This window comes from Bacteroides intestinalis, from assembly GCF_003464595.1.
Lineage (GTDB): Bacteria > Bacteroidota > Bacteroidia > Bacteroidales > Bacteroidaceae > Bacteroides > Bacteroides intestinalis_A.
The window spans coordinates 1-57,671 of the sequence record NZ_QRZF01000015.1; the positions used below are offsets into that span (position 1 = coordinate 1).

Below are 57,671 nucleotides of genomic sequence, written 5' to 3' on the forward strand. Positions count from 1 at the left end.
TTTAGGAAATTTGTTTCTTACTTTGCAGGCTGAAAAGGCGGTTTGCTCGTCTTTTTTATAGAAAGATTTGCAAGGCTATTACTAAGGATAACCTGATTCTTTTGATAGTCAGAGATGCATATTACCAGTTAATAATGAAGAGATTTTTAATATTACTAACAATTTAAATTTTATGATTATGAAAGTAGAAAAGGAAATGAAGTATGAAGCTCCAGAAGTGGAGGTTTTAGAGGTAGAAGTAGAATTGGGATTTGCAGCATCGCCTGAAAAGCCTGAAATACCTGAATGGTAACTAGAACTAATAACTAAATGTTTTATTAATCAAATAATTAAGATGAAAACAAGGTATATCTTAGCTTCTTTAAGTTTAGTGGGTTTGTTTGCTTCTTGCCAGAATGAGGAATTCGTGGCTGAACAAACAAGCAATGTGTTAAAAGGGCGCCCTACAGTGAATTTGACTTTAGAGAAAGGCGTAAATACCCGTTTGGTTGTAGGTGATAATGATGCTGTTGGATACAATAGTACTGATGAATTAGGTGCTGTCATTGTAGATGGGCAGACTCTATGGTCAATAAATGCTGGTCATGTTGGGAATAATAAATTCTATTATGACGAAACATCAGGTAAGTTTGTAACTAAGGGAACGACTGCTATTGGTTCTTGGGTGTTCTATACACAATATAGTAGTGATATGACAACTCAAAGAGATGCTATCACCTATTCATTTAAGCAAATTCAGGAAGGCGATGCAACTTCAACAGCTTCTACGGCAACAGGCGTGGATTTCTTTGTATCACCGATAGTTCAGTTGGATGGATATGAAGGAGAGGATTTAGCTTTTTCTGTTCAAACACCATCTATCAATACTCGTGCTGTAATTGATTTGGCTTTTGATGCAAGTTTGGATGTTACAGAAGTGCAAAAGATTGTTGTGGCAGCAAAGACTACTGGAGATAGTCCAACTCAATTTATCCTCAAGGGAAAGATTGATAATACGAAATTGGAGGTAGCTGATGTAAGGAGCGCAACTTTAGTAGGTGCCGATAAAACTGCTAATGAGGTAATTTTAGAAGCAGCTCAGGAAATGTCTAATGTAGGTGAGTATAATGCAGCAACTCTTGAGAGTGATTTTTCTTCAATTGTAGAAGCTCAAGGCGTAGCAAATGACCAAGCAACATTCTTAGCTCTAGATTGTATTAGTCATGACGAAAATGCGACAGCAATGCCTGTAATCAATAATGAATTTAAGAGCATTATGCTGTTACCTGCAGATAGATATAAGAGCTTGACACTGTATGTGTATACAAACAAGGGAATCTATAAAAAAGAAATTAAGAATCCTACACCTGAAAACGACCAGGCAGTAGATGCTGATTTTTGGTTGAGACGCGGTCATCGTGTAAACTTGGCTAATATTACAAAATCAGCTAGTGCTGTTACAGAGAAGTTGTCTATAAAAGAAGCTAATCTCATTGAAAACTCGGTAGCTGCTACTGAAACAGATGGTACTGTTGTTTTGAAAACTGCTGACCTGATTGCTGCGATCAATGCTATTCAAACAGATGGTAATGTAGAAATTAATGTTATTGGCGATGCTAATCATCAGACGATTATCAATAAAGCTGTGATGGATGCATTAACTGAGGTGAAAAAAGCAAAGCCGAATGTTCAATTAATATTTAGTACACCAATGAATATTGAGGGTACTAGTGATGCAGCTGCTCCGCTTGATTTGCATGACATTACTTTTGAAGAAGGGGCTACTTTAACGGCGGGCTATGCTGTGGTCAATTCAGATATAAATATTCCTGCAACAAAGAATATAACAGTCACTGCAAATACTACATTGATATTTGCAGAAGCAGCTAATGAAGATCTTTCTTATGTTTATACTGGCCTTGTAAATAAGGGTACTGTTAATGTAGGAGCCAGCATCTCTATTGGTACTATTACTAATTTTGGAGTTATTTCTATTGATGAAGAAAAAGCGTTGACAACAACGGCAGATGTAATCAATAATGGTATTGTTACAAATAATGGTACTTGGAACATTAAGGGTAATACAGAAAATACAGTTATGGATGCATCCGCTGCAACGATCAATAACTTTGGTATCATTAATATAAAAGGAGCCACTGCTAATAGCAATATTATTAATAATGGTAAGCAAACAACATCAGGCGCTACTATTACTGCTGAAGGAAAAGGCATAATCAATGTAATGGAAACGTTTGCTAATAAGGGAATAATTAACAATTATAAGTCTTCAGTTATTTTAGTTAAGACTGGTGATGCCGTTTCTTCTGCACTGAACAATGAAAGTACGGCAACTATCAACAACTATGGTGATTTGTATTGTAATGAAGGTAACAATACTATTAATAATGTCGGTAGCATATATGCAGAGTCCAATTCTACTACTTATATTACTACCAATACGAATGATGTTAGTTCTGAGTATACTACAACTAATACGGCCAATATGGGAGAAATTTTCTTGAATGCACGTAATAGTGACGTAAGTGTAACTACAGTTGCTAAGAAGGGATATATTTCATTCGCTGTTCCATCTTCTGTGAGTAAAATAGACGCGCAATCTGGTGATAAATTCAACAAAGTTTATCTGAAAGGTAAATGTGAAGTAGCAAGTCCTGCTGTTAAATATGTTGTAGCAGATGCTGGAACAGATGAAGTTATTTTGACGAATAACCAATATGCAGAACTGACATTTAATACAGATGCTACTATTTATGCTGATCCTGTAACGAAGGTGAAAGTTGGTAAACTATCTGTTGCAAAAGATGTGAGAGTAAAACTTCCGACAGAGAATGCTATGGGAGTATATGATGTTGATTTTACTACTACTACTCTTACAGATAAATGCAAGACAAGTGCAGAAATCGAGAATAAGGGTACTATTTTAGTTGGTGGTAATTTCTGGAGCTCATTGTCGCTACCTAGTTCTGGTACATTTGCTTCCGGTGATGGTAATACCAGTGCATTCCACTGGGGTGAAGCAGATTGGAATTAAATTGAAACTCTTTCGATATATTATCGAATAATCAATAAGTTACCCGTCATTGACTAAATGTATCAATGACGGGTTTCTTAATTTGTATGGTAAAAGATAATATCCTCGGATATTTATGTCTGGAAAACTCTATAGACTATTGACAATATTTTTTATATACATGATTCTATAATGAATAGTAGTACTATAAATACGGAAAATGTGGAACTGTTCTCTCAAGGGCAGGAGGTAGATCTACTGGGAATAATCAAGAAAATTTACAACTTCCGAAAATTATTACTTAAGGCCTGCTGTATCGGAGCTATTCTGGGAATAATTATGGCTTTCAGCATTCCTAAGGAATATACGGCAAATACACTTATTGCCCCGGAAGGTTATCGCAGAAGCTCCTCTTCGGGTATAAGTGCATTAGCTGATATGGCAGATATAGATATAAGTTCTTCTTCTGCTACCGAACGGGATGCTATTTATCCATCCTTATATCCTTCTATTGTCAGTTCAACACCGTTTCTTATTCAGCTTTTTGATATTAAAGTACATGAGCAGAAAGACAGCACTATAATGCCTCTTTCCCGATACCTGAAAGAACGTCAGAAGAGACCGTGGTGGAGTGTCATTACATCGGTACCAGCTAAGCTGATTGACCGGACTATTTCTCTATTCAAGGATATATCGGACGAAAACAGAGAAAGAACAAAGACTAAAATAGACCCTTTTTGGCTAACCCGTGAGGAGGCAGGTATGGCTGGGGCCATTTCTTCCAGAATTAATATTGAGGTGGACAAAAAGAAAAAGACCATAAAAATATTTGTTACCATGCAGGATCCACAGGTTGCTGCTACAGTGGCTGATACCGTACAGGCACGACTGAAGAAATACATAACAGAATATAGGACAAGTAAGGCACGCCGATTGTTGGAATATGCGGAAAAGCTTCGTAAAGAAGCACGGGCAGAATATTATGAAGCTCAGAAAAGATATACCCGATATGCAGATGGCAATCAGGGACTGGTGAAACTGACTTCGCGTGCCGAGCAGGCAAGATTACGGAATGAAATGGATCTGGCTCAGGCTATCTACAATCAGACGGAACAACAAGTACAAATCGCTAAAGCAAAGGTAGAGAAAGAGACTCCCGTCTATGCAGTAATCCAGCCGGTACAGATTCCACTTAGTCCCTCGAAGCCTCGAAAAATGGTAATCCTTGCGGGATGTATCTTTTTGGCAGGCGCAGGAAGCATTAGCTGGATTTTGTTTGCGAAAGACTTTGTGGAAGGCTTTTTAAGAAACATAAGGAGAAAAAGAAAGACATCGGAAGACGAATATAATCAAATGGTAGCTGATGATTAAAGAAATAATTCAGTTGCTACCTGAAAAGCAACGCAAGCGGGGTGTATGGGTGGCTTTTTCGGTATTATTGCGTGCTATCCTTGATTTTGCAGGAGTGGCGGCACTGATACCTATATTGCTGGCAGTGGTAAAACAAGACGGCGGACGGGGCATGATGCTGGTATTGTGTGGTGCCGTGTTGCTGTTTGTATTGCTGAAGAATGCCTTGGTGGTATTCCTGGCACGTGTACAAAGTCGTTACCAGTTAAAGATATATCGGGAATTCAGCAGACGGATGTTTGCCAATTATTACCATCGCGGATTGCTTTTCCTGAAAGGGAAGAGCAGTGTACAACTGGGGCATGAGGTAAACTATGTTTGCTATATGTTCAGTTCATGTGTATTGGCTCCGGTCTTTCGCATGGCGGGAGAGGCAGTACTGGTGCTGCTGATGGTGACGGCGCTTGTCGTCTGGGAGCCGCTTGCCGGTTTTTTGCTTTGTGCGTCTTTTCTGCCTCTGGCCGGTCTGTATGTGGGTTTGGTACGGAGACGCCTGCGCCGTTATGGCATGGAAGAATTGGAAGCACGTCGCAAACAGAGCCGCACGGTAGTGGAAGCTTACCGTGGATATGCAGAACTGGAGATAGCCCGGGCTTTCCATACCTCGCTTGCTTCTTTCGACCAGGGAATGGAGGTTATCGTTCATAATCGTCTGCGAATGGAAGTGTACCAACTTTTTCCGTCTTTCCTCTCGGAAGTAGCTGTAGTGGCCGGATTGGCATTACTGATTGGTACCGGAAGTGGTGACTTGGGATTGGTAAGTGGCGTGTTTGCGGTAGCAGCTTTCAGGCTGATTCCTGCCGTGAGAGCTGTATTGAACAGTTGGGTGACACTTCAAAATGCTTCGCATACTATAACGGTGGTGAAAGAGGGCATACGCGAAGAATCGCAGCAAGGGATGCAAAACGAAACACCTTTTACACTTAAACAGAATATTGAATTGCGAAAACTCAGTTTTGCCTTTCCTGACGGGCATACACTTTTCAGTAACCTGACTCTAAGTATCAGTTGTGGTGAACGTATCGGTATACGCGGAGCAAGCGGTTCGGGAAAATCGACTCTTTTTAACCTGATGCTTGGCTTCTTCCCACCTACATCCGGCGAGATACTTATAGATGGCAGGAAGCTGACCTCTACCAACCGAAGTGAGTGGCATAAACTGGTGGGATATGTACCGCAGGAGATATTTATTATAGAAGGTACACTCGCTGATAATATAGCACTGGGGCAACCGCAGGTTGACCGAACAAAAGTAATGCAGGTTTTGGAACAAGTGCAACTGAAGGAATGGCTAGATGAATTATCACAAGGATTAGATACACCATTGGGTGAATATGGCAGCCGATTGTCTGGTGGCCAGAAACAGCGGATTGGCATTGCAAGGGCACTTTACAAAGAAGCTGAAGTCTTGTTCTTTGATGAAGCCACTTCCGCTCTGGATAACAAGACGGAACAGGAAATCAATCATGCATTGGAAATGCTTTCACTACAGCATCGTGAACTGACATTGATTGTCATAGCCCACCGTGAAAGCTCGTTGTCCTTTTGTGACCGAATATTCGATCTGGACACATGTGATATAGTATATAACAATAAGGAATAAAAGAAATGGAACAGGATTATTTAATAGCCGGACATCGTATCCGGGTGAAAGGTGAGAGGCTGGTACAGGCGATAGATGCATTAACAGGCTTTACCCCCTTTAAAATAATGGCAGATGGAGAGCCTCTTTGTCACTTTGTAGAGTCTACCACAGAAGCACCTTTATTTGAAACGGTGTTATATACGAATGAGATAGATGGTATTGTCAGTCATTTCGGCCGGTATAACAATGGCTTTCTCTTCGTAATGCTGCCTCCTGAAGGTGAAGCACTTGAGCTTTGGTTGGACGAAAACAAACAAGTGGCCAGTTTCAAGGGGAATTATAATCTCCGCCTGCTTCGGTTTGCATGCTGGATTGCCTATGGAGTGGCAACAATACCTTTCCAAACAGTGGCTATTCATACCAGTACTATTGTATGCCGGAATAAAGCGATTCTCTTTTTGGGAGAAAGTGGTACAGGTAAGAGTACCCACACCCGTTTGTGGCGCGAAAATATACAAGGTGCTGTTCTGTTGAATGATGACAGTCCTATTCTTCGCATCATAAACGGAGAGCCATGGATATATGGCAGTCCATGGAGCGGAAAAACACCTTGTTACAAAAATGAAAGTTATCCGTTGGCGGCTTGCATACGCTTATCCCAGGCTCCATTTAACCAGATTAAGAAACTCAGTGTGGTTCAAGGGTACGGTGCGTTGCACCCTTCGTGCCCGCCTGATTTTGCTTACAGCGATGAATTGTATGATTATATCAGTAGTGCTTTGAGTTCATTACTTTCTGCTGTACCGGTTTATCATCTGGCTTGTCTGCCCGATGCTGATGCAGCGTATCTTTCTCATGATACGATCTTTGGCACCATGTGAAAGTAGTTTTCACCTCCGGAAAGGTAAAAATAAGCAGTGTACAGCATAAAAAATGAACAAGTTCATTTTTTATGCCCTTGGTTTGCATTATCTTTGCCCCGGAAAAGAAAACAGTGAATTCAGCAGAAGAATATGACTCCGATACAAAAACAGTTTTTTGCACTGGTGCAATCAGGTCTATGGGGCACACCTGTAGACGCCACTCTATTTAATGTACAGACAGATTGGCCGCAACTGTACCAATCAGCCAAAGTGCAAGCCCTACTAGGCATCACATTCGATGGTATGCAAACTCTGCCGCAAGAACTGCGTCCGAAGCGTGAACTTTATTTAAAGTGGTGCAATGCATTACTGCAAATAGAAGAGAACAATCGCATTCTGAATCAAGAGATCGCTAAGGTATACACGCTCTATCGTGCTAATCAGATAGAACCGGTTCTGCTGAAAGGACAAGGAGTGGCACAAAATTACCTGAATCCATTGCACAGACAATGCGGAGACATTGATTTATATATAGGTCCCAAGAATTATGAAAAGGCCAACAAGCTGTTAAGGACAGAATCTACCGGAGAACACGAAGAGAATCATAAACATACATGTATACACTGGCATGGTGTAGACATAGAAAACCACCGAGTACTCTCCCGGCTCAGTTCTCCTTCCTCCGACAAGAGTTTCCAACTGGAAATAGCCCGGTGGCATGGTACAACTGCTTGCCGGAATCTAGAAATAGAAGGTTACCAGGTAACTCTCCCTCCCCTATCTTTCGATGTAGCCTACGTGCTGACACACTCTGCATTACATTTCCTCAATGAGGGAATCGGACTCCGCCAGGTATGCGATTGGGCCAACATACTCCATACACAAAAAGACAATATCGATCTTAAAGAAATTGCTGATTTACTGCAAAAATGGGGATTAAGCAAAGCTGCCAAAATATTCGGGGTTGTAGCCGTAAACTATCTGGGACTCCCCATGGAAGAGTTGCCTATCCCCTATACTCAAAAAGATTTGGAAACCGGTGAATGGTTACTCAATGATATATGGCAAGGAGGCAATTTTGGGCAACATAACCAAAATCGCAAGCAACGCCCTAAAGGGTACTGGAGTGGAAAATGGTACACTTTCACCCGCGCCACTCAACGATGCCGTGAATTCGGAGCCTTGGCACCGGCCGAAGCACGTTGGTATCCTCTTATGCTTGCCGTTCATTCTGCTCAGATACAATGGAATAAAATGTGGAACAGAAATTAATTAGAAAATAGAATGAAAAATAAGTATTTAATCGCCATAGGAACTCTGTTAGTATTATTATTAGTAGGAGTTACCGTGTTATTACTCTCTGAGAAGCAAACCAACAAAGAACTGGTACAGGAATTCCAACTGGAGAAGGAAGACCTGGAAAACGAATATACGCGCTTTGCACAACAGTACGATGAATTGAAACTGACAGTTTCCAATGACTCCCTGTCTGTATTGTTGGAACAGGAACAATTAAAAACCCAACGTTTACTGGAAGAATTGCGTACCGTAAAAAGTAGTAATGCCGCAGAAATACGCCGCTTGAAAAATGAGCTTGCTACTCTGCGTAAGGTTATGATAGGATATATCAACCAGATAGATTCACTGAACCGCCTCACTGCTCATCAGAAAGAGGTAATTGCACAAGTGACGCAGAAGTATAACGATGCTTCCCGTCAAATCAGCAATCTGTCGGAAGAGAAAAAGAATCTGAATAAGAAAGTCACCCTTGCCGCCCAGTTAGACGCTACCAATATCAACATACAAGCTGTCAACAAACGGGACAAAACAGCCAAGAAGGTGAAAGATGTAGTAAAATTCAAAATAGGATTCACAATCGTCAAGAATATAACTGCCGAGACAGGAGAACGTACTATCTACGTACGTATCACCAAACCGGACAATGATGTATTGACCAAAAATCCCGCGAATACCTTCCCATACGAGAACCGCGAACTGGGTTATTCCATCAAGAAGTACATTGAATACAACGGTGAAGAACAAAATATAACCGTATATTGGAACGTGGAAGAATACTTATATGCAGGTACTTACCGTGTAGATCTCTTCGCTGACGGAACACTTATCGGCTCGCAATCCTTTACATTGGACTAAAAAAGTTTAAATTATTTTGAGGTCTCACTGAAAGCCTATACATTTGCATCGTTGTTTATGCAATTATTGTTGCGTCACAAAACAACGTTTTAATCACCTTAATAATGTATAGACACGATGAGAAAGTTCTTCTGTTTCACTTGGTTGGTATGTCTGACCTTCTCAGTCTGCGCACAAGAGGTTTTAAGCCTCGATAGTTGCCGTTCATTGGCAATTGCCAATAACAAAGAACTACTGATAAGCCAGGAGAAAATAAACTCTGCGCATTATCAGCGAAAGGCAGCATTTACCAATTACCTTCCCGACATTTCCGCCACCGGTGGATATATGCGCACCCAAAAAGAAATTTCACTATTGAGCGATGCCCAGAAAGGTGCATTAGGTTCAATGGGAACTCAGGTAAGCGGTGCTATGCAAAATGGTATACAAGGTATACTGACGCAGCATCCTGAGTTAACACAGAATCCACAGTTCATGGCGCTGATCCAGGCATTGGGCAACGCAGACATTGCTTCTCCTCTCAATGGTCTCGGAAACTCCCTCGTTGATGCATTCCGTACAGATACCCGTAACATGTACGCCGGTGCTCTGACGTTGACACAGCCCCTGTACATGGGTGGGAAAATTCGTGCTTACAATAAGATTACCAAATACGCCGAAGAACTGGCACGCCAACAACATGATAGTGGTCTGCAAGATGTAATCCTCAGTACCGACCAGGCTTATTGGCAAGTCGTATCGCTTGCCAGCAAAAAGAAATTGGCAGAAGGTTACCTCAAATTATTGCAGAAACTGGAAAGCGATGTGGATAAGATGATTGCCGAAGGTGTCGCTACCAAAGCAGATGGTCTGTCGGTAAAAGTAAAAGTAAACGAAGCGGAAATGACACTCACCAAAGTAGAAGATGGACTGAGCCTTTCCAGAATGTTACTATGTCAACTATGTGGTCTGGACCTCTCCTCTCCCATCCTCCTGAAAGATGAAAAGGAAGATGACCTCAAGCCCGATCCGGTAGCTGCCAATGGCATTGATCTCAATACGGTTTATGCTACACGACCGGAAGTACGCAGCCTGGAACTTGCCACAGAAATCTACAAACAGAAAGTAAATGTCACCCGTTCTGAATACTTGCCATCATTGGCTTTGATGGGTAGCTACATGATGACCAATCCTTCTGTTTTCAACGGATTTGAAAAGAAATTCAAAGGCATGTGGAATGTCGGCGTAGTATTACAAGTGCCCATCTGGCATTGGGGAGAAGGTATGTATAAGGTTAAAGCAGCCAAAGCAGAGGCCCGCATCGCCCAGTATCAGTTGGATGACGCCAAAGAAAAGATTGAGCTTCAAGTCAACCAGTCGGTTTTCAAAGTGAATGAAGCTGCAAAGAAGCTGATTATGGCAGAAAAGAATCTGGAAAAAGCAGATGAAAACCTCCGTTATGCTACACTCGGATTTGAAGAAGGCGTGATTGCTGCCAGCAACGTACTCGAAGCACACACAGCCTGGCTTTCTGCCCAGTCCGAAAAGATAGATGCACAGATTGACGTAAAACTGACTGACATCTATCTGAAGAAGGCGTTGGGAGAATTAAAAATTAATAATTAAAAATTAAAAGGGTGAGAGCTCATAAATCATAATTCATAATTACTTAAATGGATACCAAATCACAAAACAGTAACATGCTACTAGCGTTCTTAACGCTGACAGGCGTCATTGCCATTGTAGCCGTAGTGGGTTTCTTCATGTTGCGCAAAGGACCGGAAATCGTACAAGGCCAAGCTGAAGTCACGGAGTATCGGGTATCGAGCAAAGTGCCGGGACGAATTCTGGAATTCCGCGTAAAGGAAGGACAAAGTGTACAAGCCGGAGATACCCTCGCCATACTGGAAGCTCCGGATGTGTTAGCTAAGCTGGAACAGGCTCGGGCCGCAGAAGCCGCTGCTCAGGCACAGAATGAGAAAGCACTGAAAGGCGCCCGCCACGAACAGGTACAGGCTGCCTTTGAGATGTGGCAAAAAGCCAAAGCAGGACTTGAAATAGCCGAGAAATCTTACAAACGTGTGAAGAACCTTGCTGATCAGGGCGTGATGTCAGCCCAAAAGCTGGATGAGGTGACTGCACAACGCGATGCTGCCGTTGCAACAGAGAAAGCTGCCAAAGCTCAATACGACATGGCAAAGAACGGCGCGGAACGGGAAGATAAAGCAGCAGCTTCCGCTCTGGTAGATCGTGCCAAAGGAGCCGTTGCAGAAGTAGAATCTTATATCAAAGAAACTTATCTTATAGCCCAGACTGCCGGAGAAGTTTCGGAAATCTTCCCCAAAGTGGGTGAATTGGTAGGAACCGGTGCACCGATCATGAACATAGCCATACTGGATGATATGTGGGTAACATTCAATGTTCGGGAAGATTTGCTGCAAGGTCTGACAATGGGGACTGAATTCGAAGCTTTCGTTCCGGCATTGGATAAAAATATCCGCCTGAAAGTGAACTATATGAAGGATCTTGGTACTTATGCAGCCTGGAAAGCTACGAAAACAACCGGGCAATTTGACCTGAAGACTTTTGAGGTAAAAGCTTTACCACAGGAGAAAGTGGAAGGCTTGCGTCCCGGAATGTCGGTGATACTGAAGAAGTGATTAACGGTTAGTGATTAGTGATAAGTAAAGGGATGGCACGAGATAAGAAATATATAGCTTTGTGGAACGTCATGAAACGGGAAGGCCGACGGCTCGTTTCCCGTCCGCTGTACCTGTTCTGCATGGTGATAGCGCCGTTGTTCTGCTACGTGTTCTTCACGACGCTGATGGATTCGGGGTTACCGGTCAATATGCCTGTAGGGGTGGTGGATCAGGATATGACATCCACTTCGCGCCAATTGATGCGAAACCTGGATGCATTTGAGCAGACCGCCATCGTAGCCCATTATCCTACTATCAACGAAGCACGTGCCGCCATGCAGAAAGGAGAAATCTACGGATTCTACTACATTCCGAAAGGTACCACTGCCAAGGCGCAATCTCAACGGCAGCCTACCGTATCGTTCTATACCAACAATACGCTGCTTATCGCCGGTTCTCTGCTTTACAAAGATATGAAGATGATGAGCGAGTTGGCATCGGGAGCCGCCGCACGCACCAGTTTGTATGCTAAAGGTGCTACGGAAGACCAGGCTATGGCATTCCTGCAACCCATCGTCATCGATACACATCCGCTGAACAATCCGTGGCTGAATTACTCCGTGTACTTGTGTAACACATTTGCACCGGGTGTACTGATGCTGCTTATATTTATGATAACGGTTTACTCCATCGGTGTGGAAATAAAAGACCGTACCGCACGCGAATGGCTGCGCATGGGAAATAATTCCATCTATATCTCCCTTGCAGGAAAGCTGTTGCCTCATACGGCTATTTTCTTCCTGATGGGAATATTATATAATGTATATTTATATGGCTTCCTGCACTTCCCCTGCAACAGTGGCATCATGCCGATGCTTCTTGCCACTCTCTGCCTTGTACTGGCTTCGCAAGGGATGGGTGTACTGATGATAGGTACATTGCCTACCCTGCGTCTGGGACTGAGTTTTGCATCCTTATGGGGAGTGCTTTCATTCTCTATGTGCGGACTATCATTCCCTGCCATGGCAATGCATCCGGTTCTGCAAGGATTAGCCAATCTGTTCCCGCTGCGTCACTATTTCCTGATCTATGTAGACCAGGCCCTGAACGGTTATCCGATGATTTATTCATGGATAAACTATGTGGCGTTACTTATTTTTATGATGCTTCCTTTCTTTGTCGTACACCGACTCAAAGAAGCGTTGATTTATTATAAATACGTGCCATAATGAAACATCTGACGTTCAAACAGAAAGTAGTACAAGGTATCCACGACCTATTCTATATCTGGATACGGGAATTCCGCACGACCTTTCGCGATCAGGGCGTGCTCATCTTCTTTGTGCTTGTCCCGTTGGTGTATCCATTGATTTACGCTTTCATTTATACCAACGAAACCATACGGGAAGTGCCTGCTGTGGTAGTGGATAACTCACGCAGTTCGTTAAGCCGCGAATACCTGCGCAAAGTGGACTCCAGTCCGGAAGTGAAGATCGTATCTTATTGCGCCGACATGGAAGAAGCCAAACTGATGCTGAAAGATCGTCTGGCTTATGGCATCATCTATATACCTGCTGAATTCAGTGAAGATATTGCACGGGGAAAGCAAACACAGGTCAGTCTGTATTGCGATATGAGCGGATTGCTTTATTACAAATCTCTGCTGAACACCAATACCAGCGTGTCACTGGATATGAATGCAGATATCAAAATGCAACGTGCCGGCAATACCACCAACCGCCAGGATGAGATTACCGCCTATCCGATAAAATATGAAGATGTTACCTTATTCAACCCCGCAAACGGTTTTGCGGCTTTCCTGATACCTGCGGTATTGATACTGATTATTCAGCAAACCTTGCTGCTGGGTATCGGACTTTCTGCCGGAACAGCCCGCGAACAGAATCGTTTCAAAGATTTGGTTCCTATCAACCGCCACTACAACGGCACATTACGTATCGTGCTGGGTAAAGGTTTAAGTTACTTCATGGTGTATGCACTTGTATCCGTATATGTGCTCTGTGTAGTGCCACGTCTGTTCAGTCTCATCCAGATAGCTCAACCGGGTGTACTGACCCTCTTTATGTTGCCTTATCTGGCAGCATGTATTTTCTTTGCCATGACAGCTTCTATTGCCATACGCAACCGTGAAACCTGCATGTTAATATTCGTCTTCACATCCGTACCTTTATTGTTCCTTTCGGGTGTTTCCTGGCCGGGAGCCGCCATGCCAGATTTCTGGAGATACTTCTCTTATATCTTCCCGTCCACTTTCGGCATCAATGGCTATGTACGCATCAATAGTATGGGAGCTACACTGGGCGAAGTATCCTTTGAATACCGTGCATTATGGATACAGGCAGGCATCTACTTCCTGACTACTTGCTGGGTATATCGCTGGCAAATTATCCAGAGCAGGAAGCATGTAATTGAGAAATATAAGGAATACAAAAAACAAGTCGTTTCCTAAGTGAATGCTATAAACCGGTTCCGTATGGCTTTTGCTCGTCTGCACTTTCTCGTCGGCGGCATAGCGAAGCAATTGCCGGACCGCAAGTTCCGCTAATATCGATTATACCCCCTTTCTTATGGAGATTTTCATTAAACTACTCCACCCGTTACCATTTTTTGCCTAAATTTGCACTGCCTCTACCTAACAATAAAATAAGAGACCAAACCGATAAATATGGCAAACGAATTTGACTACCAATCCGTACCTTACGGATTTGCACATTGCTTCAACCAACAATGTACAAAATGTGATAAATGCCTGCACCACCTCGTTGCAGAGAATTGCACTTCGCAATATCCCACCCTACTTACTATAAATCCCAATTGCATTCCTGCGGACACAGCTACATGCCCCTATTTCAAAAGCAACCAGAAAATTCATGTGGCATGGGGAATCAAACATCTTCTGGATAATGTGCCGCATAAATATGCGAATCCTATAAGAATCCAATTGATGAGTCACTTCGGAAAGACGATGTATTACCGCATCTACCGACAGGAGCAGGCATTGCTCCCCGAAGGACAAGCATACATCCGCCAGGTATTCAAGCAGAATGGCATTACCGAAACACCTCAGTTCGAAAGATTCAGTGATGAATACAATTATAATGATTAATTAAAAACATCTGTCATGCTATCACGCAAAAGAGTTCATCAATTTGATTACTAATACATTAAAGCGTGATAGATAGGCGTGATAGATCATTTTCCCTCTCAATCATCTATCACGAATTTCTCCCATAAGAAGAAGCACATTGCTTTATACCCCACTTATCACATAAAGTATTATTCCGTTAGTTCTCAGCATGAAACTTTTAGTTTCATACAATGAAACCTTTTGTTCCAACGGTCCAAACAGACAGTTTCAACGGTTGGAACCTTTTGTTTCAACTATTGAAACCATTTGTTTCAACAAGCGAAACTTTTAGTTCCAATAAGTGAAACTCAACACAAGAACCTGCACGAATCATTCGGAATACGAGTCTGTTTGAAAAAAGTCACATAACTACCCACAAATAAACATGAGATTAGTTGCAATGGGAGCATAAATGCCGTATCTTAGTAGTCCGGCTACAAGCCGTTTTTTTATATCTATTTTTAAAGAAAAACGAACGTGAAAATTACCCAACTAAGAGAAAAAGACGGGAACATGACACTAAGCACGATGGACTTAGATACATTCCTACAGAAGATTAAGACAGAGACGAAGACAAAACCCATCTCCACCTACCGCGAACAGTTGCGATACACCCTACCCGACAAACGCTGTGGCGAAGCAAACCGGCTTCCACAAGTGATACCCGCCGCCGAATTCCGCAAAACAGACGGTGTCCGGCAAATGAAAGCATACAACGGTATCGTAGAACTAACCGTAGGTCCGCTGTCCGGAAAAGCGGAAGTGGCACTTGTAAAGCGTCGGGCGTGGGAGCAACCGCAAACCCGTCTGGTCTTCACCGGATCGAGCGGACGAACCGTAAAGATATGGACCACCTTCACCCGGCCGGACAACTCACTGCCCCGCAAACAAGAAGAGGCAGAAACATTTCACGCCCATGCCTACCGCCTGGCTGTGAAATGCTATCAGCCCCAACTCCCCTTCGATATTCTGCTGAAAGAGCCGAAACTGGAACAATATTCCCGGCTCTCCTTCGACCCCGAAGCCCTATATCGCCCGGACTCCGCGCAGTTCTACCTCGTACAACCCGCTTCCATGCCCGACGAACCTACCTATCGGGAAACCGTACAAGGCGAAAAATCTCCCTTGACACGTGCCCTGCCGGGATATGAAGCGGAAGAAGCCGTAATCATGCTTTTTGAAGCCGCCGTGCAAAAGACATTCACCGAACTGGCAGAAGCAGAGAGCAAGAGCGAAACCCCGATCGGTGAAGACCTGCAACCCATAGTTACACGCCTGGCGGAGAACTGTTTCCGCTCAGGTATCCCCGAAGAAGAAACCGTGAAACGTACCTCCTTCCATTACTACTTTCGCCAGAAAGAAGCCCTCATCCGGCAAACCGTACGAAGTGTGTATCAGGAATGTAAGGGTTTCAACACCCAATGCAGCCTCAGCAAAGAACAACGGCTTGCCATACAAACGGACGAATTTATGAAACGCCGCTATGACTTCCGCTACAATACGCAAGTGGGCGAAGTGGAATTTCGCGAACGTCATTCGTTCCGTTTCCGCTTCTCACCCATCGACAAGCGAGCCCTAAACAGCATTGCCCTCGATGCCCAGAGCGAAGGTATTCCGCTATGGGACAGAGACATCAGTCGCTACATTTATTCCAATCGTGTGCCCGTATTCAATCCATTGGAAGATTATCTGTACAACCTTCCACGCTGGGATGGGCAAGACCGAATCCGCGCACTGGCGCAAACTGTGCCCTGCCGCAATCCGCACTGGGCGGAACTGTTCCACCGTTGGTTCCTCAATATGGTGGCTCATTGGCGTGGCAGCGTGGACAAGAAATACGCCAACAGCGTTTCACCCCTGCTGGTCGGTGCGCAAGGTACCCGGAAAAGTACCTTCTGCCGAATCATTGTCCCACTTGAGATACGTGCCTACTACACGGACAGCATTGATTTCTCGCGCAAACGTGATGCAGAGCTTTCTCTGAATCGCTTTGCACTGATCAATATCGACGAATTCGACCAGATAAGCATGACGCAACAGGGATTTTTGAAACACATCCTCCAGAAACCTGTGGTAAACGTTCGCAAACCGTATGGCAATGCCGTACTCGAAATGCGCCGTTATGCCTCATTCATTGCCACCAGCAATCAGAAGGATTTACTCACCGACCCTTCGGGCAGCCGCCGTTTCATCTGCATCGAAGTGACGGGCGTCATCGACACCACCCGCCCGATAGACTACAGTCAGCTTTATGCCCAAGCCATGTACGAACTGGATCATGGCGAACGGTATTGGTTTGACCAGTCGGATGAGCGTATTATGACCGAGAACAATCATGATTTTGAGCAAATTCCGCCGGAAGAACAGCTTTTCTATCGTTATTTCCGCATTGCCAAAAACGATGAAGAAGGAGAATGGCTGTCATCTGCCGAAATATTGAACCGTATCAGGAGATACAGTGCTATTCCGTTGTCAACCAAGAAGGTAAATGTATTCGGAAGGATATTGCAGAAACACGAAATACCGTCTAAGCGTACCCGGTTCGGCACACTTTATCATGTGGTGGAATGTGATAGATACCCGTGACAGATATATTCTAATAATTATCCATTTTGTAACACATCTTCTTTCTCTGGTGCAGTAGGTTCCGGTCGTCTTTCAGGGGCAAACGGATCGAAATAATAAATATTTTTGGTATCCAGCCAATGCAGGAAAAAGGGCAAGCGCCGCATAAAACGACTATAATCTTTCCGTCCGGCAGGTGTCCAGGCTGCCTCGGCAAGTGCAATAAGACGTGGAAAGACCATAAAATCCAATCGTTTAACATCAGCGACGCGTTCTGTCCAAAGTGAGTACTGCATACCCATAATCTGACTTTCATACCCCTTAAACAGATGTTCTATCGAAATAGGGAATGAGAAAACATCCTCTATCGGATTATATCCATCCCAGTAACGCCCAACATTGTGTGTGGAATACTGCACAAAGTCGCCATACATCGGACGACGCGGAGTCATAATAACACGATATCCACTTTCGAGAGCTTTCAACAACTGATACCTACGATCATGACGCCACCACATCACTACTGCTTTATCCGGCGATACACCGGCATCCACAATCTCATCCCAACCGATCATTGTTTTACCTTTGGCAGCAATAATATCTGCCACACGGCGCACAAAGTATTGCTCCAATCCGGTTTCATTCATTAATTGTTTATCTTTAATAAACTGCTGTATCTGTGAATCTGTAAACCATTCCTGATTACCGAAATGCACTTCATCACCTCCAATATGAATATAAGGAGAGGGGAACAGAGTAATCAGTTCATCCAGCACATCACTTATGAAACGGAAAGTTTCTTCTTTGCAAGGGTGAAAAGTAAAATCTTTCCATCGCCCCTCACCACCACCGGACAATTCCGGATAGGCACGGCAAGCAGCAGTGGCATGTCCGGGCATATCGAATTCCGGCACAATCATAATGTGCCGTGCAGCTGCATAGGCAACAATATCTTTAATATCCTCCTGCGTATAGAAAGCAGCAGGTGCCGACGGATCATGATAATTCCCTTTGGATCCAACCTTTGTCAACAAAGGATATTTCTTTATTTCAATACGCCATCCCGGTTCATCCGTCAGATGCCAATGAAAAACATTCAGGCGAAGAGAAGCCATTATATCAAGTAACTGCTTGACTTTCTCCTTGCCAAAGAAATGGCGGCTCTCGTCGAGCATAAAACCCCGCCACGAATAACGGGGAGCATCATTGATTACACAAGCGCTTGTAGTACCTTTCCCGGAACGCAAGAGTTGCTTCAAAGTTTCTTCTCCCCGGAATGCTCCGGTTACGGTAGCCGATTGAATAAAAACTGAATCGGGAGTTATCTCCAAACGATAAGCCTCATCAGCCCCCGTAGTGCAATCCGGTGTAATGCGTTGTATGACTCGTGACGGAAGTACATTATTTGTCTCAAGTACCTTGTTTTCGGCAATAGACAGTACGAACTCTCCTTTTGCCGGGCGATATTGTGCCGGTTCAGGAATCACATTTTGTGCAGAGATAAAGACTGGCAGAAAAAGACTTACTGCCAACAGGTTAATTTTAGTTGTCATCATTGATATATCTTAAAACAATTTCCCATTTCAAGTTCCAGTACCCCACCCTTCACGATCTCATTATGCGTTATCCACAAACGGTTCAATTTCTTACCGTTCAATGATACCGACTGAATATAGATATTCTGAGGCGAGTTATTATGCGCTATGATTTTGAAATTCTTACCGGAATAGAAATGCGTATCCAGGTTTATCACTACGCTTTCGAAGACAGGACTGGTAATCTCATAACGGGGATTTCCCGGACAAACCGGATGAATACCCATAGCCGCCAGTACATACCATGCCGACATCTGCCCTACATCTTCGTTTCCACACAATCCCAGAACATCATCACCATAAGCTTTATCACAAATCTTTCTCGTCCACTTCTGTGTCAGCCACGGGCAAGAAGAGTAATTGAAAAGGAATGGTACATGATGGTTCGGTTCATTAGGATGATTATAATAATCGTTCCATAAAAAATCTTCCGGAACATTGGCAAAGAACTCTTCCAGTTCCGCATCAAACTTCTTTTGTCCTCCCATCAGAGCTTTCATTCCGTCAATGTCATGAGGGACAAACCAACCTTGCTGGAAAGGATTGCTTTCCGTGGTACCCTGATCCTGTGCCGTACGACCTCGCCAAGGCAACCAGCCTCCACCCTTCACGCGGGCACAAAACCACTGCACGCTATCGCACCACACATTCCGGTAAGCTTTGGCACGCTTTTCATATTCAGCTGCTTCTTTCTTTTTGCCCAAGGAACTCATGAGTTGTCCTAAGCACCAATCCGTATAAGCATACTCCAAAGTATGGGAAAGACTGCCGGGAGTATATCCCAGATCTCCATTACCAAACTGCTTCTGTGTATTCGCAGCATACTCAACGGCTTTCTGTACATCGTACTCCCGGATCCCCTTTTCATAGGCATCCGCCAGTACTGAGATAGCGGGATTTCCCAACATACAGCCAGAATATGCATTCACTACTTCCCAACGTGGGAAATACTCCTTCCCACTTAATTGGGCAATCTGGATCAAAGAGTTTATCTCATCATTCACCAATCGGGGATTAATCAATGTTTGCAATGGGAACTGACTACGGAATACATCCCAACCGCTAAATACAGTACGATAGGTAAAATTCTCCGTTTGGTGAATCTTCTTATCCGCACCTATATACCGGCCGTCGCAATCGGAGAAGCAACGTGGATCGATCATTGTATGATACAAAGAGGTATAAAAGATAGTCTTATCCCTTTCGCTTCCCTCAACCTTCACCGAAGAGAGTGCCTGATTCCACAGATTACGTGTATTTTCTTTTACCCGCTCAAAATTCCAGTCCGGAATATCCTGTTCCAGATTGCGCTGGGCACCTTCCATGCTGACAAATGATATACCGCACTTCAGTTGCACCTGTTCGTCTTTCCGGGTAGGAAACTCTGTATAAAAGCCCAAATGCTTTCCCTGTGCCTTCCCGGGAGCAGGTATGAGCCGGGCATCCTTAATATAGTTGAAATAGGCCGGATTGTCATTGGCATCATTCTTTCTGCTAACACCCTCAGGAATAGAAGCACTCCAAACGCCGTATTCCGTCAATGGGCGATCGAAACAGCAATAGAAGTAAACGGTATAATCAGATTTCCCCGAACCGTTTCCCCAACCTCCACAAGCGGGCGTGCATTTCATCCATCCCCGAATCGTATATTCGTCCACTTTTTCCACATACTGTTCATCGGATGTGCCACCAATTCTACGGGCCAGATCGATCTGGATACGTGACTTCTCCGACTCCGGATATGTGAAACGCAGAATCCCCGAACGAGGTGCGGATGTCAGTTCCACCTTCACCTGATAATCTTGCAAGTATACCGAATAGTATCCGGCCTGTGTAATCTCCGTATCATGGGAATAGCTGGAACAGTAACCTTCTTCCGGTTTATTTTCGGTACCCTTGAATGTTCGTAATGGTCCGGTGGTAGGCATTACCAGAAAGTTTCCGAAATCGCCATACCAGCCAATGCCGCTTAAATGCGTAAAGCTGAAGCCTTCGATAGTAGAATGATGCCACGAATATCCGGGACCGTTATCACCACCGGTTTTAGTATCCGGACTCAACTGTACAAGTCCGAAAGGAGTACAACTTCCCGGAAAGGTTTTCCCCAATCCATGCCCCGACTTTCCGGCCTCTGCCGACGTTGAAGCACCAATAATCGTATTGACATAATCCACCGGCTCTTTTTGAGCAAATGACAGAGTAGAAAAAGAAATCAATAAAGCGGATAGCCAAAGTCTGCCATATTCCATAGAATAATAAATTAGAATGAGTTACCGGATATGTTTTTTGATTAACGGATATAATACTTCCGCATAGCGCATAAAGCCCAGATCTGTAAAATGAATACCATCAACAGTAGCCTCACCATCGTGCCCGATGATATCCTTTGAAGAAAGAAGATAGATATTCTTCTCACCCTTTTTCTTCATTGACTGGAAAATAGCCGCAATCGTTTCATTTTTAGCTTTCACTTCCCTTGCAATCTTTTTATCGAAACGGGAATGAGTGAAAATAGGATCTTCTACAAAAAGTATGGGAGTATCGGGATGTTTGCTGCGAACGATCGAGTAGAATTTCTCCGCCCGTTCCTTCATCTGTTCCACTGTGGCATTAGGAAGGAAATCAAGCACAAACATGGAAGCATCGACCGTAGCTATAAGTTCCGCAATCTCCAGATCGAGCAAAGCATTACCACTAAATCCTAAATTGATACATTCACGATTGAGCCAACGTTCCAGAATATTGGTATGGGCCATTCCGGGACGGGAAGCACAACCACCCTGTAAAATACTGGTTCCATAAAAAACAACGGGCTTCTCACGTACCGGCAAACTGACTTCAGGTTGGTCAAGCGTCGAAAGGCTATCCACACCAATGGCTAATGAGGTGACTCCGTCATACAAAGAAAGATATAAAAGATATTCCCGTTCTTCAGGATCCATATTCTTCACGATAGTAGCCTCATTTACCTTTCCCTGAGGCCGCCCGCTACCGGCAAAGACCCACTTACCATCTTGCAGGCAATACAGATCCAACCCTTTGATTCCGGTAGGAGTCATATGATTCATACTTCTGTTATCCCTCACTTCCCACTTTGCCCCAATGCATGTAGAGTTGGAACGGAAGCGCAAAGCAAGCCCGGCACTATTGCGTCCCAATTCCCAAAGCGGTTTGCGGGAAACAGATTCCAAAGAAGCCGGAAGGCGTTCGTAACGGGTAAGAGTAGCATCCGTAGCTTTGCCTAACAGGGGAAAAGCGGAAGCATCGTGATAAAGAAGCTGGGCATGAGTAGAGGCTGCCAGCAGCAATCCGAAAATTAAAGCTTTGGTTCTCATGATTTAATAGATATTAAGATGACCCAAAGTTACACTGAAAAACTACATTTTTCATTCGTTTTACATCAATTAACAAGCAAGATGTTCTACAAATACGAAAGATTCGTAACTTTGGTAAAAACTATATAGTATGAAAAAACTCAATTTTCTCCTTAGCAGTCTGCTACTATGCATATGCTGCACCATTCAAGCTAAAAACAAAGTGATTGAACAACCTCCGTTCGTCGTAAGTAGCACCACCTCTATTGAAGTCAGCCAGGTCGAAATCAGTGACACGGCTACAGTCCTGCACATTTTTGCCAAATACCGGCCTAAAAACTGGATAAAGATTGCTTCGGGAAGTTACTTGCAAGATAATAACGGAAAGACTTACCAACTACGTTCGGGCATAGGCATCACGCCGGATGCAGAGTTCTGGATGCCGGAATCCGGTGAAGCTGAGTTTCAGCTGGTATTTCCTCCTCTTCCCGCATCCGTTACATCCATCGACTTCACAGAAGGTGCCGACGTTGAAAATGGATTCAGTATTTGGGGAATCCAGTTGAAAGGCAATAATCTGCCGAAGTTAGTACTACCGAAAGAGGCTGTTATCCATAAAGCAGACAAAGAAACTGCCCTGCCGAACCCTGTCATCGAATATGGTAAAGCTACCTTGAAAGGTAAGTTATTGGATTTCCGTCCCGGCATGTCCAAGACCATGACTCTGGTATCATGGGAAAGTGCCAAAGGCGATATATCGGAAGTGCTGGTAGATATCCAACCGGATGGTAGTTTCAGCAAAGAAATATCCTTGGCAGGTACTACACCCGTTTCTATATATATGTCCGGCAGCTCACCCCTCCAACTATTTATGGAACCGGGAAAAACGACTGAAGCATATATCAATTTGCGTGAGATCTCCCGCCGCCGGTCTAAATTCCATAGCGAGGAGAAGCCTTATGGAGAGATTATATACATTAACGGCCCCTTAGCAACTGTTGCACAAGAATTGAATCAGGATATGCCCGACACCAATGTACAAGATAAGGTATATAAGGACATGAAAGCATTTGCCGGTATGGATATAGACACTTACAAATCAAAAGTACTGGAGTTGTCTGCTGAAGTGCAAACGGAAATAGATAAACTCCCATGCAGTCTGGCAACACGTCAAGTACTCACCATCAACAATAAGCTGTCCACAATTGGGTTATTGCGTTTAGTTGCAAATACACTGACATCAGCTGCCATACAGACCAATCAGATAACACGCGAAGAAGCTCAAAAATACTTTATGGAACGGGCACAGAAAATACCGGCTGACTATATTCCAAATGCTAACTTTGCAATACTGAACGATCTGCAAGCCACCCTGTCCAGCAATTACTCAAACATCGTAATCGGTTATTATCAGAAAAGTGATGACCTTGCCAAAACTTGGGGAACAGACAACGGTATCTTCTTTGACATCGTCCGGGTTATTCCCCTTTATCAAAGCATCAAGAATTTCACTCCGCTGACTGAAGAGCAAATTAGCACAATCAACACTTTCCCTTCCGCTTATCGTGAAATGCTGACTGTGGCCAATGATGAACTCCTGGCAAAGATTGAAGCCAATAAGAAAAAGACGGGATTCACAGTAAATGAAGCCGGTGAAGTCAGCGATGAAGACCTCTTTGCTTCCATCATCAGTAAGTTCAGTGGAAAAGTGTTACTGGTTGATTTCTGGGCTACCTGGTGCGGTCCATGCCGCATGGCTAACAAAGAAATGATTCCAATGAAGGAAGAATTAAAAGATAAGGATATTGTGTATTTGTATATCACCGGTGAGACATCTCCGCTGAAGACATGGGAAAATATGATTCCTGATATTCATGGTGAACATTACCGTGTGACAGCCGCCCAATGGAATTTCTTAGGCAAGAGTTTCAATGTTTCAGGTGTTCCCACCTACCTCATTATTGACCGCGAAGGAAATATAAAATACAGACAAGTAGGTTTCCCCGGCGTTAAAACGATGAAAGAAGAGCTTCTGAAAGTAACCGACCAATAAGAAAGAAGTACCGGACGGTACGAAGCCCGTTAAAAAGAAATGGCACTGCCCATCATTTACACTCAATGATGAACAGTGCCATTCGTTTTATTTCTCACCCGATTCCTACTTCCAGTCCTCGGCTCCTTTTTCTTTCAATTTGCTTGTAAAGGCTTTAGCTTTATCCATAGTCTCTTTTTCTTCTTCGGGACTTGCATAAGCAAACTTATAGCCTTTTATAACATTCCATTCGCCACGGGTAAAATCAGGGAATTCCACAGCAGCACAATTGTTATCCATAGAAAGCTCACCCAATTCTGCCAGACAGCACCATTCTGCCAAGTCGTATACATCCAGATCCAAAGGTAAACCGTTCTGCAAGCAATATACCAAACGGCTATCCATAATGAAGTCCATACCTCCATGGCCTCCTACTTCCTTAGCCATTTCACCATACTTCTTTAATATCGGATGCTGGAACTTTTCTACAAGCGCTTCCATTTCCTCCTTAGGCAAAAAGCTGTGGGTATTCAGATTATCAACTTGCGGTTCTACTCCCGAAGCGCTCAATTGCTTAGCATCAAGAGCATAACCCTGAATCGGATACTTATTGGCAAAGCCTTTGGTTCCGGTAAGCTGATACAAACGGTTATAAGGTTGCGGTGTCATCACATTATGTTGAATCTCGATAACTTTTCCGTTTGCCGTACGAATCAGTGTAGTTGTATGGTCACCGTTACGGAAATCATCACACTTCTCTCCGGTTCTCTTTTCTACCAGATCCTTACCTACAACCGACTTGGTATCCATAGCTACCAACGTTACCATACGGTCGCCACGATGGATATCGAATGCTTGCGCCACAGGACCAAGACCGTGAGTAGCATACACATCACCACGATGTTTCTTGTTGTAATCCAAACGCCATCCCAGTTTATCATTCTCACCGTTTTTCCAATAATGATCCCAGAACGGGCTCAATTCATGGATGTAAGCACCTTGTCCACGAATCACTTCACCAAACACTCCTTGCTGTGCCATGTTCAGCGTATTCATTTCAAACCAGTCATAGCAACAGTTTTCCAGTATCATACAATGTTTACGGGTCTTTTCACTCATATTGATCAAGTCCCAACATTCCTGAAGATTCATAGCCGAAGGAACTTCTATAGCTACATGTTTGCCGTTTTCCATAGCACACATTGCTACAGGAAAGTGATGCAACCAGTCGGTAGCAATATAAACCAAGTCTATGTCATCGCGTTTACAAAGTTCTTCGTATCCTTTCTCTCCGGAATAAACAGCTGCCTTAGGCAAAGATGCTTTCTGCAAATACTTCTGGCAGCCCTCAGCACGTGATTGTTCATAATCACAAAGAGCCACGATCTGCGTACCGGGAATATGGGTAAAACGCTCTACAGCACCGGGGCCACGCATACCCAATCCTACGAATCCTACTCTAACGACTTCCATCTTCGGGGCGGTCAGCCCAATCACACTCTGCTGCCCAGCCGGACGCTCGGGAGTTTTCACAATAATAGTTCCATTCTTCCATTCCCACTGAGTACCCTTGTCATTGGTTTGCACAGTAGAAGTTTGAGACGTGCATGCACATAATGCGACGCACATACCCAACAACAATGATTTCAAAACCTTCATGTTATATTAAATTTAAAGTAAATAATTAATTCATCAGTTCAAAAAAGTATTACCAGCCGGCATGTTCCTTTTTGTTCTCATAAAAATCAGCTTCTCTTTTCATTTCTCCGTTGTACATCCATTCTATTTCATCCGTATATTCTTTGCCACCGGAAGAAACAGTTGCTTTCAGTATATTCTTCCCAGACTCCAAAGTAACCTTATCAAACACATAATGTACATCTGTATATCCCTTCCGTATCCCTGTCAATTCTTTTCCATTCAGGTAAACTTTAGGAGTTCCTATATTGGAATATACGGTTACGGTAGTTTCTTTCTTTTCACGATTTACGTTTCGCCGTTGTGTCAGATAAAGTACCGGCTCTTTGCTCCAGTTTGCCTTATACCAGAAATAAGAATCTTTCTTTATCTTACGGTCAAAGGTAACCAATCCTTTTAAATTACGTGCAGGTACGCCCCCTCTTTTCCACATTGGGACTGCAAAATCGAATGTATTCCACAAATAAGAGGCTATAATATAAGGGTGATTAGAAATAACACTCCATTGATATTCATGTGTTTTAGTCTGAAATGTCTCCGGATAAAACGGTTTTCCCCAGTTCAGGGCATCACCCAGATATTCTGTCTGATGCTCTATATTGGCATCCGCTCCGTATTCCGTTAACATGAGTTTCTGCCAGGGATATTCCTTCTCCAATTTCTCCACCCAAGGTTCTATGTCCTGAATTTTCTTCTCATACCAGCCAAAGTAACGGTTCATGCCCTGTACATCCGTATTTTGATTAACAGGATGATCGGCATGTCCATACCCATTGACGGATACGGTATAGCGGTCCGGATCTTCGGTCTTACAAAGATCATGGAGAGATTGCGTCAAAGAGGCTGTATATCCATGCGGGTGATAAACCTCATTGTGAGTACCCCATATATAAATGGAAGGATGATTAAAACTCTGTCGAACCAGTTCACGCATCTGTTGATGCGCATTCTCCCACTCCTTTCCGGAAACACGGTTCACAAAAGGAATCTCCGCCCAGATAATCAAGCCCAACGTATCACAACGGGAATATAAATAATCGGATTGCTGATAGTGGGCAAAACGAACAGTAGTTGCGCCCAGATCCATAATGGTTGCCAGGTCAAAATCATGGTGCTCATTCTTTAAAGCACTGCCTAGCCCCCACCAGTCCTGATGCCTAGTCACGCCATACATCGGGTATTTCTTTCCATTCAGGAAGAAGCCTTTCCCTGCCACTATTTCATAATTACGAAGTCCCAGCGGCTGTACCATCTCATCAATCACTTTACCATCCTGCCAAAGACGAGACACAACTTTGTACAAATAAGGGTCTTCACGCCCCTGCCACAAGTGCGGATTGTTCAGTTTGAAGGTTGAAGAGTAGGTTTGTGTCCCCTGTGGGGTCAACAATAAACTCTGTCGATGTGTTTTCACCTGTTTACCCTGGCCATCGTAAATCGTATTTTCCAACTCCGACTGTACGGGTGTCAATGATCCATTGTCCAGTTTTACTTTCACAGTAACCTCAGCCGACCGCTTGGAAACATTCTTTTGGGTAACATACACCCCCGGAGAAGCATAATCTGTCACAACGATGCTACACGGTTCAGTCACCACCAGCCATACCGGACGATAGATTCCTCCATAAACTCCAAACAGGTTGTGATTGACAGGAATAACATCAGGACGTGCCGTATTATCCGCTTTTACTATAATTTCATTCTCTTGTCCGAACTTTACCTGACCGCTGATTTCGCATGCAAAAGCCGAATAAGCTCCTTTATGTGTGCCAGCCAGATAGCCATTAATATAAACCTCGGCACACGAACCGACACCTTCGAAGCGCAAAAATATACGTTTGCCTTTCATACTTTCAGGAAACATATACTTTTTACGATAATAGGCATCCCCTTCATAGAAAGAAGCTTCTTTCACTTGCATGTCTTTAGCATTCCAGGTATGGGGAATTTCAACTTTCTCCCAATCCCCACTCCACTTCTGCGCAACCTGCATAGCTTCTGTACCAAAAGGACCTTTCTTGAATTCCCATCCACTATTGAAAGAGATTACATCACGTGCACAAACATCTGTACTACCAAACAGAGAATATACGATCAAGCAAATACCAAATAATACTTTCCTCATATTCAGTTTATCATTTTATAGATTTGACATCCTGCCAGCAAAAATGCACCGACTCCATAGACTTCCGTCATTTCACGCGTCACCTTACGCGGATCGGCACCGATAGGCTGAACATATCCCAGCTTTCCATCCGGCTCCCCCGCATCTACCAGTGCTTTCCAACCTTTTTCTATTGCAGGCATAAAAGAAGCTTTATCCAGCAATCCTTCGTTCACTCCATAAGCAAGCGCATAGACAATAAATCCGGTTGCACTTGTTTCGGGCGACGGATAAGATGCAGGGTCTAGTAAGCTGGCATGCCAGTATCCATCCGGGCTCTGTAATTCAGCTACACGCGTGGCTAATGTAACAAATAGTTGTTTATAGAAATCATAAGAAGATTCCTCTTTGGGAAGTACCTGCAAGATTTCGGCCAAACCACCTAAAACCCATCCGTTACCACGTCCCCAGAATACCTTCTTGCCATTCGCTTCTTTCTTACCAAAGTAACGCCAATCTCTGTAGAACAACTGTTCGTCTTTATCATACAAGAAATCATAAGTTACTTTGTACTCCCTATTCATAAAGTCCAGATACTTCTTGTTTTGAGTCAATGCATAGAGTTTGGCATAAACAGGGGGAGCCATAAACAATGCATCACACCAGGACCAGCGATCCAGCGTCTCCGACTTGCGATAGTCTAATTCCAAAGTTGTTTCAGCGGGGTTGTCCACTATCCAATTGGCACGCGCCATTACCGGAGCAATCATTTTCTTATTGCCATATTTTATATAAAGGTCGATAAAAGGCTGTCCTACGGCAATAAAATCAGCATGATACATCCGCTTTCCAACTTGAAAATGATTGCGTTGCCCGATGCGAAGCAACCACTTATAATAAGTACTGTCACTGTCTTCCTTTTCTGTGAGGTCAGCCCAGTCCACCATTCCCATATATAAAGCGGCATGCGTCCAGTCCAGGTCATCATGTTCCGCATCCTTATTGGGATTAGCGATCTGCCAGTCGGCAACACGCTTCATGATACTTTTAACATCCGTCTCGTTGATGTTTTGAGCAAAGGAAGTAACTCCTGCCACAGAAGACAGGAGTACTACCAATAAAAGTTTCTTTATTCTATTCATCTCAAATAAATTACTCATTCGGAGTGTCCATCGGTTCAATATTATTTTCTGAACCATCGTATCCCGGAGTCTGATTGATATGTCCCTCCACATTGGATGAAATAGCTTTCAAAGCAATAGGCCAAAGTACATTGTGGGGAGCAATCGTATACGTATTACCTACAGAGTTCTTTACGCCCTTGTTATAAAATTCCGTTCTGTCCATGATTCGGTTGTAAAAATAGTTATTTTCCGTGAATTTATCCATAGAATACGTACGTCCTTTTTCATCTGCTTTGCCAGTCTTAGCAAATAAGTAAGCAATACGGGTCAGTTCGCACTTACGCGGTTCTTCATAGAAAAGTTCACGGGCACGCTCGTCCAGAATCTGACTGATATTCACTTCATCGGCAGTCAAAGGACGTGCACCGGCACGTTCGCGTACTTTATTTAAATCTTGTACAGCCAGATCCGGCTTGTCCAACCAAGTATACGCTTCTGCACGGAGCAGGTAGGTTTCTGCCAGACGGAAGACATACCAATCTGCCCAGCCACCACGCCACCAACTGGCTTTCTGGTCAGCAACATTGGATTTATAATGCGGCCATCCACTCCAACAACGAATCGTATCTTTAACCAGAAGAGCACCTTTCTCATTATACAATTGTACATTCTTTCCATACCATTCGGACTTACCTTCCAGACTTGGATTATTATATTTCAAGTCCGATACATGTACCCAGTTACCGGGTGCATGACGCAAATCGGTATCATCCAATGTCCAAATCATATTTTGATGGTACCATGTAGAACGCAAAGAGCAAACGCCACGACCATACTCCAGCAAATAAGGATTCTTAGTCTGGTTATTATCGACAAAAGCAACCTCTCCAGCAGGAGTCGTAATCTGTCCGGATGCCGGGAACCAAGGTACCAGCTGGCGTTTTATTTCCAGTCCGGCAGCGGAACGCATATCACTACCTGCATCATAGCGGTCGATTACAATATAAAGACATTCCTTATTTTCAGGCAGAGATTTATTATCTGATTGGTGTAAATCCCAAATAACATTTTTAGTTGCATCATTTTTATCCACGCCGAAACGCTGAGTCATCAATTGATGTACGCCATCATTGATTACTTTATTAGCAGATTCCACCGCATCGTTAAATTCGCCCAAGGCCAGATTAATCTTAGTCAGCAGATGATAGGCAGCAGCCTGCGTTACCATACCGATATACACATCATTAGACAGATATGGAGCTGTACGGTCCAAATCTTCTTTCAGGTATCGCAGTATAGCCTCACGCTTCGTTGAATAGAAATCGTAACGAGGTCCGGTCACTTCATTTACAATAAACGGCACATCGCCATATTGGTGTACCAAACGATAGTAGCGGAATGCCCGGTGAAAACAGCTCAATGCTTCTATTTCCCCTCGTTGGGCTTCGGTCATTTCCGTATCTTTGGAACGGCTGAGAATCGTATTGGCATCTTTGATACCTTTATATAAATAAGTCCAATAGTTATTTATCTGGCTGGCATTAGCTGTCAGTGAAGCCGACGGATTAATTTGCCGTATCAAATCTACAGGAGCATTCGAAGCATCCGTACGTCCGTTCACACTCATTTCTGAAAAGAAATACTCGGAAAGGATGCAAGGTTCGGCCGATCCTGCCGTAGGATAATAGTCGAAGTAGCGAACATCGCGATTCAACATATCTGTACTTGTTTTCAGTCCCTCATACGAATTAAACGTATTTTCCGGCGTAAAGAAGGACAAAGGCTTAGGTTCCAACCAATCGGAACATCCGCTTACTGCGAACATCACTCCAAGTATACCGGTATAGCCTAATGTATATTTTATCAACTTTTTCATTATCAGTTTTCCTTTTTTATAATGTCACATTAATACCAAATGTTATCGTTCTCGGTGTATTGCTGTCCGAATTTTCCGGATCGTAAGCAGGCCATCCGGTAAAGTAGCCTACATTCTTCACAGTCAGGTTCAGTCGTAACGCTTCCAGTCTCAACGGAGATATCAAAGCTTTCGGGAAAGTATATCCCACAGAGATGTTATCAAGACGCAGGAAGTCAGCTTTCTTATAAATATAGTAAGTTACACCGCTCGGACTTTTCGCACCTAAACGAGGATAGCTGTTGATCGGATTTTCGGCAGTCCAATAGTCACGCTTAATCTGATTTACCGTATTCAGCAAAGCATTGTTATTGGTGAAACGGTCCATCTTCTTCACATGGCCCAGGTAAGAGTACATACTGAATGAAATATCGAAGTTCTTGAACAATGTAAATTCATTACGCATATTCCAACGAACCTTCGGAGTCGTATTTCCCTGGAAAACTTTATCATCATTGTTGTATTTATAATTCTGATCTACATCCAGAATCTTCGGATCACCGGGAATCTGGCTATATTTAGCTGCTTCTTCCGCTTCATTTTCTTGCCATACGCCATCATATTTATATCCCCATACTTCATCCAAAGCATGACCGATGAAATATCCGTTGTCAATGTCATCCGCTTCTTTCCTACCAATCACATTTCCGTCAGCATCTGTTACATCTTCCATAATGCCATAGAGATGTTTGATTGTATTCTTATTGTACATTAAGTTGAAAGAAGTACGCCAAGTCAGCACACTGTTCTGAATATTGGTAGAATGTAAAGACAACTCCAAGCCGCGGTTCCAAATCTCACCAATATTAGCCTTCACACTGGTATAGCCAATCAAACTCGGCAACTGGCGGTTGTTCAGCAAGTCAGTAGTACTCTTATGGTACACATCGATACTACCACCCAGACGGCCCTTCAGGAAAGTGAAATCCAATCCCAGGTTATAAGAAGTCGTAGTTTCCCACTTCAAGTTGGGATTTGCCATATTGTAGCAGAAGAATGTATTGATAGTAACTAACTGACCTGTAGCAGGATCTACATACATATATTTACGGGGATCCAACTGCATCAATGCAGCATATTCACCAATAGAACGGTTACCGTTCTTACCCCAGGTAAGACGTAACTTTGCATATTCAAGCCATTCAGCATTCAGCTTCTTCCAGAAAGGTTCTTCCGTAAAAATCCATCCAAGAGCCACAGAAGGGAAGGTAGCACGCGGATTGCCTTGTCCGAAAGCAGAATATCCGTCACGACGTACAGTAGCCGTAATCAGGTAGCGATTATCATACGTATAGTGCAAACGTCCCATAAGGGCATCACCAGTACGATAAATATCATCACTGTCTGCAATAGGAGAAGTACCATAGCCTATACCTCCATATCCCAGATTGTCACTCGGCTGGAAACCTTCATTCTTGGAAATTGTTTTCCAACGCTGGAATTTCTCCCAGTTCAGCAATCCGGTAAAGTCGAATGCATGTTTTCCAAATGTCTTATTCCATTTCAGCATATTATCCCATTGCCAGAAGAAGTCTTTCATGCCATAGCGTTCAACGAATCCTCCCTGATCGCCGGAATCCGGATGATCTGCTGATTTATGATATAGATAATTAGTCCACTCAAAGCGAGGAGAGTAAGTTGTTTGCAAAGAGAATCCCAATGGCAAATCCAACTTAAGATAAATGGATGCATTTAAGTTATTGACGTCATGCTTCTTACTCAGATAAGCCCTGTTCAACAATGGATTGGTGGCATTGTTATTATCATTCGGATAAAGTTTCAAAGAACCATCCTCATTATAAACATTTCCATAAGGCGACAAAGAGGTACTAAAACTTGAATAAACCGATCTGCCGCTTTCATACATATTGCTTTCGTCACGCGACGTAAACTGTGCATTAACACCATAAGTCAGGAATTTCTGCACTTTATTTTCTAGATTCACACGAGCACGGATAGCACTATACTTACCACCTCTGTTATTACTTTCATTCTTCACATAGTTAATAGAAGAATAATAAGACATTTCGTCTTTCTTGCCCGATACGCTGACTGTATAATCCTGTCGAAGCGCAGTGCGAAGAGTCAGATCTTCCCAGTCGACCGTTCTGCCCGCCATGTAATTGGCTATTTCCGTATTAGTCATTCTCAAACGGGCGAGCCATACCTCAGTCGGATTTCCGGTATCCGTACCCAGCCATTCAGACAGTTCTGTGCCACTCATATTTGCAGGATTGTCAAAGTATCCGGTGGCAGCAGTCTTATATTCGGTACTTTTCATTACATCCTGACGGAAATTCACAAAGTCTTGTCCCTGATAGACTTCCGGCAGAGAGTTAACCATCGAAATGCCCCAACTGCCATTAAAACTGATCGTCGGCTTCTTGCCTCCTCCTTTTTTGGTAGTAACCAACACCACACCATTAGCTGCCTTGGCACCATAAACGGCTGCAGAACTGGCATCTTTCAGGACATCTACACGCTCTATGTCATTCGGATTAATATCCGTCATCTGTCCACTATAGATAACACCATCCAAAACAATCAGCGGGTCAGTGCTGGCAGCAATCGTACTTTTACCACGAATCATCATGCTTGTATTGCCTTTCGCATCAGTTTCCATACCTACCGAAAGTCCGGCAACACCTGTACGTAGCATATCCTGAATGGTCTGGCGTTGTTCTTTCTCCATATCACTGCCTTTGATAGAAGCTACCGCACCGGTCAGGTCCTGCTTTTTCATCGTACCGTAACCTACCACCACAACTTCCTGCAAGAGCTTGGAATCTTCCTGTAGTTTTATGACGGAAGGAATGGAACCGGCTTTCAGCGTTTGCGTAGTATAACCGATATACGATACCTGAATCCGGGCATCAGGAGCCACAGTCAAGGTGTAATAACCATCAATATTGGTGATGGTACCATTGGTAGTACCTTCGGCAATGACATTACCCCCTATAACCGGTTCTCCATTTTCATCTACCACTTGTCCCTTGATAGTGATTTCATGCCCCGAAGTCTCAGGTTTATCTTTAGTAAACAAAGCTATCTGCGTATTGGTAACCTCATATTTCAGGTCCGTGTTTTTCAACATGGTATTCATTGCCTGTTGAGCAGTAGCTTTCTTCACTTTCAAGCTTACTTTCTGCTTTACATCCACCTGATTGGCATCGTAGAAAAAAGTGTATCGACTGACTTTTTCTATGCGGTTAATAGCCTCTGAAAGAGGAAGATCGGAGAAGTCTACAGTAATTAGCTTCTCTTTTACTTGTGCTGATAAGGGCACACAAAGAATTAGTAGCAATAAAAATGCTACACGTTTTTTTAGAATCATGCTTTTCTTTTAGATTTAAAATAATTAGAATAATTGTGATAGAAAATAAGGATGAACGTTATCATCCCGTAACATTAGTTTACTTCACAGTATTGTGCATAGGCGATTCTTTTTAGGGTTAGAATTTAACATTTTACTTTTTATAAATACTGAGCTCATTATTTTCATTAAACGTATACCCAATCGGATTGATGCGTGCCATCAACCTGAGTATTTCCTCCAAAGGTTCGTTACGCAACGTAAAGGTATAGTGGATACTATCGGCGATAGTAGGATCCAGATCGATCTTCACACGATACCATTTCCTCAGGAAACGGCAGATGTCCTGCAGAGAACGTTGTTCAAAGACAATCTGGTCTTTAGTCCAGGAAGCGGCAAAAAGTACATCATCCTTGGTAACAGACAATCTTCGACTACTCTTATTATAAGTCGCAATCTCACCGGGTGCAAGATAACGGTGATCGTTTTCCGTATCCAGTGAAACCGACCCCTCTAACAGGCTGACATAGATATTCTCCATGTCCGGAAAGGCTTCTACATTAAACTTAGTACCATGGACAACAATACGTACCCCATCTGTTTGTACAATAAACGGTTTCCGTTTATCATGAGCCACATCAAAGTAGGCTTCCCCACGCAAAGTTACCACACGCTCTTCTTTCTTGTGTTGTATATCACATGTTAACTTCGTATTACTATGCAGCCATACGGAAGATTGATCCGGTAAAGATGCCATAGACTTTCCTCCCATGCTTTTATATTCCAGCAAAGTCTCTTCGGGAGTACCTGCCCACTGTCCCAGATAAAACGAAAAGCATACCACTATAACAATACATGCCGCCGCAACATATCTCCATATATGGAAGGTTGACTTCCGGCCAGGCTTCACAACTGGTGTCGAACTACCAGTCTTCATCCGGCGACTAAGTTCTTTCCAATAATATGCCGAATCCGGCGTATAGCTGGAAGCATTGCTTTGTATTTTATCCCAAAGGTCTTGGAGTTCCTCGAACAACTCACGGTTACCACTATCGGATAACCAAGCTTCGAGTTGATTATTTTCTTCCGAAGAACTTTCCTTTTTCAACTTCGAAATAATCAAATTCCATGGTATTTCTCTTATCATATTGTTCTTTTTGTCCATTCATACTATAATGACACAAAAACAACCTACCACCCTTACGTTAAAAAGCTCTTTTTTTTCGAAAACCTGATTTTTTTTATTGAAAGTTTACCATAAGTGGTTTAAGACATAGCAGACAGTATTCGTTAAAAAACGACAAACAGAACAGGAGCAGAATATATTTCTTATTATGAAAACACATTTTTTTCAGATAGTAATAAAAGAAGATTTGGAAAATCATAATTACTTTTTAACTTTGCAAAATAACTTGATGACCATGGCCACTAACGACGATATTCTTTTATTGAAGTTAATTAAAGAAGGAGATGAACATGCCTTTAAGCATCTCTTTGACAATTACTTTACACCATTATGTCGTTATATCAATATCTATCTGGATAACTTTGCAGAAGCAGAAGAGCTTGCACTGGATATTTTTACTTATCTATGGGAAAACAAGGAACAGGTAGATATCAGGTTATCTTTCAAAGCTTATCTCTTTCAGGCTGCCCGCAACAGGTGCTTCAACGCCTTACGAGATCGGAAACAAACAACAACACTGGATGAAAACCTGCATGAAACCCTGCAGTACAAAGAGTATCCTACCTTAGAAATAGAGGAACTAAACAAACTGATACAAGAAGCTATATGTACTTTGCCTAACCGCTGCCGCGAAGTATTCCTGAAAAGCAGGCAGGAACAAATGGCAAACCAGGAAATTGCCGATGATATGAATATCTCGGTTAAAACAGTAGAAGCACAGATCACCAAGGCACTTAAAATAATCAAAAAGTCTCTGGGAGAGGGATATGCATACTTATTTTAGTCCCTTGAAACGCACTTTCTTCCAGCTATAGAAATAAGCATTTAGATTAATTAACTCACTGTTCATTGCTTTATTACGAAACTTTCGTAGCTTTGTATTGAATTCATCCAAAAACTTTTATTCCATGGAAAAATTAACAATACAAGAAGAAGAAGCAATGATCTACATCTGGGAACTGGGCAGTTGCTTCGTAAAAGACATTGTTGCCAAATATTCCCAACCGGCACCTCCCTACACTACGGTAGCTTCCATCGTCAAGAACCTGGAACGTAAGCAGTATGTTACAGCCGCACGCGTAGGAAATACGTACCAATATACACCCGCCATCCGTGAAAGCGAATACAAACGTACGTTCATGAGTGGCTTTGTGCGTAATTACTTTGAAAATTCGTATAAGGAAATGGTTTCTTTCTTTGCCAAAGAGCAAAAGATTTCGACCAACGACTTGAAAGAGATCATCAATATGATTGAGAAAGGAAAAGAGTGAAAAAGATAACCTACCTGATTCTTAATTTTTAATTCAGAAAAAGATGTTGGCCTATTTTCTAAAAATCAATGTAGCCATCGCGCTATTTTATGCGTTTTACCGGCTATTCTTCTATAAAGACACGTTCTTCACGTGGCGCAGGGCTGCCCTGCTCTGCTTCTTTGCCGTATCCGCCATCTATCCATTACTAAATATACAAACCTGGATTACGGCACAGGAACCTATGGTCGCCATGGCAGATTTATACGCCGACATCGTTTTGCCGGAGTTTACTCTGACGCCGGAAAAGACAACCTTCGACTGGAAAACAATCCTGCTCCAAACGGCTGGTTATGTTTATTGGGGAGGAGTCGCTCTACTGGCTGGTCGCTTCCTTGTACAACTGGCAGGCATTATCCGGCTGGCTTTCCGTAGCCGGAAAACGAAGATTGGAAACGCCAACGTACACTTGCTTAAGCAAGCAGACGGACCTTTTTCTTTCTTTCACTGGATATTCATTCATCCGGCTTCGCATACCGAAGAGGAATTAAGCGAAATATTAACCCACGAACAGGCACATGCCAATCAATGGCATTCCATTGATGTACTCATCAGCGAGACTGCATGCGTACTTTGTTGGTTCAATCCCTTTGCCTGGCTCATGAAACGGGAAATCCGCACCAATTTGGAATACTTGGCGGACAATCGTGTACTGGAAACCGGGCATGATTCCAAATCCTACCAGTATCATCTGTTAGGACTATCTCACTATAAGGCTGCAGCAACTATCTATAACAGTTTTAATGTATTACCTTTAAAAAAACGCATCAAAATGATGAACAAAAAGAGAACCCGAGAAATAGGGAGAACTAAGTATCTTATGTTTCTCCCCCTGGCAGCCTTACTAATGATTATCAGTAACATCGAAGCTGTGGCCCGTACCACGAAAGAGATGGCAAAAGATGTCATAGAGGCTGTGGAAGAAAATCTGGCGCCAAACGAAACGGCACCGGATATGAAAGCTGCTACTGAACCGATACCGGCAGAAACGCCAATGCCACAGCAGGATAAAGATAAACTTGTGGCTTACAAAGGGAAAGTAGTGGATAAAGATGGAAAGCCTGTCGAAAGAGCTGAATTCTTCATTGATGGCATGTACAAGCTACCTCAAGACCAGTCATTTGTTACAGATAAAAATGGAAATTTTTCTTTCAAAGCATTTAAAAGTACTCCCATGATAGTGGTTTGGAAAAAGGATGGAAAACAAATGGCTGTGCAGGTTCCTGCCGAAACTCAAAACATATCAGACATGAAGATTGTCATGAATAGAGAATGGCTGAATCCTCCTGTCGATGATCCGGAAAATCCGGTATTCGAAGTAGTAGAATCAATGCCAGAATTCCCGGGTGGGGGCATGACAGCATTGATGCAATTCTTATCGAAAAATATCAAATATCCGGTCAATGCACAAAAGAACGGAACACAAGGACGTGTCACTGTACAATTTATAGTAAACGTAGACGGCAGCATTTCCAATATAGGCATTATCCGTGGAGTAGATCCGGAATTGGATGGTGAAGCAGTACGCGTTATCAGTACAATGCCCAACTGGAAACCCGGTACACAGAAAGGCAAGCCGGTTCGGGTGAAATACACTGTCCCTGTTATGTTCCGCCTACCGGATGAGGATAAGAAAGAAGAATACAAGCCTGTACCTAAAATAGAAGAAACGGTGGTTGTAGGTTATGGTACTCGGCAAGAGTCACCTATAGAAGAAGGTCAGGTATTTGAAGTAGTAGAGCAAATGCCTTCGTTCCCAGGTGGCCCGGAAGGACTTATGAGATATATATCCAAAAATATCAAATATCCGGTAGGGGCACAAAAAGCAGGAACACAAGGACGAGTAATTGTAGAGGTAATTATTGATGCAAATGGTAATGTTACCAATCCTAAAGTTAGTCAAGGTGTAGACCCATTATTGGATGCAGAAGCTATCCGTGTTACTGCCAATATGCCTAAATGGCAACCTGGTACACAGAGAGGGCAGGCAGTTAATGTAAAGTATACATTCCCTATCATATTCAAACTACAATAAAGTAATTATTTCCTGAAAAATTCTCTCTAACATAATAGGTTATCCGCAAATCCTCCCCCTGGCAGTCAAATTCAACACCAGGGGCAGGATGCAGATAACCGCTAACTCCCTACACGATGAATAAACTAATTCTGTTTCCCTGCTTCTTGTTCATTATCAATACAATTAATGCACAGGAAGGCAAAAAAGAGTATTTGCAGAAAGTTCTCAATAAGATTGAGAAAATTGAATCTGCAAGCTATTACAACGTATCAAAAACCTGGGAACCGGGAGATACTATACCTCTATCTGAATTCCGCCAATTAATTAATGAATACAACAACCCGGCAGATTCAACCATTGGAGCAAGCTACATAGCGCTTGATCCTGATGATACTAAAAAATTAGAGTTTGGTTACGATGGTCATGTAGTATCACACATGTTTCATGATAAAAAAGGGATAATAATTGATGACTTCACAACCAGATCTCTGCCTTTCAGATTAGTAGGACCTCCTTTCTTCAACTATACAAAGAGTATAATCCGTTATGCTCTAAATACGAACGATAATATTACTACTGAATTAAAAGAAGAAAAAGACTACTATTACTTAAAATTGGTAATCAATGAAGATAAGCAAGTCGAGTTCTTTGGCAAGGATTATAAAATAGACAACCCATATTGCCTGGATCCAACTTCCGGCTATGAAATATGGATCAGTAAATCAAACGATTTACCATATCAGGTACGTAGGGAAATGTACCACAACATTTCTATGAATTCCTGTTCGGATGTAGAAATCAATAAATTATCAATTAGTGATTTCAAACTATCAGATTATTTCCCAAAGGATTATGAAATTAGAAAAGTCGGAGAAAATAGAGCAGTTCCTACCTCATCTCTCGTTGGACAAAAGGCTACTGCATGGACTCTAAAAGATGAAAAAGAGCAGAATATATCACTTAGTGATTTCAAAAGTAAGGTATTACTTGTACAATTTACTGGAATAGGCTGCGGTCCATGCCAGTTATCTATACCTTTCTTAAACAAATTAAAAAGTGAATTTAAGACTGGCGACCTCGACATTGTGGCTATAGAAACGTGGAGACGAAAAGCGCACGCACTTCAAAACTACATTGACAGACACCACATAAATTATAAACTAACCACTGGTACAGATGAAATAGTAAAAGCCTACCAAGCCAGTTCCGCTCCGATCTTTTTCATACTGGATGAAAATCGAGTGATAAGGAAAATGATCACCGGATATAGCAAAGACTCTACTGACAAAGATATAGAGAATTATATAAAAGAACTTTTGTAGTACAAACAGAAAAATAAGAAAGAGATACCGCTCTCGGTTTATTGAGTGCAGTATCTCTTTCTTATTATTAATAGGATATTCTCTATTTATGCATTTGCACCACTTCCGTCGGTGCCATCTCTACATTCCGCTTATCTACTTGGCGAACTACGCTCGCTGCCAATTGCAAAAAGGCACGTCCTGTCACAGTATTTTCATCAAGTGCTACCGGTGTACCTTTGTCGCCACTTTCACAAATGCTTTGCACAATAGGAATCTGTCCCAATAAAGGTACATTCATTTCTTCTGCCAGTTTCTTAGCACCTTCCTTACCGAAAATATAGTATTTATTTTCCGGCAATTCGGCTGGTGTAAACCAAGCCATATTCTCCACTAAGCCCAGAATAGGAACATTTACTTTATCATTGACAAACATGTTAATGCCTTTACGGGCATCCGCCAATGCAACAGCTTGCGGTGTACTGACAACAATTGCGCCAGTCAGAGCAAGCGTCTGAACCACAGTCAAGTGGATATCACTCGTCCCGGGAGGGAGGTCTATCAGGAAGTAATCAAGATCTCCCCAGTTCGCATCACCTATCAGTTGTTTCAAAGCATTGCTCGCCATACCACCACGCCACAGAGTTGCCTGGTCAGGATCAACAAAAAAACCTATGGAAAGTAGCTTTATACCATATTTCTCAACCGGTACAATCAAGTCACGCCCTTCTACATTCTCTGCGTAAGGACGTGCATCTTCTACCTGAAACATCTTCGGCATAGACGGACCGAAAATATCAGCATCCAGCAAACCTACTTTATAGCCCAACTTTGCCAAAGCTACTGCAAGATTGGCAGATACCGTTGATTTACCTACCCCACCTTTGCCAGAAGAAATTCCAATAATATTCTTTACCTGAGGCAATAACTTACCCGGTTCGGGACGTGCCGCCTGCTTACTCTCCGTAGCAATAACGACTTCTACCTCATTGGATACATAGGTATGAATAGCTGCTTCAGCAGCTTTTATTACAGACTTCATGAAAGGATCAGTCGGCTTCTCAAATATCAATGAGAAACTGACTTTCATACCTTCAATACGCAGATTATCGGCAACCATTTCCGCTTCTACAAGGTTTTTTCCGGTGCCGGGATACCGCACTGTTGCCAGTGCATCTAAAATCAGTTTAGGATAAAGTGTCATAATATAAAATGTGATAAGGTGATAGGGTGATAAAGTGCTAACGTAATAAATTTCAACATGACAAGCATTAAAGTAATAACACCTTATCACTCTATCACTTTAGCACATTATCACTTTATAATTGTTATTTTGAAGTTTGCAGTCCGCTCCGCTTGCTGCGGTTATAACTGCGATATTCATCTAACTCTATTTCTACATCGGGTTCATACAGTTCACCTTCTTTCGGCAGATGAAACTTGATATATTTGATGTTCAACCCACGATCCAACCATTGTTGTTCGTAATAAGTTTTAATGCTAAGGATTTCATCAGCCATGCCGGAGTGATACAGATCTTCTGTCATCACATCCACTGGAAGGTTATTCTCCTCAATCATATAGCGGGTATAAGTGAACATAAAGTTACTATCTGTCTTGAGATGAATGATACCATCCGGTTTCAGGAATCTACGGTAGCGCTCCATGAAATAAGTGGAAGTTAAACGCTTCGTGGCCTTCTTCATCTGTGGATCAGAAAAGGTCAACCAGATTTCACTCACTTCATTTTCAGAAAAGAAACGATCGATGATTTCGATATTCGTACGCAAGAAAGCAACATTCTTCATACCTGCCTGCAACGAATCCGTAGCACCAGACCACATACGGGAACCTTTGATGTCTACTCCGATAAAGTTCTTATCCGGAAATAGCCGTCCCAGTCCTACTGTATATTCACCGCGTCCGCAACCCAATTCCAAAACAATGGGATGGTCATTCTTAAAGAATGACTCATTCCATTTTCCTTTCATCTCAAAAGGCACGTTATCTACTGCCGAATAGGGGTATTCGAACACATGCGGATAACTTGCCATATCGGCAAACTTCGCTAACTTACCTTTACTCATGCGTTATTCTACGATGGTTACCCAGCCATGTGTATCAGGTTCGTCACCATATTGAATACCACGCAGCTTATTGTATAACTTCATGCATACAGGTCCCGGTTTGCCATCTTTGGCAATGATATAAGAATGATTATTCTCCGGATCGTCAATACGCTCAATCGGGCTTATTACCGCAGCAGTACCACAAGCACCAGCTTCCTCGAAAGTAGAAAGTTCTTCTTCTGCAATCGGACGGCGTTCAACCTTCATGCCCATATCTTCAGCCAACTGCATCAAACTCTTATTTGTGATAGAAGGTAGGATGGAAGTAGACAAAGGAGTTATATAAGTATTATCCTTGATACCGAAGAAGTTGGCAGCACCACATTCATCGATGTATTTCTTTTCTTTGGCATCCAGATAGAATTCTGCAGAATAACCCGCTGCATGAGCCTCCTGGCTGGCACGCAAACTGGCTGCATAGTTACCACCTACCTTATAGATACCTGTTCCGAGAGGAGCCGCACGATCGTACTTACGAGTAATCACGTAAGGAGTAGCAGCAAAACCACCTTTAAAGTATGGACCTACCGGAGTAACAAAGATCAGGAACATATATTCACTGGACGGACGAACCCCCACTTGTGCACCCGTTCCGATCAGCAACGGACGAATATAAAGAGAGGCACCGCTCTCGTAGGGCGGAATAAAACGCTCATTCATCTTCACTACTGCGAGTACAGCTTCTTTGAAACGTTCTGTGGGCAATTCTGCCATCATAATACCACGACAGGTAGACTGCAAGCGAGCGGCATTCTCTTCCAAACGGAAAATACGAACTTTACCATCTTTACCACGGAATGCTTTCAATCCTTCGAATGCCTCCTGACCATAATGCAGACAGGTAGCTGCCATATGCATATTGATCAATTCACTACTACTGATTTCGAGTTTTCCCCACTCACCTTCCCGGAAATTAATTCTCACATTATAATCTGTCTTCATGTATCCGAATGACAGATTAGACCAATCTATTTCTTTCATATCTCAAAGTATTAGTAATCTCATTACGTACATTTTGCAACAAATTTAATCTTTATTCTTCACTTTCTCGCTTCTCCGACAGTAATTTTTCTATTTCCTTGTCGGCTTTGGTCAATTTGTCACTACAAAACGCAATAATCTCATTCGCTTCCTTTATTTTTTCAGCAAGCGCATCGATTTCCAACTCATTATTGTCTATCTGACGGACAATCTTCTCCAGACGTTCTATTGCCTGGGAATAAGTTTCTTTTTTCTTCGGAGTAGGCATAAAGAAATTTATTATTTAAGTTTATGATTTACAACTTATGACCGAGGCTACTTCACCCCGGTAGAAACGAGTGATTATTTCGTCTTCTTCATTTAACATAGCAGCATTTTTCACTACTTTCCCATCTTTCAACGTGATACTGTAGCCACGTGCCAGTATCTTCTCGGGAGAAGCATCAGCAAGACGTTGTTGTAACAACTCCAGACGATGCCGTTGACGCGAAAGTGAAGTCTGAACAGCTAGCGAAATATCTTTCCGGGTAGTCAGTAATGCAAGTTTGGCATCGGACACACGCCGGACAACAGCAGAAGGAATACGGTTTCTGTATGAAATCAATTTACGATGTTCTTCTGTCAGACGGGAACGCACACTTTCATGCAGTTGACTGATAAGCACTTCCAGTTCATCAGCAGCAAGGTCCATACAATTTATAAGATACTCTGCAGCAGCAGTCGGAGTCTTCACGCGGGTATGAGCCACAGAGTCAAGTACCGTATCATCTCTCTCATGTCCTATACCAGTGATAATGGGTAACGGAAACTGAGTGCAGGCAGCAGCAAGCAGATAGGTATCGAAACCGGACAAATCAGAAGTAGCCCCACCGCCACGGATAATAACCACAGCATCAAAATCTTCCTGACGATTCAGAATAGCATCCAGAGCAGATAACACCGATTCTTCTACGCGGTCACCCTGCATCAATGCCGGAAATAATTCCGTATGAAAGAAGAAGCCACGTGGATTATTCTTTAACTGATGGCAAAAGTCCCCGTAACCTGCGGCTGTAGGTGATGAAACCACTGCAATACGCTGGGGTAAAACCGGCATTTCCAGTTCCTTATTCAAGGTCAACACCCCTTCCTCCTCAAGTTGTTTTAAAATTTCCCGGCGTCGGCGTGCCATATCACCCAAGGTATACGTAGGATCAATATCCTGCACGGTAAGACTGTAACCATAAAGTTCATGAAAACTGACAGTTACCTGAACCAAAACCTTGATACCAGAAACAAATGCCTGTCCTGTGGACTCTTCAAAATAAGGTTTCAGCAAACGATATACATTTGCCCAAATGGTTCCACGCGCCTTTGCTATCAGATTATTGCTACGGGGATCTTTCTGAATAAACTCCAGGTAACAATGTCCGGTACTGTTCGTACGCACATCGCTCAGCTCCGCCTGCACCCAATATTCATCGGGCAGGCATTGTTCAAGGCTCCGACGCACCAAAGCGTTTAAATCATACAAAGACAATGCTTCCATTCTGTTCATTTACGTATTACAGGTTACACATCACCAATACCAACATGTAATCCATTATTTATTCTTCAACTTATACTCATTGTACGCCTTCCACATATCAGGTACCCCATATCCATAGATATTATCGGGGAAATCTGCACGGTCACCGGACCGACGCACCAATTCAATCACTTCCTTTGCCGTCAACTTCGGACAAGCCTGCCACAAACAAGTCACCATACCACACATGATAGGCGAAGAGAAAGAAGTACCATTGGCCCGTCCCTGATTGCCATCGGGACGGATGACGTCTGATCCTAACCCCACTGCAACAACATCAGGCTTCACACGATGGTCTGCAGTATTTCCAATAGATGAGAAAGGTGCCAATATTGCTTTCTTATTGACAGCACCTACCGTCAATACATTTTCCGCATCTCCCGGAGGGGTAATTTTCTTCCAGGAGCCCGTACCGGAATTGCCTGCACTACATACCAACACCATTCCCTTATCAGCAATGCGGGAAGCCTGGCGAGACATCAATGCATGCCGTCCATCCAAATCACGGTATTTATAATTCTTTGATTTGTCATCAAACGTATAATACCCCAAAGAGGTATTAATCACATCCACTCCCACACTATCGGCAAATTCTACGGCAGCCGACCAATAATCCTGCTCTACCAAATGCTCCGAATATTCGTCTTCACTACGAAGCAACCAGAAAGAAGCTTCGGGTGCTGTCCCGGTCATGATCTCAGGCTGATTCATTCCAATACAAGACAGAACGCTCAAACCGTGACTGCTCTCCGCAAAAATATCCGCTTGGGGATTCACAAAATCTTTTGTACCCAAAATATGAAGATTCTGCATAGCAGTAATCTTATCTACATTGTGGAAACCGGCATCAATAACTGCAATCGTCATTCCCTGACCTTTGAAACCAGCTTCATGCAATTTATCTCCATTACTCAGTTGAACCTGAGTGATGGCACACCCATAGATACTATCCGGATGTATGGTTGGTTGATTGATTACAGAATCCCGTTCCGTTGACATTGTCGGTTTATCAGCACCGGGAGAGAACCACACCTTTTCCGTAGAACGTACAAAAGGTAATGCTGCAATGCGGTCTATCAAAGTAGTATCATTACAAGATACTGTTACAAAATTATCCCATTTTCCAACCACTACGATATTCACTCCCAGTTTGCGGATTTCATCTATATATTTGCGGCATACCGGAAGATCAGTAGAATCAATTGGAAGATTCTGCTTTTTACGGCGCTCAATAGCCTTTTCCGACAAGAACTTCTCAGGACGTTTTAATGAATACTCTGTAGCAGCCTTGTCTTTTAAGCTGATGCGATACTTCAATGAATCTTGCTGTGCGGACACACCTGTCATAAACAGGGTGAAAGCCAAAAGAAGAAATAATTTTCTCATTCTATTATTATCTATTACTTATTTATTTTCTGCAATAACCAGACCAATGCCACGCTGGGAAGCGATAAACGAGCCACCCACTACCCGCCTTCCGATATAAAAGACAGCAGATTGTCCCGGTGCAATGGCTGAAGCCTCCGACGCAAAATGCACAAACAAACGTTCGTCTTCCAATCTTTTCACTGTACATGGAATCGGTTTACTACGATACCGGATACGTACTGATAAATCCGGGGTCGAAAAGAACTCCTGCTCATCAATAATATGGTCCTGCTCAGCCAACATATATTCAGTCTGCAATTGTTCGGCATCCCCTAACATCACTGTATTTTTCAGTGGATTGATCTTCAATACATAGGCTGGTTTACCTAAAGCTATTTCCAAGCCTTTCCGCTGCCCAATGGTATAATAGGGAAAACCTTTATGTTCCCCCAGCTTCACACCTTCAGAATTGACAAACCATCCGGGACCTATTTCCCTGTCAATTTCAGGGCTATGTTCACGCAAGAAGTCACGATAATCACCTTTAATGAAACAGACCTCCATACTTTCACCTTCTTCGGCCTTCAACTGATAACCTTTCTCACGCAAATACTCACGCACCTGTAGCTTCGTATAAGTTCCCAATGGAAAAATGCAACGTTTCAGCACATCCTGTCCCAATCTCCAGAGAAAATAAGATTGGTCCTTCTTTTCATCGTCTCCGGCAACGATATATACTTTTTCATTCTTTTCTTCCAAACGAGTATAATGTCCGGTAGCAATCCATGCACAATCCAATTTATCCGCCCATTCCGTCAGTATGCGAAACTTGAACATAGGATTACACATCACACACGGATTGGGTGTCCGTCCCTGACAATATTCATCTATAAAGTTCTGTACAATCACTTTACGAAAAGCCTCACGTTCATCAGCTACATAGTGTTCAATCTCCATACTATCGGCAAGCTGACGGGCCTCTACAGGTTCATCTCCCCATACCCACATGGTAAGGCCCACTATCTCATAACCTTGTTCCTTCAACATTAAACAGGTAGCGGTACTATCTATACCACCGCTCATGCCTACCAATACTCGCTTTTCAGATCTATTCATTTGGGAGATTCATTTTATTAGCTTACAAAAATACATGATTTCGGGCAGAAGAAATAGAAAAGGCATACCTTTTTAGCATGCCTTCACAGAAAATACTTAAACGACCGGGAAGGCACTCTTCCACATCCTCTCACCAAGATAGAATCACGAGTAAGTTCCACAATAGAATATGCATTTTGCTTCTCTGTCTCTATCATTCCCTCATGTGTTATCATTGGGATTCCTTTATAATAGCCGAATGCTCCAGCATGGTGATGTCCCGAAAAGACAGCTTTCACACATGGATACTTTGAAATAGTATTCAGAATTTCCACATTATTCAAAGCTGTAAACTCACTTTCCGGATAGAGCGGATGATGTGTAAAGATTAGCACATTATTCTTATTCTTCTCACATTCAGCTAACAAATTATCCAGCCATTTCATCTGTTTCTTACTGACTCCCCCATTCCATCTATATCCTTGTTTGCCGCCAGTCTGTTTTATATGCTTCAGCATCTCAGCCAGTTCCTGCTCTTTTTCAGTTCCTACGACATGAGCATATGCCGAAACTTCATTGGTATTCAACATAATAAAAATCCAATTTTGTTTCTGAAACGAGTAATACCCGGCAGGCATATTCAACTGCCTGTATAGAACAGAGACATCTGCCACCTCTTTATAATCATGATTACCCGTAAGATGATAAATCTCACGATCCAAACGAGAGAGACAAGACATGATTGTTTTTAAGTCGCTGTTTTTTCTATCAACAATATCCCCCAAATTAATTGTAAACTCCACATTCTGCCGATTGAAGTAACTGACACAAGTGTCCATTTTTCGTAGTGTCTCCCTATAGAACCGCGTATTTTCTGAAGGACAATCGGCATATTGCGCATCAGCAAACAACCCGAATTTGAGAATAAGAGGAGCATCTTGGGCCAATACATTGCCACAGAGGAAAGCCAGATATACAAATAATGTGATGAATGTTTTCATAATAACAAGCTATTTATAGTTATAAACAAAGTTCTCAAGTCGTTTCAACGTTCCAAATTTACAGTTTTTCATCCTACCAGACTGATTTAAATCGTCCGAAAAAACAATTAATATTGTCCACATAAGTTTTGAATCATAAACGAGTCTCCCCCTCATAGATAGACATGTAACAAAAATGCAATATCTATGACACAAAAACATCACACGTATGTCCGACCTTTGCCGCCATAAATTAATCGACTACAACTTATTATGAAGAAAAGCGCATTCATGCTGCTCATCGCCCTGCTGCCACTGGCCGCAATAGCTCAAAATCCGTACCGCAATGAAGACGGAAAGAAGGTAGACAAAGAAGAATTGGAAACGAAGGATTATCTGCCGGAAATACACGGGACCATCCGCACCAAATTTGAGTACCAAACAGAAATGGCTGCCAGCCGTTTTGAGGTACGCAACGCACGTATCAGCATCACCGGCAACGTGCTGCCCATCGTAGCTTATAAAGCTGAAATCGACCTATCCGATGAAGGACAAATAAAAATGCTGGATGCCTATGCACGCCTTTTCCCGATAAAGGATCTGACGGTCACAGCCGGACAAATGCGCGTACCGTTCACCATCGATGCCCACCGATCTCCACACCAACAATATTTTGCCAACCGCTCATTTATAGCGAAACAAGTAGGTAATGTACGTGACGTTGGTGTTACATTGGGCTATAAATTAGGAACCGAAGTACCTGTCACTTTAGAAGGGGGACTCTACAATGGTTCGGGGCTGACCAATCAAAAAGAGTGGCACAAAGAGGTGAATTATTCCGCCAAAGCACAGTTTCTCTTTGCCAAGAAGCTAAACCTCGCTTTAAGCATACAGAGCATACAGCCACAGGACGTACGGATAAATTCGTATGACATCGGTGCTTTCTATGAATTCGGACGCTTCCACATTGAAGGGGAATACTTGTATAAAACCTATGCAGACAATGCCTACGACAATGTACATGCTGTAAATAGTTTCATCAACTACGACCTACCTTTGCGAAAAGTATTCAATAAAATGTCTTTCCTGGCACGTTATGACATGATGACCAGCCAAAGTGATGGCAAAGCCATCGATGAAGAAACCGGAGCTTTAGCCACCACTGACTACAAACGTCATCGCGTGACCGGTGGTATCACATTTAGCCTCAGTAAAGCATTCCGCACGGACCTTCGACTGAACTTTGAGAAATATTTCTATGCTAAAAACAGTATTGCCAAAGAGTCCGAACAAGACAAAATAGTGCTGGAACTAATGGTCAGATTCTGACACCTTTATTGGGAAGATATACTCCTCCAGAGCATACCTGAGCCATACTTGCTCCGTACCATCTCCGTGTTTTCTCCGTATAAAGGTACCTCTGAGTGGAGAATGTACGGAGCAAGTACGGTCTTGATACGGTTCGGATATGGAGCAGATATAAAGTGAATGCACCACACAAGAAAAGCGAATTGTAAGAATAAGAGATTATAAGCAGTATCATTCAAAGTTATCGAATAATATAATTTCAGTTATTTTATAAAATATAGATTATCTCTTTCTAAAACTTTCCATACAAAGTTTGATTATTTGCCTGAAAAATCTTATATTTGAGTAAATAACTCAATGCTTATGGCAAATCCGATTATTCCGGGAATACCCGAAGCAGAACAAGAACTGTTGTATCAGAAACTAAACGAATACAACCGGGGAAGAACATCTTACAAAGATGCAGGTGCTTATCTGGTAGCACTGCCCCGTCCCGATTACCCCCGTTATTCATTATGGATTTATTCTCCACTACCCGAACGCCAGTCTATTTTTTACATTCAAGACCTTTCTACAGATATTCATGAAAGCCTGCGGGCCGCAAGCAGTCTATGTTATTACTCTCCCCGCTGCATGCTACTGGTGGAGTATAATGCTAAACGTATGCAAAGTAAGGGGGACGATATTATTGCTTTCGGGAAATATCACGGACACTTCCTGCACGAAATCTTCCGCATCGACCCGAGTTATGTTAGTTGGATTGCCTATAAATTCACTCCCCGCATTCCTAAACAGGAACGTTTTGTACAGATAGCACAGATATACCATTCCGTTCATCTGGATATTCAAAAACGACAGGCAAGGCAGAAATATTCCACCAGCCGCTTTCTGGGTAAGGAGGGAGATAAAGTAGAGAATCTAACGCTGAAAGTACTACGTGTACGGTTGGAAGACGATCCTTACAAAACAATGGTCAAAGGAACAACTCCCTATTTTCATGTCCGGCAGATACTTACACTGGAAGACCCTATCGGCAATCTGGTCACTTTCCGGGTAAGTTCCCGCACTGCAAGCCGGGAATCGTGCCAAGTACCCGGTACAGAGCACGCTTTCCAACCAGGTGAAACGGTATTTATCGCTTCAGCACGTATCTCATGCACCTTTACTTCGGGAAACAAGCAATATACGCGGCTTAATTATGTTAAGTTTAAATAATCATAAAAGATAAGCCGGTCTCTTTCCTGTTAAAAACATTCGTCCTTACTTTGCCGATAGAAAAGGGGGTGCTATAAATATAGCTGAGATTATACCCAATGAACCTGATACGGTTAGTACCGTCGAAGGGAATTTTTCTTCTTATCTTCTTACTATTCGTTTATACTACTGCCCCTTTCTGCAAGTATAATTTCTAAATTCAGAATTTGAATGTTTGACGTACAATTCATTACGCATTTTACGGCATCCATTTCTTATCCGGACTCCGCACGTATAGCCCTCGAAGGAGGCTGCCGCTGGGTTCAACTTCGGATGAAAGATGCTTCCGAAGAAGAACTGAAGACCACAGCCATGCACGTGCAGGAACTCTGCCGCCAATACGGAGCTACTTTCATCATTGATGATCATGTAGATCTGGTGAAAGAAATTGGTGCGGACGGTGTCCACTTAGGAAAACTGGATATGCCGATAGAAGAAGCAAGGAAAATGCTGGGCAAAGGGTTTATTATCGGTGGAACCGCCAACACATTTGCGGACATCAGGCAACATGTTGCCGATGGTGCCGACTACATAGGTTGCGGCCCTTTCCGTTTCACAACTACCAAGCAAAAATTATCACCTATCCTGGGACTGGACGGCTACCGTTCCATACTTGCACAAATGCAGGAGGAAGGCATATCCATCCCTATTGTTGCAATCGGTGGAATCACACGCGAAGACATTCCATCCCTGAAAGCATTAGGGCTGAGTGGGATAGCGCTAAGCGGCGGTATTCTGAAAGCAGAGAATCCTGTACATGAAATGGAGACAATTATACGACTGACCCAATAGCAATCAATTAGTGAACCATGGAAGATAAAACAAAAATTACTTATCCCGAATCCGAGAAAGTCTATATGCAGGGGCAACTCTATCCTTACCTGAAAGTGGGGATGCGAAAAGTAAACCTCACCCCTACCGTAGTAGTGGAAAACGGGAAAAAAGTCATGACGGAGAATGCACCTGTCTACATCTATGACACAAGTGGTGCATACAGTGATCCAAACCTGAAAGTAGATTTAAAGAAAGGCCTGCCACGCCTCCGCGAACCGTGGATACAGGAACGGGAAGTTGAACGACTACCGGAAATCAGTTCCGAATATGGAAAGATGCGTCTGGCGGACAAAAGTCTCGATCCCTTACGTTTTGACCATATCACCTTGCCCTATCGTGCAAAGGAAGGAAAAGAGATTACCCAAATGTATTATGCCAAACAGGGTATCGTTACCCCGGAAATGGAATATGTAGCCATCCGTGAAAACATGAACTGCAAAGAACTGGGTATAGATACTTACATCACACCTGAATTTGTAAGGGAAGAGATTGCAGCCGGACGTGCGGCATTGCCTGCCAATATCAACCATCCTGAGGCGGAACCTATGATCATTGGTTCAAAGTTTCTTGTAAAGATCAATACCAATATTGGAAATTCGGCTACTTCCTCTACCATTGAAGAAGAGGTGGAAAAAGCCGTTTGGAGTTGCAAATGGGGTGGAGACACATTGATGGATTTATCTACAGGAGAAAACATCCACGAAACCCGCGAATGGATCATCCGTAATTGTCCCGTTCCGGTAGGTACAGTCCCTATGTATCAGGCTATGGAAAAAGTACGCGGAAAAGCGGAAAACCTTACCTGGGAGTTATTCCGGGATACACTGATCGAGCAGTGTGAACAAGGAGTGGATTATTTTACAATTCATTGCGGCATACGCCTGAAGAATATCCATTATGCCAACGAACGCCTTTGCGGAATGGTGAGTCGTGGTGGCAGTATCATTTCACAATGGTGCAAAGTACATCAGAAGGAAAGTTTCCTGTATGAGCATTTTGATGATATATGTGATATATGTGCACAATATGATGTGGCACTCTCTTTAGGAGACGGTTTACGTCCCGGAGCGATTCGTGATGCCAATGACCGGGCTCAGTTTGCGGAGTTGGACACAATGGGTGAACTCGTAGAACGTGCTTGGGCAAAGAATGTACAGGCATTCATCGAAGGTCCCGGTCATGTGCCGATGCATAAGATCAGAGAGAATATGGACCGGCAGATAGAAAAATGCCACGGAGCACCATTTTATACCCTCGGTCCGCTGGTAACGGATATTGCACCGGGATACGACCATATCACAAGTGCCATCGGCGCAGCACAAATCGGTTGGTACGGAACAGCAATGCTTTGCTATGTAACCCCAAAAGAACACCTTGCTCTGCCTCAAAAAGAAGACGTCCGTATAGGAGTGGTCACTTACAAAATAGCTGCACATGCTGCAGATCTTGCCAAAGGTCATCCGGGTGCGGAGATCCGGGACGATGCCTTGAGTAAAGCCCGCTACGAGTTCCGCTGGAAAGACCAGTTTAATCTGAGTTTGGACCCGGAACGTGCCTTGCAATATTACAAGGAAGCAAACCATCTGAACGGGAAGTACTGCACGATGTGCGGACCTAACTTCTGCGCCATGCGGATCAGCCAAGGGCTGAGGGATTGCGATTATGATGCAGAAGCAGAAGAGATAGAAAATAACAAATAGACTTTTAGAGTATCTCTCTTTGTATTATTCATAAAGAACAAAATAACTTTTTAAACTTATAAGAACATGATTGAAACAAAAGTATCCAAAGGTATCATTAGTACCTATTTTGAGAAATTAGAAAGAAACCTTGATCTGGATGTAGCCATTGTAGGTGGTGGCCCGTCGGGTATCGTAGCTGCTTACTATCTGGCAAAGGCCGGATTGAAAGTAGCACAGTTTGACCGTAAACTTGCCCCCGGCGGTGGCATGTGGGGTGGCGCTATGATGTTCAACCAGATTGTAATTCAGGAAGAAGCCATTGATATTATAAAAGAATTCAATATCAACCACGAGAAGTATGAAGACGGGCTCTATGTAATGGACTCTGTGGAAAGTACTTCCGCATTGCTTTACCATGCCGTACATGCAGGAGCCACCGTATTCAACTGTTATTCTGTAGAAGATGTTATTTTCAAAAATAACACAGTAAATGGAGTAGTCGTAAACTGGACTCCCGTATTGCGCGAAGGTATGCACGTAGACCCACTGAACATCCTTGCCAAAATAGTAGTGGACGGAACAGGACACGACAGCGAAATCGCCGCTACCGTGGCACGCAAAAATGGCAGTCGCCTGGCCACCGAAACAGGTGGTGTGATTGGTGAACGTTCATTGGACGTAATTGCAGGAGAAGAAGAAGTAGTAAACGGTACAAAAGAAATTTATCCGGGACTGTACGTTTGCGGTATGGCAGCTTCTGCCGTTTCGGGAACTCCACGCATGGGCCCTATCTTCGGCGGCATGTTGATGTCAGGTAAAAAGGTTGCTGAAGAGATTATTGCAAAGTTGAAGAAATAAATCTTTCATAGACTATTTTCCCATATATACCGAGCGAGCGATTATCCGTTTCTACGATGTCACATACAATTGATAGAGACGGAAATCTTTCGCCCGTATATTGTTTTATCCTTTTGTGACCTTGCTAAATCTATTTTTCTTATCAGGTGTTATTTTCTCCGGCAGAAATTATCAATGAACAACAAAATTATATAACTTTGTTTCCTACGAACACTTTGATAAATATTTAGCAAATTTATTACTGACACATCATGAAATATTTCTTCTTTTTAGCAGTAAGCATATTATTAGCCTCATGCAGGAATAATAATACGGGGAGCAATACTCAAAACAATATCTTACAGGCAGATCTACGGCCCTCGACACTATCTATACATGAAATTTTTGACAGTATTCAGGTGATTCCTCTGGAAACGACAGATAGTTGTCTGCTGAGAGCTCCTGTAAAAATCACTACCGGTAACAACAGAAACTATATCCTTGACTGGAAAAGTTTCCAAGTATTTGTATTCGATGACGAAGGGCACTTCCTGCATACAATCGGCAAGAAAGGACAAGGTCCCGGAGAGTATCGGGAAGTTTATGACATGATTGTGGATGAAAGCCGGAAACAGGTAAAGTTGCTTTCACCTTTCGGTAGTTTATATGTTTATGATCTGGAAGGGCAGTTCATTAAGCAGATACGGTTACCGGAAAAAAGTAATTACCAGTCTATGGTAGCGATGGGAGACAAAATCATAACATGGACAATTCCCAATAGTAGCGACGAACCGTGTATCACCATTGTGGAGGCAGATACCGGAAAAGAGGTGAATAGTTTATGGAAAGGATCACGCATCCTGAATTCCGTAGCACCGGGCAATTTCTATACTTATCATAAGAAAAGCTACTTTGCTCCTGCTTTTCACGATAATGCGGTCTATGAGATTACGGAAGATAGCCTGCTATTAGCTTATAAATGGGATTTTGGCGAAGACAACATCGATATCTCCAGCTATAAATTTACTTTTACCGACGACAATCAGGCAGAAGAAGGACGGCTTCTAACCCAATATCTGAAAGAGAATACGATACCTTATTTACTAAGATCACAATATCAGAATGAAAAGTTCTTTTATGCCGGATTATCATACGGTTGGTTTCCGAATCTGACTTTAAAGAATCTTTTTTACCGGAAGAGCGATGGAAAGAGTTTCTTATTCAAGGACACCCAAGAGGGGATACTGATCAGGCCGGAAGCTTTTGAAGATGAATATATCATGCAGTTTTCTTTCAATGAAGAATTCGAAGCGTATCAATCCGTATTGACTCCGGAAGAATATCAGAAATTGATGTCCCGGCAGGAGGATGATAACCCTTGCCTCATTAAATTATACTTCAAATAAGAAACCGGCTATCATTTTCATGGGAAGAAAAAGATTATTCTGCACAATGTTTCAGTTTTCTGAAATGGGTAAGCAGCTGTTCGGTGTCTTCCCATGCATGATAACGGTTCCAAATATCACCCAATAAAGCAGCACCACCGAAACCTAAAGATTTGATTTCTGCAAGGTTTGCTTCACTGATTCCACCCAGAGCAATCACTTTTTCACTGATAATGCCTTTTTCTTGCGCTTGTCTCAGTGCCTCTGTTGAATAGCCCGAACGATATCCTTGTTTGGAAATACTGTCGTAAACGGGGCTCATGAGTACATAATCAAACCGAGGTGTTGTGGTTTCCACCTCTTCCAAGCTATGACAGGCACGACTTAATAGTCCATGATAATTTTCAGGTGCTTCCGGATGACGGGAATTCAGGTGAATCCCTCCTAAAGAATACTTCTCTTTCAGAAGGAAGAAGTCATGAATAACAATCCGGTTTCTATATTTCATCGGGATTTCCTGTAGAAGACTTTCCACTTCATAGATTTCAGCCTCCGGCTTACGTAAATGCAATAAATCCAGTCCTACCTTAAAAAGTTCAGTGAGGATACGCGCCTCATCCGGAAGAAAGTCCGGAGATGTAATGATAATGAATTTCATGTCTTTATTTGTTATTTACCGGACTTATCAAAGACGGAAAATGCCATAAAGGACCATTCCCCTGCCCTATATGCAAATCTTTTCCGGCTTCGATAGCACAAGAAATGTATTCCTTGGCTTGCTCCACAGCTTCATACAAAGATGCCCCTTGTGCCAGGAATGTAGCAATTGCGGATGAAAGTGTACACCCTGTACCATGCAGATTGCCGGAACGGATGCGATTGCTACCAAAGATATTCAGTTGATTTCCATCATAAAGCACATCACACATTTCATTACCCTTCAAATGACCTCCCTTAATAAGAAAGGCACAGTGATACTTTTCAAACAAGCGGCATGCAGCATCCTCCATTTCATCAACCGTATGAACAGGTTGCTGTAGCAGAACCTCTGTTTCGTGTAAATTAGGAGTAACAAGAGACACTTCCGGAAGCAATAGCGTACAGATAGCTTCCACTGCCTCACCCGTCATCAGATTGTGCCCACTGGTAGAAACCATTACCGGATCGAGAACCACCTGCCGGGGTGAATATTGATGTAACAACCGTGCAATTTCACTAATAATCTCCACATTTCCGGTCATACCTATCTTAACGGCATCCGGCCGTAAATCTTCCATCACAGCCTGCATCTGCTTGCCTACCAGTTCTGCCGGCACAGGATGGACAGCTTGCACACCTAATGTATTCTGCACAGTGATTGCAGTGATTGCCGTAGCAGCATATCCGCCCAATGCGGAGATAGTCTTTATATCCGCCTGTATGCCTGCACCACCGGAACTGTCGGAACCGGCAACGGAAAGAACAATCGCTTTTTTATCCATAAGTCAGGTTATAATCTGATAACACTTCCTGTCCGACTACTTTCCCAAGCCGCTTCAATCAGCCGGATGACACCAAGAACTCCGCGGGCATCACTTTGCAAGACCTCTCCTTTACGGACATGCTGATAAATATTCTCATAGAAAGCAGCATAGTTACCGGGAAGGGTTGGATAGGATTCACGCACCACATCCCCATTCTTTTCCGTATGAAGTATTCCCCACTGGGATTTATCTTCCTCTCCCCAATGCGGAGTATCCGGCAGTATGCCTTTAGTTAGATCTGCTTCCTGAGGATCAAGACCGTACTTCACATACGAACCTTCCGTGCCATGAAGTACAAAGCGAGGTTCATTCTCACACATCAGATAACTGGCTTTCAGTGTAATCTTCACTTCCGGCGCGTGGGCAGGTTTCAGTAAATGGATAATGAAGTAATCATCCACTTTACCACCGGTACGCAAAGTTGCAATATCGGCAAATACAGCTTCGGGCATACCGAACAACT

The 57,671-nt window shown here is 42.9% G+C and carries 43 protein-coding genes and 1 riboswitch (1 of these 44 running past the window's edge); of the genes, 23 read left to right on the top strand and 20 right to left on the bottom strand.

Features of this window, described 5'->3' with window-relative positions:
• The first annotated feature begins 334 nt into the window (after window positions 1-334).
• The 12 genes from DWW10_RS26735 to DWW10_RS18195 all read left to right on the top strand — a co-directional run bounded on the left by DWW10_RS26735 (window position 335) and on the right by DWW10_RS18195 (window position 17,377).
• Window positions 335-3,031 (top strand): hypothetical protein, encoded by a 2,697-nt coding sequence (locus tag DWW10_RS26735; protein ID WP_182021465.1) that lies wholly within the window; start codon window positions 335-337, stop codon window positions 3,029-3,031.
• Between the two features lie 171 nt (window positions 3,032-3,202).
• A complete protein-coding gene (locus DWW10_RS18145; protein WP_118422021.1) occupies window positions 3,203-4,381 on the top strand; it encodes a Wzz/FepE/Etk N-terminal domain-containing protein in 1,179 nt (392 codons plus the stop codon).
• Window positions 4,374-6,023 carry an ABC transporter ATP-binding protein gene (locus DWW10_RS18150; RefSeq protein WP_118487231.1) on the top strand — a complete coding sequence of 550 codons (1,650 nt, stop codon included), beginning with the start codon at window positions 4,374-4,376 and terminating at the stop codon, window positions 6,021-6,023. The genes DWW10_RS18145 and DWW10_RS18150 overlap by 8 nt, the downstream gene beginning before the upstream one ends.
• A gap of 5 nt (window positions 6,024-6,028) precedes the next feature.
• Window positions 6,029-6,886, top strand: coding sequence for a hypothetical protein (locus DWW10_RS18155; protein WP_118422023.1), 858 nt, complete (start codon window positions 6,029-6,031; stop codon window positions 6,884-6,886).
• Between the two features lie 132 nt (window positions 6,887-7,018).
• The gene (locus DWW10_RS18160) at window positions 7,019-8,140 is read left to right on the top strand and encodes a nucleotidyltransferase domain-containing protein (protein WP_022391806.1); all 1,122 of its coding nucleotides are present in this window, start codon (window positions 7,019-7,021) and stop codon (window positions 8,138-8,140) included.
• A gap of 12 nt (window positions 8,141-8,152) precedes the next feature.
• On the top strand, window positions 8,153-9,022 hold the full coding sequence (locus tag DWW10_RS18165) for a hypothetical protein (RefSeq protein WP_022391807.1): 870 nt from the start codon (window positions 8,153-8,155) through the stop codon (window positions 9,020-9,022).
• Between the two features lie 117 nt (window positions 9,023-9,139).
• Window positions 9,140-10,627 carry a TolC family protein gene (locus DWW10_RS18170; protein WP_022391808.1) on the top strand — a complete coding sequence of 496 codons (1,488 nt, stop codon included), beginning with the start codon at window positions 9,140-9,142 and terminating at the stop codon, window positions 10,625-10,627.
• A 47-nt stretch (window positions 10,628-10,674) separates the two neighbouring features.
• Window positions 10,675-11,661, top strand: a complete 987-nt coding sequence (locus DWW10_RS18175) for an HlyD family secretion protein (protein ID WP_022391809.1) — start codon at window positions 10,675-10,677, stop codon at window positions 11,659-11,661.
• Between the two features lie 32 nt (window positions 11,662-11,693).
• Window positions 11,694-12,872: an ABC transporter permease gene (locus DWW10_RS18180; protein WP_007210521.1), complete on the top strand. Its 1,179-nt coding sequence runs from the start codon at window positions 11,694-11,696 to the stop codon at window positions 12,870-12,872.
• Complete coding sequence (locus DWW10_RS18185; protein ID WP_022391810.1) at window positions 12,872-14,113, top strand: ABC transporter permease; 1,242 nt, start codon at window positions 12,872-12,874, stop codon at window positions 14,111-14,113. The genes DWW10_RS18180 and DWW10_RS18185 overlap by 1 nt, the downstream gene beginning before the upstream one ends.
• 216 nt (window positions 14,114-14,329) lie before the next feature.
• Window positions 14,330-14,770, top strand: a complete 441-nt coding sequence (locus DWW10_RS18190; protein WP_118422024.1) for a DUF6078 family protein — start codon at window positions 14,330-14,332, stop codon at window positions 14,768-14,770.
• A 498-nt stretch (window positions 14,771-15,268) separates the two neighbouring features.
• Entirely contained in the window at window positions 15,269-17,377 is a 2,109-nt protein-coding gene (locus DWW10_RS18195) for a BT4734/BF3469 family protein (RefSeq protein ID WP_022391812.1), read from the top strand.
• A 17-nt stretch (window positions 17,378-17,394) separates the two neighbouring features.
• Here the strand turns inward: DWW10_RS18195 and DWW10_RS18200 are convergent, their stop codons facing one another.
• Genes DWW10_RS18200 through DWW10_RS18210 form a run of 3 tightly spaced genes read right to left on the bottom strand, consistent with a single transcriptional unit; the run spans window position 17,395 to window position 22,286 of the window.
• Entirely contained in the window at window positions 17,395-18,909 is a 1,515-nt protein-coding gene (locus DWW10_RS18200; RefSeq protein ID WP_022391813.1) for a beta-N-acetylhexosaminidase, read from the bottom strand.
• Window positions 18,909-21,200, bottom strand: a complete 2,292-nt coding sequence (locus DWW10_RS18205; protein WP_022391814.1) for a GH92 family glycosyl hydrolase — start codon at window positions 21,198-21,200, stop codon at window positions 18,909-18,911. Before DWW10_RS18205 ends, DWW10_RS18200 begins: the two co-directional genes overlap by 1 nt.
• A gap of 21 nt (window positions 21,201-21,221) precedes the next feature.
• Window positions 21,222-22,286 (bottom strand): SGNH/GDSL hydrolase family protein, encoded by a 1,065-nt coding sequence (locus tag DWW10_RS18210; protein ID WP_022391815.1) that lies wholly within the window; start codon window positions 22,284-22,286, stop codon window positions 21,222-21,224.
• A 130-nt stretch (window positions 22,287-22,416) separates the two neighbouring features.
• On the opposite strand from DWW10_RS18210, the gene DWW10_RS18215 reads away from it, so the two are divergent.
• Window positions 22,417-24,318 carry a TlpA family protein disulfide reductase gene (locus DWW10_RS18215; RefSeq protein ID WP_022391816.1) on the top strand — a complete coding sequence of 634 codons (1,902 nt, stop codon included), beginning with the start codon at window positions 22,417-22,419 and terminating at the stop codon, window positions 24,316-24,318.
• 105 nt (window positions 24,319-24,423) lie between these two features.
• Here the strand turns inward: DWW10_RS18215 and DWW10_RS18220 are convergent, their stop codons facing one another.
• The 6 genes from DWW10_RS18220 to DWW10_RS18245 all read right to left on the bottom strand — a co-directional run bounded on the left by DWW10_RS18220 (window position 24,424) and on the right by DWW10_RS18245 (window position 35,598).
• Complete coding sequence (locus DWW10_RS18220; RefSeq protein ID WP_022391817.1) at window positions 24,424-25,956, bottom strand: Gfo/Idh/MocA family protein; 1,533 nt, start codon at window positions 25,954-25,956, stop codon at window positions 24,424-24,426.
• Window positions 25,957-26,005: 49 nt separating this feature from the next.
• Window positions 26,006-28,120, bottom strand: coding sequence for a glycoside hydrolase family 2 protein (locus DWW10_RS18225; RefSeq protein WP_022391818.1), 2,115 nt, complete (start codon window positions 28,118-28,120; stop codon window positions 26,006-26,008).
• A gap of 2 nt (window positions 28,121-28,122) precedes the next feature.
• Window positions 28,123-29,232 (bottom strand): glycoside hydrolase family 88/105 protein, encoded by a 1,110-nt coding sequence (locus DWW10_RS18230; RefSeq protein ID WP_409012374.1) that lies wholly within the window; start codon window positions 29,230-29,232, stop codon window positions 28,123-28,125.
• 19 nt (window positions 29,233-29,251) lie between these two features.
• Window positions 29,252-31,099 carry a RagB/SusD family nutrient uptake outer membrane protein gene (locus DWW10_RS18235; protein ID WP_022391820.1) on the bottom strand — a complete coding sequence of 616 codons (1,848 nt, stop codon included), beginning with the start codon at window positions 31,097-31,099 and terminating at the stop codon, window positions 29,252-29,254.
• Window positions 31,100-31,115: 16 nt separating this feature from the next.
• Complete coding sequence (locus DWW10_RS18240; protein WP_022391821.1) at window positions 31,116-34,472, bottom strand: TonB-dependent receptor; 3,357 nt, start codon at window positions 34,470-34,472, stop codon at window positions 31,116-31,118.
• A 133-nt stretch (window positions 34,473-34,605) separates the two neighbouring features.
• Window positions 34,606-35,598, bottom strand: coding sequence for a FecR family protein (locus DWW10_RS18245; RefSeq protein WP_022391822.1), 993 nt, complete (start codon window positions 35,596-35,598; stop codon window positions 34,606-34,608).
• A gap of 274 nt (window positions 35,599-35,872) precedes the next feature.
• On the opposite strand from DWW10_RS18245, the gene DWW10_RS18250 reads away from it, so the two are divergent.
• The 4 genes from DWW10_RS18250 (at window position 35,873) to DWW10_RS18265 (ending at window position 40,286) form a co-directional block, all read left to right on the top strand.
• Window positions 35,873-36,421 carry an RNA polymerase sigma-70 factor gene (locus DWW10_RS18250; protein ID WP_022391824.1) on the top strand — a complete coding sequence of 183 codons (549 nt, stop codon included), beginning with the start codon at window positions 35,873-35,875 and terminating at the stop codon, window positions 36,419-36,421.
• A gap of 124 nt (window positions 36,422-36,545) precedes the next feature.
• Window positions 36,546-36,908 (top strand): BlaI/MecI/CopY family transcriptional regulator, encoded by a 363-nt coding sequence (locus tag DWW10_RS18255; RefSeq protein ID WP_022391825.1) that lies wholly within the window; start codon window positions 36,546-36,548, stop codon window positions 36,906-36,908.
• Between the two features lie 43 nt (window positions 36,909-36,951).
• A complete protein-coding gene (locus tag DWW10_RS18260; protein ID WP_118422025.1) occupies window positions 36,952-38,982 on the top strand; it encodes a M56 family metallopeptidase in 2,031 nt (676 codons plus the stop codon).
• 116 nt (window positions 38,983-39,098) lie between these two features.
• Complete coding sequence (locus DWW10_RS18265) at window positions 39,099-40,286, top strand: peroxiredoxin family protein (protein WP_022391827.1); 1,188 nt, start codon at window positions 39,099-39,101, stop codon at window positions 40,284-40,286.
• A gap of 82 nt (window positions 40,287-40,368) precedes the next feature.
• Here the strand turns inward: DWW10_RS18265 and DWW10_RS18270 are convergent, their stop codons facing one another.
• The 8 genes from DWW10_RS18270 to DWW10_RS18305 all read right to left on the bottom strand — a co-directional run bounded on the left by DWW10_RS18270 (window position 40,369) and on the right by DWW10_RS18305 (window position 48,406).
• The gene (locus tag DWW10_RS18270; protein WP_118422026.1) at window positions 40,369-41,469 is read right to left on the bottom strand and encodes an Mrp/NBP35 family ATP-binding protein; all 1,101 of its coding nucleotides are present in this window, start codon (window positions 41,467-41,469) and stop codon (window positions 40,369-40,371) included.
• 124 nt (window positions 41,470-41,593) lie between these two features.
• Window positions 41,594-42,352 (bottom strand): tRNA (guanosine(46)-N7)-methyltransferase TrmB, encoded by a 759-nt coding sequence (trmB, locus tag DWW10_RS18275; RefSeq protein ID WP_022391829.1) that lies wholly within the window; start codon window positions 42,350-42,352, stop codon window positions 41,594-41,596.
• Window positions 42,353-42,355: 3 nt separating this feature from the next.
• Window positions 42,356-43,375, bottom strand: a complete 1,020-nt coding sequence (locus tag DWW10_RS18280; RefSeq protein WP_022391830.1) for a branched-chain amino acid aminotransferase — start codon at window positions 43,373-43,375, stop codon at window positions 42,356-42,358.
• A gap of 52 nt (window positions 43,376-43,427) precedes the next feature.
• A complete protein-coding gene (gene xseB, locus DWW10_RS18285) occupies window positions 43,428-43,643 on the bottom strand; it encodes an exodeoxyribonuclease VII small subunit (RefSeq protein ID WP_022391831.1) in 216 nt (71 codons plus the stop codon).
• Between the two features lie 21 nt (window positions 43,644-43,664).
• Window positions 43,665-44,903, bottom strand: a complete 1,239-nt coding sequence (xseA, locus tag DWW10_RS18290) for an exodeoxyribonuclease VII large subunit (protein ID WP_118422027.1) — start codon at window positions 44,901-44,903, stop codon at window positions 43,665-43,667.
• Between the two features lie 54 nt (window positions 44,904-44,957).
• Window positions 44,958-46,328 (bottom strand): S8 family peptidase, encoded by a 1,371-nt coding sequence (locus tag DWW10_RS18295; RefSeq protein WP_022391833.1) that lies wholly within the window; start codon window positions 46,326-46,328, stop codon window positions 44,958-44,960.
• A gap of 18 nt (window positions 46,329-46,346) precedes the next feature.
• Complete coding sequence (gene mnmA / locus DWW10_RS18300) at window positions 46,347-47,426, bottom strand: tRNA 2-thiouridine(34) synthase MnmA (protein WP_022391834.1); 1,080 nt, start codon at window positions 47,424-47,426, stop codon at window positions 46,347-46,349.
• Between the two features lie 83 nt (window positions 47,427-47,509).
• Window positions 47,510-48,406 carry a metallophosphoesterase gene (locus DWW10_RS18305; protein ID WP_022391835.1) on the bottom strand — a complete coding sequence of 299 codons (897 nt, stop codon included), beginning with the start codon at window positions 48,404-48,406 and terminating at the stop codon, window positions 47,510-47,512.
• A 252-nt stretch (window positions 48,407-48,658) separates the two neighbouring features.
• On the opposite strand from DWW10_RS18305, the gene DWW10_RS18310 reads away from it, so the two are divergent.
• The 6 genes from DWW10_RS18310 (at window position 48,659) to DWW10_RS18340 (ending at window position 55,706) form a co-directional block, all read left to right on the top strand.
• Window positions 48,659-49,714 carry a porin gene (locus tag DWW10_RS18310; protein ID WP_118422028.1) on the top strand — a complete coding sequence of 352 codons (1,056 nt, stop codon included), beginning with the start codon at window positions 48,659-48,661 and terminating at the stop codon, window positions 49,712-49,714.
• 342 nt (window positions 49,715-50,056) lie between these two features.
• On the top strand, window positions 50,057-50,908 hold the full coding sequence (locus DWW10_RS18320) for an exodeoxyribonuclease X C-terminal domain-containing protein (RefSeq protein ID WP_022391837.1): 852 nt from the start codon (window positions 50,057-50,059) through the stop codon (window positions 50,906-50,908).
• A gap of 54 nt (window positions 50,909-50,962) precedes the next feature.
• A riboswitch (TPP riboswitch) is annotated at window positions 50,963-51,057 on the top strand.
• Window positions 51,058-51,118: 61 nt separating this feature from the next.
• Complete coding sequence (locus tag DWW10_RS18325; RefSeq protein WP_022391838.1) at window positions 51,119-51,739, top strand: thiamine phosphate synthase; 621 nt, start codon at window positions 51,119-51,121, stop codon at window positions 51,737-51,739.
• 17 nt (window positions 51,740-51,756) lie between these two features.
• Window positions 51,757-53,481 (top strand): phosphomethylpyrimidine synthase ThiC, encoded by a 1,725-nt coding sequence (thiC, locus tag DWW10_RS18330; protein ID WP_022391839.1) that lies wholly within the window; start codon window positions 51,757-51,759, stop codon window positions 53,479-53,481.
• 66 nt (window positions 53,482-53,547) lie between these two features.
• Window positions 53,548-54,321 carry a sulfide-dependent adenosine diphosphate thiazole synthase gene (locus tag DWW10_RS18335; protein WP_007659628.1) on the top strand — a complete coding sequence of 258 codons (774 nt, stop codon included), beginning with the start codon at window positions 53,548-53,550 and terminating at the stop codon, window positions 54,319-54,321.
• 251 nt (window positions 54,322-54,572) lie between these two features.
• Window positions 54,573-55,706 (top strand): 6-bladed beta-propeller, encoded by a 1,134-nt coding sequence (locus DWW10_RS18340; protein WP_118422030.1) that lies wholly within the window; start codon window positions 54,573-54,575, stop codon window positions 55,704-55,706.
• Between the two features lie 34 nt (window positions 55,707-55,740).
• Here DWW10_RS18340 and DWW10_RS18345 read toward each other — a convergent pair whose 3' ends face one another.
• The 3 genes in view from DWW10_RS18345 to DWW10_RS18355 are tightly spaced (at most 8 nt apart) and all read right to left on the bottom strand, a layout consistent with a single transcriptional unit that may run on beyond the window.
• Window positions 55,741-56,343: a thiamine phosphate synthase gene (locus tag DWW10_RS18345; RefSeq protein ID WP_022391840.1), complete on the bottom strand. Its 603-nt coding sequence runs from the start codon at window positions 56,341-56,343 to the stop codon at window positions 55,741-55,743.
• Window positions 56,344-56,347: 4 nt separating this feature from the next.
• Window positions 56,348-57,166 carry a bifunctional hydroxymethylpyrimidine kinase/phosphomethylpyrimidine kinase gene (gene thiD / locus DWW10_RS18350; RefSeq protein ID WP_022391841.1) on the bottom strand — a complete coding sequence of 273 codons (819 nt, stop codon included), beginning with the start codon at window positions 57,164-57,166 and terminating at the stop codon, window positions 56,348-56,350.
• Window positions 57,167-57,174: 8 nt separating this feature from the next.
• A protein-coding gene (locus DWW10_RS18355) for a Gfo/Idh/MocA family oxidoreductase (RefSeq protein ID WP_118422031.1) crosses the window boundary here: on the bottom strand, window positions 57,175-57,671 show its 3' end. It continues 559 nt past the right edge of the window; only the last 497 of its 1,056 coding nucleotides appear in the window; the start codon falls outside the window, past its right edge; it ends in the stop codon at window positions 57,175-57,177.

Coding starts and splice junctions, on each gene's coding strand:
- DWW10_RS18250 (WP_022391824.1), top strand. CDS start 35,873: ATGGCCACTAACGACGATATTCTTTTATTGAAGTTAATTAAAGAAGGA.
- DWW10_RS18295 (WP_022391833.1), bottom strand. CDS start 46,328: ATGAGAAAATTATTTCTTCTTTTGGCTTTCACCCTGTTTATGACAGGT.
- trmB (WP_022391829.1), bottom strand. CDS start 42,352: ATGAGTAAAGGTAAGTTAGCGAAGTTTGCCGATATGGCAAGTTATCCG.
- DWW10_RS18210 (WP_022391815.1), bottom strand. CDS start 22,286: ATGAGAACCAAAGCTTTAATTTTCGGATTGCTGCTGGCAGCCTCTACT.
- DWW10_RS18200 (WP_022391813.1), bottom strand. CDS start 18,909: ATGACAACTAAAATTAACCTGTTGGCAGTAAGTCTTTTTCTGCCAGTC.
- DWW10_RS18225 (WP_022391818.1), bottom strand. CDS start 28,120: ATGAGGAAAGTATTATTTGGTATTTGCTTGATCGTATATTCTCTGTTT.
- DWW10_RS18255 (WP_022391825.1), top strand. CDS start 36,546: ATGGAAAAATTAACAATACAAGAAGAAGAAGCAATGATCTACATCTGG.
- DWW10_RS18260 (WP_118422025.1), top strand. CDS start 36,952: ATGTTGGCCTATTTTCTAAAAATCAATGTAGCCATCGCGCTATTTTAT.
- DWW10_RS18170 (WP_022391808.1), top strand. CDS start 9,140: ATGAGAAAGTTCTTCTGTTTCACTTGGTTGGTATGTCTGACCTTCTCA.
- DWW10_RS18160 (WP_022391806.1), top strand. CDS start 7,019: ATGACTCCGATACAAAAACAGTTTTTTGCACTGGTGCAATCAGGTCTA.
- DWW10_RS18190 (WP_118422024.1), top strand. CDS start 14,330: ATGGCAAACGAATTTGACTACCAATCCGTACCTTACGGATTTGCACAT.
- DWW10_RS18345 (WP_022391840.1), bottom strand. CDS start 56,343: ATGAAATTCATTATCATTACATCTCCGGACTTTCTTCCGGATGAGGCG.
- DWW10_RS18205 (WP_022391814.1), bottom strand. CDS start 21,200: ATGGAATATGGCAGACTTTGGCTATCCGCTTTATTGATTTCTTTTTCT.
- DWW10_RS18245 (WP_022391822.1), bottom strand. CDS start 35,598: ATGATAAGAGAAATACCATGGAATTTGATTATTTCGAAGTTGAAAAAG.
- DWW10_RS18165 (WP_022391807.1), top strand. CDS start 8,153: ATGAAAAATAAGTATTTAATCGCCATAGGAACTCTGTTAGTATTATTA.
- DWW10_RS18185 (WP_022391810.1), top strand. CDS start 12,872: ATGAAACATCTGACGTTCAAACAGAAAGTAGTACAAGGTATCCACGAC.
- xseA (WP_118422027.1), bottom strand. CDS start 44,903: ATGGAAGCATTGTCTTTGTATGATTTAAACGCTTTGGTGCGTCGGAGC.
- DWW10_RS26735 (WP_182021465.1), top strand. CDS start 335: ATGAAAACAAGGTATATCTTAGCTTCTTTAAGTTTAGTGGGTTTGTTT.
- DWW10_RS18145 (WP_118422021.1), top strand. CDS start 3,203: ATGAATAGTAGTACTATAAATACGGAAAATGTGGAACTGTTCTCTCAA.
- DWW10_RS18240 (WP_022391821.1), bottom strand. CDS start 34,472: ATGATTCTAAAAAAACGTGTAGCATTTTTATTGCTACTAATTCTTTGT.
- DWW10_RS18305 (WP_022391835.1), bottom strand. CDS start 48,406: ATGAAAACATTCATCACATTATTTGTATATCTGGCTTTCCTCTGTGGC.
- DWW10_RS18310 (WP_118422028.1), top strand. CDS start 48,659: ATGAAGAAAAGCGCATTCATGCTGCTCATCGCCCTGCTGCCACTGGCC.
- DWW10_RS18340 (WP_118422030.1), top strand. CDS start 54,573: ATGAAATATTTCTTCTTTTTAGCAGTAAGCATATTATTAGCCTCATGC.
- DWW10_RS18235 (WP_022391820.1), bottom strand. CDS start 31,099: ATGAAAAAGTTGATAAAATATACATTAGGCTATACCGGTATACTTGGA.
- DWW10_RS18175 (WP_022391809.1), top strand. CDS start 10,675: ATGGATACCAAATCACAAAACAGTAACATGCTACTAGCGTTCTTAACG.
- DWW10_RS18335 (WP_007659628.1), top strand. CDS start 53,548: ATGATTGAAACAAAAGTATCCAAAGGTATCATTAGTACCTATTTTGAG.
- DWW10_RS18155 (WP_118422023.1), top strand. CDS start 6,029: ATGGAACAGGATTATTTAATAGCCGGACATCGTATCCGGGTGAAAGGT.
- DWW10_RS18325 (WP_022391838.1), top strand. CDS start 51,119: ATGTTTGACGTACAATTCATTACGCATTTTACGGCATCCATTTCTTAT.
- DWW10_RS18215 (WP_022391816.1), top strand. CDS start 22,417: ATGAAAAAACTCAATTTTCTCCTTAGCAGTCTGCTACTATGCATATGC.
- DWW10_RS18280 (WP_022391830.1), bottom strand. CDS start 43,375: ATGAAAGAAATAGATTGGTCTAATCTGTCATTCGGATACATGAAGACA.
- thiD (WP_022391841.1), bottom strand. CDS start 57,166: ATGGATAAAAAAGCGATTGTTCTTTCCGTTGCCGGTTCCGACAGTTCC.
- DWW10_RS18270 (WP_118422026.1), bottom strand. CDS start 41,469: ATGACACTTTATCCTAAACTGATTTTAGATGCACTGGCAACAGTGCGG.
- DWW10_RS18180 (WP_007210521.1), top strand. CDS start 11,694: ATGGCACGAGATAAGAAATATATAGCTTTGTGGAACGTCATGAAACGG.
- xseB (WP_022391831.1), bottom strand. CDS start 43,643: ATGCCTACTCCGAAGAAAAAAGAAACTTATTCCCAGGCAATAGAACGT.
- DWW10_RS18265 (WP_022391827.1), top strand. CDS start 39,099: ATGAATAAACTAATTCTGTTTCCCTGCTTCTTGTTCATTATCAATACA.
- DWW10_RS18150 (WP_118487231.1), top strand. CDS start 4,374: ATGATTAAAGAAATAATTCAGTTGCTACCTGAAAAGCAACGCAAGCGG.
- mnmA (WP_022391834.1), bottom strand. CDS start 47,426: ATGAATAGATCTGAAAAGCGAGTATTGGTAGGCATGAGCGGTGGTATA.
- DWW10_RS18320 (WP_022391837.1), top strand. CDS start 50,057: ATGGCAAATCCGATTATTCCGGGAATACCCGAAGCAGAACAAGAACTG.
- DWW10_RS18220 (WP_022391817.1), bottom strand. CDS start 25,956: ATGAAGGTTTTGAAATCATTGTTGTTGGGTATGTGCGTCGCATTATGT.
- thiC (WP_022391839.1), top strand. CDS start 51,757: ATGGAAGATAAAACAAAAATTACTTATCCCGAATCCGAGAAAGTCTAT.